At 72.3% G+C, this 57671-nt stretch carries 50 protein-coding genes and 1 pseudogene (1 of these 51 cut by a window edge); 31 read left to right on the forward strand and 20 right to left on the reverse strand.

The features are described from left to right. Both LZ495_RS08415 and LZ495_RS08420 read left to right on the forward strand, forming a co-directional pair. Positions 1-841: the 3' portion of an ornithine cyclodeaminase family protein gene (locus tag LZ495_RS08415; RefSeq protein WP_235051378.1), read on the forward strand. 146 nt of this gene lie to the left of the window's left edge; only the last 841 of its 987 coding nucleotides appear in the window; its start codon lies beyond the left edge, outside the window; it ends in the stop codon at positions 839-841. 319 nt (positions 842-1160) lie between these two features. Next, positions 1161-1445 carry a hypothetical protein gene (locus LZ495_RS08420; protein ID WP_235051379.1) on the forward strand — a complete coding sequence of 95 codons (285 nt, stop codon included), beginning with the start codon at positions 1161-1163 and terminating at the stop codon, positions 1443-1445. A 48-nt stretch (positions 1446-1493) separates the two neighbouring features. Here LZ495_RS08420 and LZ495_RS08425 read toward each other — a convergent pair whose 3' ends face one another. Together LZ495_RS08425 and LZ495_RS08430 are read right to left on the reverse strand one after the other, a co-directional pair. After that, positions 1494-1859, reverse strand: a complete 366-nt coding sequence (locus tag LZ495_RS08425) for a cupin domain-containing protein (protein WP_235051380.1) — start codon at positions 1857-1859, stop codon at positions 1494-1496. Positions 1860-2010: 151 nt separating this feature from the next. Further along, a complete protein-coding gene (locus LZ495_RS08430; protein ID WP_235051381.1) occupies positions 2011-2199 on the reverse strand; it encodes a hypothetical protein in 189 nt (62 codons plus the stop codon). Positions 2200-2358: 159 nt separating this feature from the next. On the opposite strand from LZ495_RS08430, the gene LZ495_RS08435 reads away from it, so the two are divergent. Further along, positions 2359-2925 carry a CGNR zinc finger domain-containing protein gene (locus LZ495_RS08435; protein WP_235051382.1) on the forward strand — a complete coding sequence of 189 codons (567 nt, stop codon included), beginning with the start codon at positions 2359-2361 and terminating at the stop codon, positions 2923-2925. Between the two features lie 64 nt (positions 2926-2989). On the opposite strand, the gene LZ495_RS08440 is transcribed toward LZ495_RS08435, so the two are convergent. Further along, complete coding sequence (locus LZ495_RS08440) at positions 2990-3685, reverse strand: HD domain-containing protein (RefSeq protein ID WP_235051383.1); 696 nt, start codon at positions 3683-3685, stop codon at positions 2990-2992. A gap of 346 nt (positions 3686-4031) precedes the next feature. Between LZ495_RS08440 and LZ495_RS08445 the strand changes: the two genes are divergently transcribed. Next, positions 4032-5027 (forward strand): GlxA family transcriptional regulator, encoded by a 996-nt coding sequence (locus LZ495_RS08445; protein ID WP_235051384.1) that lies wholly within the window; start codon positions 4032-4034, stop codon positions 5025-5027. Between the two features lie 777 nt (positions 5028-5804). Then, positions 5805-6176, forward strand: coding sequence for a hypothetical protein (locus LZ495_RS08450; protein WP_235051385.1), 372 nt, complete (start codon positions 5805-5807; stop codon positions 6174-6176). A gap of 527 nt (positions 6177-6703) precedes the next feature. On the opposite strand, the gene LZ495_RS08455 is transcribed toward LZ495_RS08450, so the two are convergent. Beyond that, on the reverse strand, positions 6704-8434 hold the full coding sequence (locus LZ495_RS08455; protein ID WP_235051386.1) for an alpha/beta hydrolase family protein: 1731 nt from the start codon (positions 8432-8434) through the stop codon (positions 6704-6706). 88 nt (positions 8435-8522) lie between these two features. Beyond that, positions 8523-9959, reverse strand: a complete 1437-nt coding sequence (locus tag LZ495_RS08460) for an MFS transporter (RefSeq protein WP_235051387.1) — start codon at positions 9957-9959, stop codon at positions 8523-8525. Positions 9960-10128: 169 nt separating this feature from the next. Here LZ495_RS08460 and LZ495_RS08465 point away from each other — a divergent pair, with 169 nt between their 5' ends. Next, the gene (locus tag LZ495_RS08465; protein ID WP_235051388.1) at positions 10129-11163 is read left to right on the forward strand and encodes an Lrp/AsnC family transcriptional regulator; all 1035 of its coding nucleotides are present in this window, start codon (positions 10129-10131) and stop codon (positions 11161-11163) included. An 82-nt stretch (positions 11164-11245) separates the two neighbouring features. Here the strand turns inward: LZ495_RS08465 and LZ495_RS08470 are convergent, their stop codons facing one another. Together LZ495_RS08470 and LZ495_RS08475 are read right to left on the reverse strand one after the other, a co-directional pair. Further along, complete coding sequence (locus tag LZ495_RS08470; RefSeq protein ID WP_235051389.1) at positions 11246-11512, reverse strand: helix-turn-helix domain-containing protein; 267 nt, start codon at positions 11510-11512, stop codon at positions 11246-11248. Beyond that, complete coding sequence (locus tag LZ495_RS08475; protein ID WP_235051390.1) at positions 11512-12003, reverse strand: DUF2975 domain-containing protein; 492 nt, start codon at positions 12001-12003, stop codon at positions 11512-11514. The genes LZ495_RS08470 and LZ495_RS08475 overlap by 1 nt, the downstream gene beginning before the upstream one ends. Positions 12004-12244: 241 nt before the next feature. Between LZ495_RS08475 and LZ495_RS08480 the strand changes: the two genes are divergently transcribed. Continuing rightward, positions 12245-12952, forward strand: a complete 708-nt coding sequence (locus LZ495_RS08480) for a hypothetical protein (RefSeq protein WP_235051391.1) — start codon at positions 12245-12247, stop codon at positions 12950-12952. A gap of 67 nt (positions 12953-13019) precedes the next feature. Here the strand turns inward: LZ495_RS08480 and mug are convergent, their stop codons facing one another. Beyond that, positions 13020-13568 (reverse strand): G/U mismatch-specific DNA glycosylase, encoded by a 549-nt coding sequence (gene mug, locus LZ495_RS08485; RefSeq protein ID WP_308267771.1) that lies wholly within the window; start codon positions 13566-13568, stop codon positions 13020-13022. Positions 13569-13704: 136 nt separating this feature from the next. Here mug and LZ495_RS08490 point away from each other — a divergent pair, with 136 nt between their 5' ends. From LZ495_RS08490 to LZ495_RS08500, 3 genes are all read left to right on the forward strand, one after another. Then, a complete protein-coding gene (locus tag LZ495_RS08490) occupies positions 13705-14793 on the forward strand; it encodes a fatty acid desaturase family protein (RefSeq protein ID WP_235051392.1) in 1089 nt (362 codons plus the stop codon). Positions 14794-14818: 25 nt separating this feature from the next. Continuing rightward, positions 14819-16024 (forward strand): hypothetical protein, encoded by a 1206-nt coding sequence (locus tag LZ495_RS08495; protein ID WP_235051393.1) that lies wholly within the window; start codon positions 14819-14821, stop codon positions 16022-16024. Between the two features lie 75 nt (positions 16025-16099). After that, the gene (locus LZ495_RS08500) at positions 16100-16990 is read left to right on the forward strand and encodes a patatin-like phospholipase family protein (protein ID WP_235051394.1); all 891 of its coding nucleotides are present in this window, start codon (positions 16100-16102) and stop codon (positions 16988-16990) included. A gap of 35 nt (positions 16991-17025) precedes the next feature. On the opposite strand, the gene LZ495_RS08505 is transcribed toward LZ495_RS08500, so the two are convergent. Further along, positions 17026-17880, reverse strand: a complete 855-nt coding sequence (locus LZ495_RS08505; protein ID WP_235051395.1) for a hypothetical protein — start codon at positions 17878-17880, stop codon at positions 17026-17028. A 281-nt stretch (positions 17881-18161) separates the two neighbouring features. Here LZ495_RS08505 and LZ495_RS08510 point away from each other — a divergent pair, with 281 nt between their 5' ends. After that, positions 18162-18890 (forward strand): SDR family oxidoreductase, encoded by a 729-nt coding sequence (locus LZ495_RS08510; protein WP_235051396.1) that lies wholly within the window; start codon positions 18162-18164, stop codon positions 18888-18890. 18 nt (positions 18891-18908) lie between these two features. On the opposite strand, the gene LZ495_RS08515 is transcribed toward LZ495_RS08510, so the two are convergent. From LZ495_RS08515 to LZ495_RS08525, 3 genes are all read right to left on the reverse strand, one after another. Further along, positions 18909-20063, reverse strand: a complete 1155-nt coding sequence (locus LZ495_RS08515; RefSeq protein WP_235051397.1) for an ROK family protein — start codon at positions 20061-20063, stop codon at positions 18909-18911. Between the two features lie 61 nt (positions 20064-20124). Continuing rightward, positions 20125-20934 carry a GntR family transcriptional regulator gene (locus tag LZ495_RS08520; RefSeq protein WP_235051398.1) on the reverse strand — a complete coding sequence of 270 codons (810 nt, stop codon included), beginning with the start codon at positions 20932-20934 and terminating at the stop codon, positions 20125-20127. Positions 20935-21152: 218 nt separating this feature from the next. Next, positions 21153-21692 (reverse strand): GNAT family N-acetyltransferase, encoded by a 540-nt coding sequence (locus tag LZ495_RS08525; protein WP_235051399.1) that lies wholly within the window; start codon positions 21690-21692, stop codon positions 21153-21155. A 156-nt stretch (positions 21693-21848) separates the two neighbouring features. Here LZ495_RS08525 and LZ495_RS08530 point away from each other — a divergent pair, with 156 nt between their 5' ends. From LZ495_RS08530 to LZ495_RS08540, 3 genes are all read left to right on the forward strand, one after another. After that, on the forward strand, positions 21849-22706 hold the full coding sequence (locus tag LZ495_RS08530) for a DNA alkylation repair protein (RefSeq protein WP_235051400.1): 858 nt from the start codon (positions 21849-21851) through the stop codon (positions 22704-22706). After that, positions 22703-23140, forward strand: coding sequence for an MmcQ/YjbR family DNA-binding protein (locus tag LZ495_RS08535; protein ID WP_235051401.1), 438 nt, complete (start codon positions 22703-22705; stop codon positions 23138-23140). The genes LZ495_RS08530 and LZ495_RS08535 overlap by 4 nt, the downstream gene beginning before the upstream one ends. A 406-nt stretch (positions 23141-23546) precedes the next feature. Continuing rightward, positions 23547-25157 (forward strand): ABC-F family ATP-binding cassette domain-containing protein, encoded by a 1611-nt coding sequence (locus LZ495_RS08540; RefSeq protein WP_235051402.1) that lies wholly within the window; start codon positions 23547-23549, stop codon positions 25155-25157. Positions 25158-25259: 102 nt separating this feature from the next. Here LZ495_RS08540 and LZ495_RS08545 read toward each other — a convergent pair whose 3' ends face one another. Next, positions 25260-26228, reverse strand: coding sequence for an esterase/lipase family protein (locus LZ495_RS08545; RefSeq protein ID WP_235051403.1), 969 nt, complete (start codon positions 26226-26228; stop codon positions 25260-25262). Between the two features lie 235 nt (positions 26229-26463). Here LZ495_RS08545 and LZ495_RS08550 point away from each other — a divergent pair, with 235 nt between their 5' ends. Continuing rightward, positions 26464-27462: an ADP-ribosylglycohydrolase family protein gene (locus LZ495_RS08550; protein ID WP_235051404.1), complete on the forward strand. Its 999-nt coding sequence runs from the start codon at positions 26464-26466 to the stop codon at positions 27460-27462. 12 nt (positions 27463-27474) lie between these two features. On the opposite strand, the gene LZ495_RS08555 is transcribed toward LZ495_RS08550, so the two are convergent. Further along, entirely contained in the window at positions 27475-27972 is a 498-nt protein-coding gene (locus LZ495_RS08555; protein WP_235051405.1) for a hypothetical protein, read from the reverse strand. 224 nt (positions 27973-28196) lie between these two features. On the opposite strand from LZ495_RS08555, the gene LZ495_RS08560 reads away from it, so the two are divergent. The 7 genes from LZ495_RS08560 (at position 28197) to LZ495_RS08590 (ending at position 39912) form a co-directional block, all read left to right on the forward strand. Further along, positions 28197-29081 (forward strand): SCO4651 family lipoprotein, encoded by an 885-nt coding sequence (locus LZ495_RS08560; RefSeq protein ID WP_235051406.1) that lies wholly within the window; start codon positions 28197-28199, stop codon positions 29079-29081. A gap of 892 nt (positions 29082-29973) precedes the next feature. Then, entirely contained in the window at positions 29974-31386 is a 1413-nt protein-coding gene (locus LZ495_RS08565; protein WP_308267816.1) for an SDR family NAD(P)-dependent oxidoreductase, read from the forward strand. A 2-nt stretch (positions 31387-31388) separates the two neighbouring features. Beyond that, a complete protein-coding gene (locus tag LZ495_RS08570) occupies positions 31389-33305 on the forward strand; it encodes a glycosyltransferase family 2 protein (RefSeq protein ID WP_235051407.1) in 1917 nt (638 codons plus the stop codon). 84 nt (positions 33306-33389) lie between these two features. Continuing rightward, entirely contained in the window at positions 33390-34553 is a 1164-nt protein-coding gene (locus LZ495_RS44750; protein ID WP_235051408.1) for an LCP family protein, read from the forward strand. Between the two features lie 59 nt (positions 34554-34612). After that, positions 34613-35650 (forward strand): phage baseplate protein, encoded by a 1038-nt coding sequence (locus tag LZ495_RS08580; RefSeq protein ID WP_235051409.1) that lies wholly within the window; start codon positions 34613-34615, stop codon positions 35648-35650. 67 nt (positions 35651-35717) lie between these two features. Beyond that, positions 35718-37952, forward strand: coding sequence for a hypothetical protein (locus LZ495_RS08585; protein WP_235051410.1), 2235 nt, complete (start codon positions 35718-35720; stop codon positions 37950-37952). 58 nt (positions 37953-38010) lie between these two features. Then, entirely contained in the window at positions 38011-39912 is a 1902-nt protein-coding gene (locus LZ495_RS08590; protein ID WP_235051411.1) for a glycosyltransferase family 2 protein, read from the forward strand. Positions 39913-40072: 160 nt separating this feature from the next. On the opposite strand, the gene LZ495_RS08595 is transcribed toward LZ495_RS08590, so the two are convergent. After that, positions 40073-40996 (reverse strand): LysR family transcriptional regulator, encoded by a 924-nt coding sequence (locus LZ495_RS08595; RefSeq protein WP_235051412.1) that lies wholly within the window; start codon positions 40994-40996, stop codon positions 40073-40075. Between the two features lie 113 nt (positions 40997-41109). Between LZ495_RS08595 and LZ495_RS08600 the strand changes: the two genes are divergently transcribed. Further along, on the forward strand, positions 41110-42324 hold the full coding sequence (locus tag LZ495_RS08600) for an MFS transporter (RefSeq protein ID WP_268822493.1): 1215 nt from the start codon (positions 41110-41112) through the stop codon (positions 42322-42324). Between the two features lie 18 nt (positions 42325-42342). Here the strand turns inward: LZ495_RS08600 and LZ495_RS08605 are convergent, their stop codons facing one another. After that, on the reverse strand, positions 42343-44409 hold the full coding sequence (locus tag LZ495_RS08605) for a catalase (RefSeq protein WP_235051413.1): 2067 nt from the start codon (positions 44407-44409) through the stop codon (positions 42343-42345). Between the two features lie 256 nt (positions 44410-44665). On the opposite strand from LZ495_RS08605, the gene LZ495_RS08610 reads away from it, so the two are divergent. After that, positions 44666-45238 carry a hemerythrin domain-containing protein gene (locus LZ495_RS08610; protein ID WP_235051414.1) on the forward strand — a complete coding sequence of 191 codons (573 nt, stop codon included), beginning with the start codon at positions 44666-44668 and terminating at the stop codon, positions 45236-45238. Positions 45239-45255: 17 nt separating this feature from the next. Here LZ495_RS08610 and LZ495_RS08615 read toward each other — a convergent pair whose 3' ends face one another. Together LZ495_RS08615 and LZ495_RS08620 are read right to left on the reverse strand one after the other, a co-directional pair. After that, complete coding sequence (locus tag LZ495_RS08615; RefSeq protein WP_235051415.1) at positions 45256-47064, reverse strand: thiamine pyrophosphate-requiring protein; 1809 nt, start codon at positions 47062-47064, stop codon at positions 45256-45258. A gap of 173 nt (positions 47065-47237) precedes the next feature. Further along, positions 47238-48392 (reverse strand): annotated as a pseudogene (locus tag LZ495_RS08620) (carboxylate-amine ligase). A gap of 145 nt (positions 48393-48537) precedes the next feature. On the opposite strand from LZ495_RS08620, the gene LZ495_RS08625 reads away from it, so the two are divergent. From LZ495_RS08625 to LZ495_RS08655, 7 genes are all read left to right on the forward strand, one after another. Then, positions 48538-48882: a DUF3040 domain-containing protein gene (locus tag LZ495_RS08625; protein WP_235051516.1), complete on the forward strand. Its 345-nt coding sequence runs from the start codon at positions 48538-48540 to the stop codon at positions 48880-48882. Positions 48883-48938: 56 nt separating this feature from the next. Further along, positions 48939-49130, forward strand: a complete 192-nt coding sequence (locus LZ495_RS08630) for a hypothetical protein (RefSeq protein ID WP_235051416.1) — start codon at positions 48939-48941, stop codon at positions 49128-49130. 274 nt (positions 49131-49404) lie between these two features. Next, on the forward strand, positions 49405-50343 hold the full coding sequence (locus tag LZ495_RS08635) for a sigma-70 family RNA polymerase sigma factor (protein WP_235051417.1): 939 nt from the start codon (positions 49405-49407) through the stop codon (positions 50341-50343). Beyond that, positions 50340-50867: an ATP-binding protein gene (locus LZ495_RS08640; protein WP_235051418.1), complete on the forward strand. Its 528-nt coding sequence runs from the start codon at positions 50340-50342 to the stop codon at positions 50865-50867. Before LZ495_RS08635 ends, LZ495_RS08640 begins: the two co-directional genes overlap by 4 nt. A gap of 44 nt (positions 50868-50911) precedes the next feature. Beyond that, a complete protein-coding gene (locus LZ495_RS08645) occupies positions 50912-53404 on the forward strand; it encodes a SpoIIE family protein phosphatase (protein WP_235051419.1) in 2493 nt (830 codons plus the stop codon). A 52-nt stretch (positions 53405-53456) separates the two neighbouring features. Next, entirely contained in the window at positions 53457-53876 is a 420-nt protein-coding gene (locus LZ495_RS08650) for a DUF6479 family protein (RefSeq protein WP_235051420.1), read from the forward strand. Between the two features lie 48 nt (positions 53877-53924). Continuing rightward, positions 53925-54965, forward strand: a complete 1041-nt coding sequence (locus LZ495_RS08655) for a cation diffusion facilitator family transporter (protein ID WP_235051421.1) — start codon at positions 53925-53927, stop codon at positions 54963-54965. A 6-nt stretch (positions 54966-54971) separates the two neighbouring features. On the opposite strand, the gene LZ495_RS08660 is transcribed toward LZ495_RS08655, so the two are convergent. Together LZ495_RS08660 and LZ495_RS08665 are read right to left on the reverse strand one after the other, a co-directional pair. Beyond that, positions 54972-56096 (reverse strand): aminopeptidase P family protein, encoded by a 1125-nt coding sequence (locus tag LZ495_RS08660; protein WP_235051422.1) that lies wholly within the window; start codon positions 56094-56096, stop codon positions 54972-54974. Positions 56097-56195: 99 nt separating this feature from the next. Beyond that, a complete protein-coding gene (locus LZ495_RS08665) occupies positions 56196-57479 on the reverse strand; it encodes a threonine/serine exporter family protein (protein WP_235051423.1) in 1284 nt (427 codons plus the stop codon). Positions 57480-57671: the final 192 nt, after the last annotated feature.

Consider the following 57671-nt stretch of genomic DNA (forward strand, 5'->3'; position numbering starts at 1 on the left):
GACCGTGTTCCTGCCCATGACCGCGGCCTCGGCCCCGCTGCGCGGCGCGGCGGTCAAACTCCTCGCCGACATGCCGGCCAACCGGGCGCGCGGGCTCCCCGCGCAGCGCTCCACGGTGATGGTCGTCGACCCGGAGACCGGTGCCTGCGAGGCGGTCCTCGACGGACGCGCCCTCACGCTCTTCCGCACCGCCGCCGCGTCCGCGGTGGCGACCCGCCACCTCGCCCGCCCCGACAGCCGTGTGCTGGGGCTGATCGGCGCCGGCGCACTGGCGGCCACCCACGTCGAGGCACTGCGCGCGGTCCTCCCGCTCGCCGAGGTCCGGGTGTGGAGCCGCACCGCCGCGACCGCGGCGGCCTGCGCGGAGGGCATCACCGCGACAGGCCTGGAGGCACGCGTGGTGGACGATCCTCGGGACGCCGTCGAAGGCGTCGACGTCCTGTGCACCCTCACGCCGTCGCGCGAACCCCTCGTACGCGGCGCCTGGTTCCGCCCGGGCCTGCACGTCAACGCGGTCGGCGCACCGCCCCGCGCCGACCACCGCGAGATCGACACCGAGGGCGTACGCCGCGCCCGCGTCGTCGTCGACAACCGCGAGACCGCACGCCTGGACTCCGGCGATGTCATGATCCCGGTCGCCGAAGGCGCCATCGACCCCGCGCACTTCGCCGACGAACTCGGCGAGATCATCGTCGGCGCAAAGCCGGGCCGCGAGAAGCCGGACGAGATCACGCTCTTCAACTCCGTGGGCATCGGCCTCCAGGACTTGGCCGCCGCCCGCCTGGTCATCGACCGAGCCCGGCAACTGGGCATCGGTTTCGACATCGACCTGTCCCGCTGACACGCTGCCGCCACGTCGGTGTGCGCGTCGCCGGTCCATACTGCGGCACCGGCGACGTGCACACCGAAGCAGCCGCGACTCGCCCCGTCAGCCCGTCGTCCGCTGCCCGTCGCTCGTCTCGCGGATGCCGCGCGATCCGACGTCGGCCGCGTCGGCCGCAACTCGACTGCGTCGCCAACGCGGCCGAGGCCCAGGCGGCAGTGGACCGCGCAGGATCGCCCGCAGTCGAGCTTGTGCGCAGTCGAACCCGACGCGGTGCCGCGCCCACGATCGTGGTGCGTCCCCCAGACCCGGCGGTCGAGGGAGGAGCATGCTGGCCATGACGACCTCAGCGGACCCCGACAAGGTGCCTTCAGGTCCCGACGCCCACTACCTGACGCACACCGCCCGCAGCTACGGCTGGACCGTGACCGCGCACCCCGACGCCACGGTGCGGCTGTCCCTGCCGGACCGCAGCATGCATCTGCGCTTCACGCCGGACGGCGCTTTCCGCCACGCGACCGCGACGGGCCCCGACCACACCGACCACCGGCTGGACCTGCGCCAGGTCGTGGACGTACTGGAACGGCACGGCTCGGCGAAACCACCGGCGCCGCGCGCGTGACGGCTGCCGGCCCAGGGCCGCGCCGGTGCACGGCGCGGCGCACGGCCGTCAGCCCATCTGGGCCTTGACGTGGTCGACGACCGCCGCGAAGTCACCGGTCGGCGAGAACTCCACGAACTCCGAGTCCTCAAGGGCTTCCGGAACGTGCCCGGGCTCCCAGTAGTACGCCTGACCCGCCTCGTAGATGTCGTCCCCCGACGGAGTGTGCATCTTCACCCGCCCCTTGATCAGGTACCCCCAGTGCGGGCATTGGCACGCGTCACCGGGAAGCCCTTGCATGGCCGGGCCCATGTGTGTGCCCTTCGGCAGCCGGATGAAGCCGACCGAGAGATCACCGCCGATAGGTTTCGTACGCACTTCGACGCCGTTGCCCTCGATCACCACAGGTACGTCGTTGCGAGTCGCGGCCGTCATGGCGTTGGTCCTCCTCCGGCCCTCGTGGAACCCCGCGTCTTCAAGCCTGGCACTCCCCGGACGCCGCGGCACGCGGTGGAGGGTCGCGCGGCCCTGCCGACTGCCGGACCGCCGCTCAGGGACGCGCCCCGGCCGCCGGCAACGGGTGGGTCTATCCGGCAGTTTCGGGGGCCTGGGTACCGAACCGCGCTCCCGCTGCGCGCGCAGTGCCACCTGCTCCGGCCAGGAGGTCCATGACCGGCTCGGGGGCCCGGCTCTGCGCGAGCAGGCCCGCGTCCGCGACCGGGCGCGGGGGCAGCAGCCGGACCGCGATGCTGCCGCACGTGCAGCGGGTGTACACGACTTCTCCCTGCGAAGTGCGGTGCCGCGACAGCTCCCGCTCCCATCGCCCGTCGGTCCGCCCGCACACACTGCAGGTCGACGCCATGGCAGCCCCTCCGTCGATCGGTAATACTTCTAGCAGGGTCACTCCTTACCGATGAGACTATGTAAGGGTTCAATGGACGTCAACGGTTACCGCAGCGACGGTGTCGGCGCCTCCGTCGCCATGGTCAATTTCTGGACGGTCGACCATGCCGGCGCGGACGCCCCCGCACCCACGGTCGAGCAGGTGCGCGAACTGCTCGCGCCGTTCTCCTTCCTGGTCCAGGACGCCCGCGCCGCGCACGTCCCGTTGCTCGCCGCCTGGGCCGCCGAACTGCGCGGCGTCTTCGAGGCCGCCGACCTGGAAGAGGCCGTCGACCGCGGCAACGCCCTGCTCGCGCAGATCACCGTGAACCCCCGCCTGGTCGACCACGGCTACGGCCTGCACGTCCACTACGCCCCCTCGGGCGTGCCGTTCGTCGACCGTGCGCGCATCAACAGCGCCATGGGGATCGCGAACCTGCTCGCCGAATACGGCATCGACCGCTCGGGGGTGTGCGCGGCCGACGCCTGCGAACGCGTCTACGCGGACACCTCCCGCAACGGCCGGCGCCGCTACTGCTCCGAGGCGTGTGCCAATCGCGCCAACGTGGCCGCCCACCGGGCCCGCAAACGCGCCGCCACCGGGTCTCAGGGCGACTGAGGGCCGAGGCGCGGGCACAGCATGATGATGGCGCGGTCCGCGGATCGGCCCTCCCGCCCGCGCGTCACTCGGCCCAGTCCGACCCCTCGATGACGTCCACGAAGTCGCCGCGCTCGAACCCCGGGACGAACCGGGCCAGCACGTCCGCCTTCACGTTGCCGAACGTCGTGGCCGGCCGGTCCTTGATGCCGTCCGTGAACGCCGCCAGGATGCGCCGCTTGAAGTCCGGGCGCGGGTGCGCCGCGACGACCGCCGCGCGCACGTCGTCCGGCAGGTCCGCGTAGCCGATGCCCAGCACGTCGAGTTCGACGCCCGCGGTCACGAGGGCGACTTCGGGGGCCATGCCGTACGGGATCTCCGGTGTGGTGTGCAGCGCGATGCCCTCCCACACCAGGCGGACCGAGTCCGCCGGGACGCCGTGCCCGCGGAGGAATGCCGCGGCCGCCTCGGCACCGTCGAGCTCGAACCTGCGCGCGGTGGTGCGGTACGGGTCGACCAGGCCGAGGTCGTGGAACATCGCCCCGACGTAGAGCAGTTCAGGGTCGAACGCCAGTCCGCGCCGGGCCCCTTGCCACGCGCCGAACAGGTAGACGCGGCGCGAGTGGTGGAACAACAGTTCGCCCGCGACGTCGCGCACCAGTTCGGTGGTCTCCGCGGCGATCCGGCTGTCGGGCACCTTGATGCCGCCGATCTCCGAGGGTACGGGCGCAGTCGTGGATGCACCGGAGGTGGCGGAGGCGGTGGAGGACGAGTTGGACATGGCGGGCTCCCGAACTTCTGAAACGGACCGAACTCCCGGACGGGGCCGGGCGGCTCGGCTGAACGCCTTCAGCCTCCCGCCGGGCACCGGGCCGCGACCATGACCGTACGGCCATGAATCCCTCGGATTCGGCCATCGCGCCCTCCGCCGCATTCCCTCAGCCCCGTCGCTCTCAGCCCCTCCGCCCTCAGCCCCTCCGCCGCACTCCCCTCAGCCCCTCCGCCCTCAGCCCCTCCGCCGCACTCCCCTCAGCCCCTCAGCCCCTCAGCCCCTCAGCCCCTCCGCCCCGTCGCCCCTCCGCCCCGTCGCCCGTCGCCCGTCGCCCGTCGCCCGTTAGCGTGACCGCATGCCCGCGCCCGTCCGCCACATCGTCTTCCTCGCCTTCCCCGGCGTCCGCCAGCTCGACATCACCGGTCCGCTCGAAGTGTTCGCCACCGCCCGCGACCTCGGCGCCGCCTACTCCTGGACGGTGTGCTCGCCCGACGGAGCCGACGTCGCGACCCCGTCCGGACGCCTGGCCGTCGACGCCCCCGCCGACCCGACCGTCCTGCACGCCCGCGGCCCTGTCGACACGATCATCGTCCCCGGCTCCGCGGACCTGCCCGAAGGACCGGACCCCGACGGACTGCTGCCCGCCCTGCACGCGCTGACCTCGGCCGCCGCCACGCCGCCGCGCCGCGTCGCGGCCGTCTGCACCGGCGCCTTCGCCCTCGCGTCCGCCGGGCTCCTCGACCACCGCCGCGCCACCACCCACTGGCGGCACGCCGCGACGCTCGCCCGGCGCCACCCCCTGATCGAGGTCGAGCCGGACGCGATCCACGTACGCGACGGGCACCTGCTGACGTCCGCCGGCGTGACGGCGGGCATCGACCTCGCCCTCGCCATGGTCGAGGCCGACGCCGGGGCCGACCTGGCCCGCGAAGTCGCCCGCGACCTGGTCGTGTTCATGCAGCGCCCCGGCGGCCAGTCGCAGTTCTCCTCGGCACTCCGCACCGCGCCCCCGCACCACGACCTGCTGCGCGGGGTCGTCGACGCCATCGCCGCCGACCCCGCCGAGGACCACCGCGCCCCCGCCCTGGCCGCACGCGCCGGGCTGAGCGTCCGCCACCTCACGCGCCTGTTCCACGACCAACTCGGCACGACCCCGGCCGGCTACGTCGAGGCCGCCCGTGTGGCGGCCGCGCAGGGCCTCCTCGCCTCCGGCGCCACCGTTACTGGCGCCGCCCAGCGCAGCGGCTTCGGCAGCGACGAGTCCCTGCGCCGCGCGTTCGCCCGCCGGTTGGGCGTAACCCCGTCGGCGTACCGAGCACGCTTCCGCACCACGGCGAGAGACATGTCGTGAGCTCCGGCCCCGGGTCGGTGAACTCGGCCGACGTAGCTTGAGACGGTGCCCCGTACTCGCGAATGACGGGACGGCCCCCGCTCCCCCAGCCCAATCCGAAGTGGCGGCGCGGCCCTCAGATCGTCAGAGCGTTCACCGCGGGCCTCGGCGGTGAAGTGGGCGTGCTGACCACCAAGGTCGGCAGGCCCCAAATGCCGCATTGCCGAAGTTGCCGTCCGACGAGTGGCGTGTTCGGGGTCCCGGAGCCGGGGACCGCCTCGAGCGGCGACCTTGACTCCTACTGGGGCATCCACCACCCGCAAGCACCAACGCACTGCCCAGCACCCGACGTACAAGACGCCGCGCTCACCTCCTGATCGGGATGTTCGCCAAACCCGCTTCCCCGTCCTTCCGGTCTCGACGGGCGGGTGCCGGGATGTGCAAAGTACGCGCGCATTGGACTTGCGCTTTTTGGATGGCCTTTTGTTGCAACGTATCGCCGATTGATACGTTGCCGAAACCCGCGACATTCACGGGAGTTCAACGTCGAACCCAGGAAAGCACCCGATTCGGGAGCGACGGAGGACCCCGTGAGGCCGCAGGTGCCGGCGGTGTGCCTGCCTTGCGAGACGCCCTTGCCGCGGGCGCGGATGTGAACGGCGACGGCAAACACGGCCGGACGACTCTGCTGGTCTCGGCCGTCGGTCCGCCTTGTCGCTCCGGCTCCGGTGGCGACGACCGCCGGAGCCGACTCGTAGACACCGAGAAGATTGGTGAAGCGTGAGAACCACTGCACGAATGATTGCCACGTGTGTCGCCGCCCTGGCATTCACGGGAGCTTCGGCGACCGTCGCCCAGGCGCAGACATCCGCTACGGCGGCAAGTTGGCAGTGCAAAGGCACCCAGGTGTCGCTCTGCATCGAAAAGGTGGCCACGGACAAGGTCCGGGTGAACTTCGTCAACACGACGTACAGCACGGTCAAGGCGCGTTTCGGCCTGACCTGCGCCGGTCCGTCGGGTCAGTGGGTATACGACCTGAAGACGGACCTCGCACCGCGAGGCGGATACCTCTCCGGCACCATCACCTGCCCCGTCGGAATGCGGGACACCGCCGTCGGCTGGCAGATCACCAGCACCAGCACTTACTACTCGCCGAGAATCAGCATCTGACCTTCCTCACCAGATACGAGCTCCCGGTGACGAACCACCGCGCGTCGATCGTCGGCCGACCGCCGGCAACGGCTGCGCGCTCCGGCTTGTAGCAGCTCGGGACGGTGTGCCCGCCGTCCCGAGTCAAGCGGAACCCGCCGACCAAGCCCACACGGGGTCCAGCTATCGCAAGACCATCCGTTGGCCCGGCGCCCGGAGATCGAGAACCCCGTATAGCGGGGATCGACAGCCCCTGCATGCCGAAATGCTGTCGTAGGAACGCTGTTTGCGTAGACCCCTACTACGCCTGGGATGCAACTGCCATCACTGCGCCAAGCTGCACGGCTGGGACGAACTCCCGGACGAATGGCGGCAGATCCATCGGATCCTTCCCTGGACACTCCCACCACCTGGATGTCCGACGCCATCGACGCCTGCCCCACCACGCTCCCCGGTTTGTCGGCCTCTCACGTCCCCTACGAGTCGATCAGCGCCGGAGGCGCCTGGGCCGCCGTCCTCTTGCGGGAAATCTCCGGGGCGGGTCGGCTTCAGGCCGGCGCGCCGGTTGCCGCGTCGGTTGCCGCGGCGGCGGTCGCCGCGGCGGAGCTGCTGCGGAGGACGCGGCGCAGGTAGGCGACGGTGAGTTCGGTGTAGGGGATGTGGTCGGCGCCTGCGAAGGCGTGGCCCGCCTCGGGGACGAGGACGAGTTCGGCGGGGACGCCGTGCCGGATGCAGGCATCGGCGAGTTGCCGGCTGTGGGCGGCCGGGACGGGGGTGTCCTCGGTGCCGTGCACGAGCAGCATGGGCGCGGTGTCGGGCCCGGCCTGGTGGAGGGGGCTGGCCTGGCGGGCGAGTCCGGGCCGGTCGGCGAGGAGGTCGCGGACGGGTTCGGCGAAGCCGTGCTCGAGCATCGCGGTCAGATCGGTGGGGCCGTACCAGCTCACGGCGGCATGGATGCGGCTGGTGCCGGTGGCCACGCCGAGATCGCCTTCGAGGTCGGGGCGGTGCCCGGTGGTGGCAAGGAGCGCGGCGAGGTGTCCGCCGGCGGACTCTCCCCAGGCGGCGACGCGGCCGGGGTCGATGCCGAGGCGGTCGGCGTGGTACTTCAGCCAGCGGATCGCGCTCTTGGTGTCGTGCAGCTGGGCCGGCCAGGGCGCCTCGCCGCTGAGCCGGTACTGGATGGACGCGAACGCGATTCCGGCGGCCAGGAGTTCCTCGCGGATGCGCTCGGTGTCGATGGGCGTGGCAACGTGCTTGTTCGTGCCCCACATCCACGCGCCGCCGTGCAGCCAGGCGACGACCGGCACGGGTCCGTCGCGGCGCGGCACCTCCACGTCGATCATCAGCGGGCGGAAGCCGCGGATGCGGGCGACGAGCCCGTCGCGGAAGCGTACACGGTCCTCCAGCGTTTCGGCGCGCGGGAATTCGTGGTCGGCGAACCGCATGAGCTCGGCCTCGGCCGCGCTCATCGGCGGAACCGCGGTCGGGGTCGCGGCGAGGCGGTCGGCGAACCAGTCGGCGGTGGCGGCCACGACCGGGGTGGACTGGTCGCGGTCGGGGTCGAGGACGCCGAAGATGTGGTCCGCGCCGGCCAGTTCGGTGAACGTGAGGTCGGTGGCAGGGGTGGCGCGCAGGAGCGCGGCGGACGCGGCAGGGTCGATGAGGGTGTCCGCCGAGCCGGCGAGCGCGAGGATCGGGCGGTCGAAGGCGGCGAGGGCCGCGTCCAGGTCGAGGCGCTGGATCTCGTGCCACCAGGTGCGGGAGAAGGTGAAGGTGGTGAATCCCAGGTCCGCGGTGACGTGGTCGGCGTCCCCGGCGAACGCGGGGGCCAGGAACGCGAATGCGGGGCCGGGCTGCGCCGCGGGGCCGCAGGACCACCAGCCCAGGGCGGCGAGTCGGGGTTCGGCCCGGGCGAGGAGTGCGGCGATCATGCCGCCCTGGGAGAACCCGAGGCAGGCGACCCGCGTGTCGTCGATGTCCTCGCGTGCGCTCAGCCACCGGTAGGCGGCGTGGGCGTCGGCGAGTTCGCCGGTGACGGTCAGGTCGGTCTGGGGGCGGGTGCTCGCGCCGCAGCCGGCGAAGTCGATGCGCAGCGAGGCCACGCCGCGGGCGGCGAGCGCGGCGGCGAGCCGGGAGAACATGCCGCCGACCTCGTCGCGGTGGCTGGCGGTGCCGTGCAGCAGGAGCACGGCCGGGAAGGGACCGTTCCCGGGGGGTGTCGCCAGCGCGGCGGGGATGTCACCGGAATCGCCGGGGATGGTCAGGCTGCGGTCGTTCATGGTCGTCCTTCGCTGAGGGCGGTACGGGCCCCGCGCGGCGGCCGTGCGCCGGGTCGCCGCGCGGGGCTGTCGAGGGGTGGGCGTGCGGTCAGGCTTCGGCGGTCTGCGGGCCGGGCGCGGCGCCGGAGTGCGCCTCGGCGGGGTGCGCGTCGGCAGGGGCGTGCGAGCGGGAGCGGGCGCGCGGGATCAGGAGCGTCAGCACCGCGGCCACGACCATGAACGCGGCCATGAGCGCGAACGCGTGGGTGAACGCGTCCTGGGTGGGCAGCGGCGGCGCGCCGGGCATCGAGACGGTGTCCCGGGCCAGTACCGACCCGCTGAGCGCGAAGCCGAGCGAGGATCCGAAGGAGAACATCACCGACACGATCCCGGGGAGGAACGCAGGGGTCTCCGCCGGCGAGAACAGCACGCCGAGCCCGGTCGCCGCTGTCATCGCCGCGCCGGCGAAGACGCAGGTCACCAGAGTTGCGAACACGAACGCGGGAACCGCGGAGTCCATGCACAGGGCGAGACCGACCAGCCCCGCGCCCGCCAGCGAGGTGGCGGTGACCAGGATCGGCCGCCACCCGACCCGGCGCGCGAGGTTGCCCATGGCCGGGGCGATGCACACGGTCAGGAAGGTGCCGGGCAGGACGGCCAGCGAGTAGTCGGTGGCGCTCAGTCCGAACCCTCCGACCGCCTCGGGAAGTTCTGCCCAGAACGGCATGAGCATGTTGGCGGCGCCCATGAACCCGGCCATGCCGAACAAGATGATGGCCGCCAGGCCCCACACACGGCGGCTGGCGAGCAGCCCGACCTGGACCATCGGGTGCGCCGAGACCCGCTCGACGACGACGAACGCAGCGATCAGGGCGGCTCCGACGGCCAGCAGCCCGAGCGTTCCGGCGTCCGTCCAGCCCCAGGTGCCGGACTGCGCGAGGCCTGTCGAGACCGCGACCACGCCGGCGCCGAGCGTGGCGATGCCCAGCCAGTCGGTGCGTTGGGACACCGCTTCCGAGCGGGGTACGAAGGCGGCCACGCACACGACCGCGGCTGCGCCGACCGCCGCGGCGATCCAGAAGATCCCCCGGTACCCGACCGTGTCGGTGACCCGTCCGGCGATGAAGATGTCGATGCCGCTCACCCCGCTGTTGAGCGCGTTCAGCCACCCCAGGTACAGCGGGTACTCCTCGGCCGGGACCTGGTCGCGCAGGATCAGGAACGACAGCGGCAGCGCGACCACCCCGGTGGCCTGCAGCCAGCGCCCCAGGTCGAACAGGACCAGGTTCCCCGACGTCGCCACCAGCACGCTGCCGGCGATCCCGAGCACCAGTACCGCCAGCAGCATCCGCCGCCGTCCGAACCGGTCGCTGACCGGGAGCGACGCGGCGGCCAGCCCGCCGAATGCGAAGAACAGCGCCTGGGACAGCGACATTTGCGATGCGGACGCCCCCAGATCAGGGCCGATCTTCGGCAGTGCCGGAGTGATCATCACCGCCGCCACCTGGAACGAGGAGATCGCCAGGAGCAGCGTCGCCAGCAGCACCCCGCGCGAGACCGGGCGAGAGGCCGGGCGGGCGGGTCTGGCGGTCGGGGAGGATCCGGGCTCTCCGCGGAGGCCGGTGGGGCACAGCAGGGCTTCATCAGCCCTGATCGTGGCGCCCGATGCACCGGAACCCCTGATCTACCGGATACCGCCGCGTAGAGTGCCGCCCATGCCTGATTCCGTCGCCGATCGCGCGCCCATGGACGAGTTGGACCTCGCCGTGGTCCAGGCCGTGGAGCGCGCGCCGCGCGGGTCCTGGGCCGTGATCGGCGCCGCCGTGGGCGCCGACCCGACCACCGCCGCCCGGCGCTGGGAACGCCTCGAGGCCGCCGGCGCGGCATGGGTGACCTGCTATCCGGTCCTGCTCACCTCGCTCGCCGTCGCGATCGTGGAGGTGGGCTGCGCCCCCGGGACGGCGCTGACCACCGCGCGCACCATCGCCCGCGACCCCCAGGCCGTCTTCGTCGACGTCGTCACGGGCACGACCGACGTCCTCGCCACCGTCGTCACCGATGGCATGGCCTCGATGTCCGCCTACGTCCTCGAACGCCTCGGCGCCATACCAGGCGTCACCGCCGTACACACCCACCCGGTCCTGACCGTGCACTCCGAAGGCACCCACATCGGCCACGCCGCACTCGACAAGGCCGCCCTCGACCGCCTCCCCGTGCCCGACCACGGCCGCATCACCGGCGCCACCGACGGCATCGACGACATCGACGGCCTCGACTGGGCCATCTGCCTCGCCCTCAGCCGCGACGGCCGCCGGCCGCTCAGTGCCCTCAGCCAGGACGTGGGCTTCAGCGAGGCCACCGTCCGCCGCCGCCTGGCCAAGCTCACCCGGCTGCACGCCCTGCGCATGATGGTCGAGGTCGCCGCCGCCCAGACCCCCGCGCCGCTCACCGCCTGGTACACCGCGCGCACCCCCGCCGACACCCTCGCCACCGCCGCCGCGACGATCGCCGCGCTGCCCAACATCAAAGCCGTCACCTCGGTCGCCGGCCCCGACAACCTCGTCTTCAAGGCCGTGTTCCGCGATCTCGCCGACATCCACCGCTTCGACATCGACTTGAAGCGTCTGCTCCCCGAACTGGACGCCACCGACCGCAAGATCGTGCTCCGCCCCATCCGTCTCATGAGCCGACTCGTCGACCCCGACGGGTACGCCACGGAAGTGGTGTCCATCGACATCCGGCGCAGCTGACGCCCCTGGTTCCGGCGCACCTTGTCCGGGACAGGCACACCACGCCGCCGGCAGGCAGGCGACGGCGCGTCGGCGGGCGCGCTCATTCGCCTGCGGCGTCCTCCGCGTCCTCCGCGTCCTCGGGCTCCCCTAGCTCCCCCGGCTCCCCCGGTTCCCAGCGGAGCAGGTCGCCCGGTTGGCAGTCGAGGACCTCGCAGAGCGCGGCGAGCGTCGTGAAGCGCACCGCCTTGGCGCGGCCGTTCTTGAGTACCGCCAGATTGGCCGGTGTGATCCCCACGCGGTCCGCAAGTTCGCCCACGGACATCTTCCGCTTGGCCAGCATCACGTCGATGTCGACGGTGATGGGCATCAGATCACCTGGTCCAACTCGGCCTGCATGCACGTCGCTTGGACGTCACGGTCGACGGCCTGGGCGAGCAGCGTACGCAGCACGAGCACGACGAGGGCCATGCCGAGGATGGCCACGCCGATCCCGGCCATGATGCCCGTGACACCGGGGTCGTCCCGCTGGTCCGGCGCGTTCACCGCGGTGACCGCGAACCACACGAGCGCGGCCGCGACGATGGCCCCGATGATGCCGTCCACGTAGCGGAAGGCGGCGTGGGAGAAGACGGTTCCGCGTCGCACCATGGACACCAGGCGCCAGATGCAGACCATGGCGACTTGGGCCGTGCCGATGCCGACGATCGTGATCACGCGCAGCGCGGTCAGCGGAAGCGAACCGTCCTCCGGGTCCTTCCCGCTGATCAGCATCCACAGCATCAGAACCTGGACGAGCACACTGCCGGTGAGCACCACAGCGAGCACGGCATGCAACGCGCGTACGGTCAGCTTTCCCACGGCACACCCTCCCATCGAATCACGATGGGAATCTATCGAATTTCGATAGATCAAGCAAGGTTGAAGGGGGCGATGACGGCTTCGTGTCCCGCCGGGAGGCTGCCGCCCTGCCGTGCCGACGACCGCGCATGGCACAAGGCGGGGATCGACAGCCTCTGCGCGCCGAAATGCTCTCGTACGCATGCTGTTTGCGTAGAGAGAATGATCGCGGCAGGTAGGGGTTTCGGGGCGAGGGGACAGCATGGCGGCGTCGCGGGCGGCTTTGCGGCCGGAGGGACTCCGGGCGAGGGTGGTGGTCCAGCGGGTGCGGTTGGGTGACGACGAGTACCGGGTGATCCGTCCCGTCCGTACGAAGAACGTCGCTCTGTATGCCGCCGAGGGCGGCAACTATGGGCTGTGCGTGGACCGGGCGGACGGCCGGCAGCTGGGCACGCTGCTGATGCTGGCGGCCCGTTCGCCCCGGTCCCTTGTGTACCTGCCGCTGCGCTCGACCCCCGGGGTCCCGGGTATCGGGCCGCCGGACGAGCAGCCGCTCGACCTGTTGCTGGTGCCCCGAGCCCAGCAGTTCCGGCCGGCCCACTGGAAAGCACTGCGCGCGAGGATCACGGCGGGCAACGCCCCGCGCGAACTCCGCACGGCGAGCGTGCCGGAGAGCGATCTGGGCAAGGACGTCGCGTGCAGCCGACCGCCCGGGGAACGGCACACGCTCCGCCAGCACCTGCACGCAGAGACGCTGTTCCTGACAGGTTCGTCCGGTGCCTTCCGCAAGGCCGCGCGGCACGTGTTCGCATTGACCGCGGACGGACCGCCGATAGCGGCCAAGTACCGAGACCTGTACTACGCGTGGGGCTGCAACTACCACCACTGCACCAACTTGTACGACTGGGAGGAACTCCCGGACGACTGGCGGCAGATCCACTTGATCTTCCATCCGACGTGGGCGAGGTGAGCGCCGCAGCCGGAAAGAGACCGACAGCTTCGCACCGGACCCCGTTGATGCGGCCCCGGTGGTGCGATCACTCCTCGACGGCGGCTTTCAGTTCGGCGAAGCGTTCGCCGAGGGTCTCGGCGGTGAAGTGGGCGTTCAGGCCGCTCGGATTGGGGAGGACCCAGATGCCGGTCTTCCCGAGCGTGCGGTCCTGGCGGCCGAGGGCCGCGCGCGGCGCCGCGAACGCGGTGCGGTACGCGCCGATGCCGACGACGGCGAGCCAGCGCGGGCGGTACTTCTCGACCTTGGCGCGCAGGATCTCGCCGCCCTGGATGTACTCCTCCTTGGTGAGCTCCGCTGCCCCGGCGGTCGCGCGTGCGACCACGTTGGTGATGCCCAGTCCCAGGTCGGTCAGCGTGTCCTGCTCATCGGGCCGGTACAGCCGCGGGGTGAACCCGGACAGGTGCAGCGCCGGCCAGAAGCGGTTGCCGGGGCGGGCGAAGTGGTGGCCGGTGACGGCCGACATGAGGCCGGGATTGATGCCGCAGAAGAGGACGTCGAGGCCCTTGGCGATGACGTCCGGGATGGTCTGCCCGTTGGCGGCGGCGAGTTCTTCTCGGCTGTAGCGCTTGGTCACCCGGACATTGTCCGCTACTGCTCGGATGGGCAATCGACTGCGTGGGCCAACGGGTGGGGTCTATCGTTGTCGGGGGTGTCGGCGCACGAGCGCGGACGGGGGAATCGTGTCAGCACGGGGGAATCCGGCTATTCCGGTGGGGCTCGAGGCGGTGCTTCGGGCTTATCGCAAAGACGAGTTGCGGCATCGCCGGCGTCCGCCGGCGGTGCGCTACTGGAGTGACCTGGCAGTGCGGGCGGCCGCGCTCGCGATGGGCTATGCGCTGTGCTTCGCGGCGTCGCCGTTGTTGTACGTGCCCGGCGTGGTGCTCTTTGCGCTCGTTTCGGTGTCGATGATCGGGTCGTGGTTCCACGACGCGTTGCACGGCAATGTCCCGGGCGGCCGGTGGCGGGTCGCGGCGATCCTGCGGGCCGGGTCGGCGCCCACCGGTATCGGTCCGCGCTGGTGGTTCCACAAGCACGTGCAATTGCATCATCGGCATGTCGGGGACGCGCGGTTCGATCCGGATATCCAGTTCCACTACTTCGGGCGGGTGACCGCCGACCAGCAGTGGTTTCCGCAGCACCGCTACCAGCATCTGTACATGTGGTTCCTGTTGCCGTTCTCGACGTTGAACATGCTCAAGCCCAGTGAGCTCTGGACGGTACGCCGCGAGGCGGTCCAGGCTGTGCTGGGCGGCCGGGGGCGCCGGTACGGCTGGGTCTTGTTGCTCGACAAGTACCTGCCGCATGTGCTGGTGTGGGCCCCGCTGTTCGCGTGGCTGCCCCTCGGGCGGGCGGCGGCGCTCTATCTCGCGTTCCATCTGATCGCCGGCACGTTCGTCTCCCTGATCACCCAGGTCCAGCACAACACCGACCTGGCGGAGTACGGGGGCGGCGGCGAGACCACGGCTTCGCTTGTCACGCACCTGCGGCGCTCCACGGACGTCGGGCAGCGCCGCGGCTTTTGGTACTGGCTCAGCGGCGGCACCACGTATCACGTGGTGCACCACCTCGCACCCAGCCTCTCGTTCCAGGAACTCCCTTACTCCACAAAGCGATTGGTGTCCGCTCTGGAAGGCACCGGGGAACGGGTGCGCGTACACCCCGGCATGTGGGCGGCGGTCAAGTCGCACGGCCGCCTCATCCGCACCTTGTCGAACCCACCGGACGAAGCGAAGGCGGTAGCTCGTGGCACACGGGAGAACGGCCCCGTCGGGGAACACGCCCGGCCGAGTCGAGCCTGAGGACCTCAACATCAGGCCGTTCCTCGTGGACCCCATCATCCTGGCCAGGATCCGCAAGCACCGGCCCGCGACACAGACCGCTGCCCCGGCCCCGACTCCCCCGACCGGCCTCGCGGGGGCGTCCGACGAACGCTCGCCGTACGCGGTCGCTGTCGTCTGCACGCTTGCCGTCGTGGCGCTCATCTCCTGGTCCGCGCTCATCACCGGCGACTTCTACCGGCCGGACTGGAACGTGGCGGTCTTTCCGGACCTCTGGGACTTCGCGTCGCGGTCGCCGAGCAGCGACCCGACTGCGGACTCCGTGCCCTATCTGCGCGACTACCCCTCCTGGATCCTCACCGCCTCGATATCCGCCTCCGTGCCCCTGGTCTTCGGGATCTACGTCAGCCTCCAGAGTCTGCACGAGAGCCTCGACAAGTCGCACTGCATCAAGTGCGACGACGCTGCCCGCGTGCAGCTCAAGGCCGAAGTCGACAAGCTCAACAAGAGTTTCGAACGGCACGGGAAATACTCGTGGTTGGCGATCCTCGCGTGCGCTGCCGTGGTGGTCGGGCTCAATCTGCGCATGCAGGGCAACCTGTTCTCCTTCTTGGAGACCGATCACCTGTACGACCACTGGTGGGCGCGGCTCGCGCCGTTCAGTGTCGGGGGTCTCGTCTGGGTATTGATGGGCACCGTCGGCATGTACATGGTGTACGCCGAGGCCGTCGTCGGCATTCGCTACGTGGGCTTCCTCAAGCGGGTCCGAGACCAGTACAAATTCGGCACCAATCCGCTCAACCCGGATAACTTCTACGGCTGGCTGAAGCTCCGCCAGGCCGTCACCAACCTGCAGGGCGGCGTGATCTGCACCGTCGCCACCGCGTTCGGCATGTTCTTCTTTCTGCAACCGGCGATCGGCTCGGTCCTGACCGTCATCGTCCTGGGGCTCTTCATCGGCATGGTCCTGTGGGTGTTCGTGGCGTCGATGACCCATATCCGCAAGGCCGTCGCGGTCGACCGGCAAGAGCAGATCGACGAGCTCATCCAGGCGATAGGGCACATTCCGAGGAGCCCGAGCGCGTCGGCGTCCGACAACCTGCATTACCTGGTCACCCTGAAGCGCCTGAGGGATGTCCAAGCCCTCCCGTCCATGCCCATCAACAAGGGCGTCCTGCTGGCGAGCGCACTTTCCGTCCTCGCTCCGACCGTGGCGATCGTGGTGCAGATCGCCCGCATGGTGCGATCCTGAACGGAAGTTCCCGCCCGGACCGGCAGCCGGAATCCGAGACCCGACCCGAGACTCAGGGAGCCGAACGTGCTTGCGGTGGCGATTCAAGGCGGCGCGATGCGGTCGATCTACGCGCTGGGTGCGGTACGAGCCATGGTCGACCTCGGCCTTCCCGAGCAAGTGGGAGCGGTGTACTCCTCAAGTGCGGGCTGCGTGGCCGGATCGGTCCTGGCCGGCCAGGCAGGTGCGGAACGGCCGCCCGCGGTCGAGGAACTCGTCGACATCTTTCTGGACGAGCTCAGCGGCGGCCGCTTCATCGACCACCGGCGCTGGCGCAAGGTGGTGGACGTGGACCTCTTGGTCTCGGTGATCCGCAGCCGTACCGGGATCTCGGTGGACGCGCTCAAGTCCCGCGGCCTGCGTTTCGAGGTCGCCGCCACGGACGCCCGGACCGGGGCCGCCGAATACTTCGACCTGGGGCACTGCGCCTCGGACGCGGAACTGTTCGAAGTGCTGCGCGCGACCATGGCCATCCCGCTCCTGTACCACCGCAAGGTGCCCATCCGGACCGGCGCGTACATCGACGGCGGCATCTCCGACCCGCTGCCGGTGCTGCGCTGCCTGGCCCAGCAGCCCACCGCGGTGATCGCGGTCTCCACGGTCGGCGTGGGAGTGCTGGGCCGTCCCCGCGTCGGCCGCGAGGCCCGGATGGTCCAGGCCGCGCCGGGGCTGTCCCGGCCGGTGCGCGGGCTGATGCTCGCCGCCAACCCGCTGGCGCGCAGCGCCGAGGACCTCCTGCTCATCGGACGCTGCGGCAACGTGCCCATCCACGCGGTCACTCCGTCGGACCCCGACATCCTCACCAGCCGCGTCGAGACCCGCCGCGAACCTTTGATGCGCGCCGAACAACTCGGTTACGCGGACGCCATGGCCAGCCTCGCAGGCATCAGCTTCGACACCGGCGCACCCCAAGGCGCGTCCGGATAGCGGCCGACGCAGGGCTCCACGCGCGCCCGCAAGGGTCACGGCGTGGTGCAGATTCCCCAAGCGGTGACGGTCTGGGGGGTGCTGCCGACGTTGACGGCGCGGGTCGTCCAGAGGCGGACGTTCTGCTCGGCGTCCGCGCTCGGGAGCGTGTCCCGGACGTAGGCGAAGTCGTCGCTGGTCTGCACGCCTCCCCCGGTCAGGAACTGGCCCCGCGGGCAGATGACCGTCGAAGACCCGGACGTGCCGGGGGCGATCTCGGCGTCCGGGCCGAAGTGGACGGCGTGCGGGACGGTCGAGCAGGTGACGTTGACCCATAGGCGGCCGGGCTGCGCGTCGACGTTCTTGGCCGTGGCCGCCCAGCCGTCGGTGAACGGGATCGAGTCGTTGATGAGCATGCGGCCGGAGGACGTGCGCGGTCCGCCGCCGGTCGGCACCTGGCCGCTCGGGCAGCGGGCGATGTGTGAGCGGACTTCGCCCGGCGGGACGTCGACTCCGCCTCCTTCGGGTTCCATCAGCACGGTGTGGGGAGCCGGGGAGCAGACGACGTACGAGATCACCGAGATGGATCTGTCGGGGCCGAGGAGGTTGTGCGCCTGGGTGACCCAGAAGTTGCTGCCGCCGTACGACCCGACAGTGAAGGCGGCCGGGTCGTCGTAGTCGTAGTTGAAGCTGCCGCCTCCCGTGGCGAACTCACCCTGGGGACAGGACGCGACGGTCGTCAGCAGCTCGCCGTACCGAGCCTGTTTGAAGATGCCGCTGTAGAGCTTGTGGGGCGATGGCGCCGCCGCGGCGGGGCGGGCGTTCGCCGGGCCGGTGGTGGATGCCGTGATCGCGGTGCAGCCGAGCAGGATTGCGGCGGCAAGGGCCTTGAGACGGGTGCGTCGGGTCATGGCGGCCTCTCAGCAGCAGGGACAGGTAGACCCAACCGCACGGATGCCGTACGCGTACGGCAAGGACACGCCGAGCACGAGAGTGGTGACGTCGACTTTCACCCGAACGGGCGCGTGCCGTGCGGCGCAAGGGCCGTGGCAGCAGGGCCTTCGTCCGTCGGTTCGCGTCGCCGAGCGCTTCTCGGCCGCGGGCCGCGGTCGCCCCGATAGTGTCCGTTACCGGTCCGGCGCGTCCCGCGCGGACCGGCGGACCACAGGCGACGGACGACGCGGGGAGCATCATGGCCGATCGGATGCGGAACGGAACGGGGGCGCCGGTCACGCTGGTCACCGGCGGGTCGAGCGGGATCGGCCTGGAGGCTGTGCGGCGGCTGCTGGAGGCGGGCCACATGGTGGCCATGACCGGCCGGGACGAGAAGAAGCTGGCTGCCGCGGTCGAGGAACTGGAGGCCGGTGAGCACGTGTTGGCGCTGCCCGGAGACGCGGCGGACTGGGCCGCCGTGTCGCACGCGGTCGCCGAGACCGTGCGCGTGTTCGGGCGCCTCGACAACGCGGTGGCCAACGCCGGCTTCGCGGTCCCCGGGAGCGTGGAGACCGCGGATCCGGACGACATGCGGGCGATGGTGCTGACCAACGTGCTGGGCCCGACCCTGCTGGTGAAGGCCGCGCTGCCGGAACTTAGGCGTACGCAGGGCCGCATCGTGCTGGTCGGCAGCGTCGCCGGGTTCAAGAACACCGCGGGCAACCTGTACTCGGTGACGAAGTGGGCGGTCACCGCGCTGGCGGAGAACACCCGGATGCTCGTCACCGGCGAAGGCGTCGGCGTGACGCTGCTGGCACCGGGGCGGGTGCTGACCCCGTTCTGGGACGACCGCCCGGGCGGCGCGGCCGCCGCGGGTCCGATGCTGACCCCGGATCAGATCGCGGACGCCATCGTGTGGGCAGTGAGCCAGCCGGAGGGCGTGGACGTCAACACGCTCGTGATCCGGCCCATCGGCCAGCCGAACTGACCCGGCGCGCCGGCCTGGTCAGGAGTACGCCGCGCCCTCGTGGTCGATCGGGAACAGCCGTTGCTCGGCGCGGTCGAGGGCGATGCGCAGGGCGCCGAGGGCGATGCCGTCGGCGCCCAGGGCGGACAGTTCGACGCGCGGGAGGCGCAGGCAGAAGCGTCCCAGTTCGGTGCGCAGGGGTTCGACGACGTCGTCGATGCCCGCCGCCCAGCCGCCGACCACGACGATCTCGGGGTCGAGGGTGAGCACCATGGCGGTGATGTCGTGCACGAGGCGCTGCACGAAGCGGTCGACGGCTTCCTTGGCGACCGGGTCGCCGGTGCGGGCGAGCCGGAAGACCTCGGCGACGGCTTCCTCGTCGAGCGGGACGAGGGGCGTCCCGGTGGTCGACAGGAGGCTTTCCGGGGGCGCTTGGCGGCCGAGGAGGTGCAGGGCGCCGATCTCGCCGGCCGCGCCGCCGAAGCCGCGGTGCACGCGGCCGCCGATGAGGGATCCGGCGCCGGGGCTGAGTCCGGCCAGGATGTAGACCACGTCGTCGGAGCCGGCCGCGACGCCTTGCCAGCGCTCGCCGATCGCGGCGAGGTTGGCGTCGTTCTCGACCAGGACCGGGCAGCGCAGCGAGCGGGCGAGGCGGCCGCCGAGGTCGGTGCCGGTCCAGCCGGGCAGCGCGGCGCTGAAGGTGACGACGCCGTCCCGGTCCACGATGCCGGGGGTGCCGACGCCGGCCGCCCAGAGCCGGTCGCGCGGGATGTGCGCGCGGCGCAGCAGTTCGGCGATCGCGGTGCGGGTGCGGTCCAGGCGCTCCTCGGCGCCGACGTAGTCGACGGGACGGCTGTGCCGGGCCACCACGCGGCCGGTGAGGTCGGCGAGGACGCAGCGCACTTCGCGGCTGCCGATGTCGACGCCGAGCAGGTGGCCGGCCTCGGCGTGGAAGCGGAAGCGGCGGGCCGGGCGGCCGCGGCGGCGGGCGTCGGGGCCGTCCGGTTCGGCCTCGACCACGAGGCGCTCGTGCAGCAGGCCTTCCACGACGCCTTCGACGGTCGGCCGGGACAGGCCGGTGGCGTCCATGAGCTCGGTGACGGTCAGGTGCGCGCCGCCGCGCAGCGCGCGCAGGGTGGCCGCGGAGTTGATGCGGCGCAGCAGCGAGGAGTCTCCGCCGGTGAGTCCGGTCACGGGCGCGGTCTCCTCTCTGGTGCGGCGCGTCGGCGGATGCTACCGGACCGGGGCGACGCGATCACGAGGCCGAGCGGGTGCCCATCGCCATGGCCGGGACGGGCGGCGCGCCGGGGCCGCCGCGTCTGCCCTCGGTGGCGTCGCCGTGGTCGCCCAGGACGTCGCCGAACGCCAGTCGGCAGGTGTCCGCGCGGTACGTGGCGACCGCGAGCGCGGCGGTGCGGCCCTGGGCGGTGTACGAGGTGGTCACGACGAGGACGGGGGTGCCGGGCGGACGTTCGAGGAGCCGGGCTTCCTCGGGTTCGGCGACGCCGACCTCGACCGACCGGGTGAGGCCCTGCAGCGGGTGGTGGCGCAGGTGGCGCAGGACGAGGGCGGCGCGGCGGTTGTCGCCGAGGAGTTCGGGGACACGCGGCACGATCGCGCGCGGCACGTACAGGCATTCGATGCCGACGGCCTGGCGCATGGACAGCTGGCGGCGCCGGATGCGGTGCACCATGGCGCGCGGCCGCACGCCGAGCTGGGCGGCGAGGCGGCCGGGGACCGCTGCGGTGGTGCCGTCCACGAGCTGCCGGTCGCCGAGTTCGATGCCGGGCCAGCCTTCGCCCTGGGTGCCCAGCGCGATGTCGACGCGCGGTCCGGCGACCACGGTGCCGGCGCCGCGGCGGCGGCTGAGGCGGCCTTCGAGTTCGAGTTGCTCGAGCGCCTGGCGCAGGGTGGCCCGGGCGACGCCGAATCTGGCCGCGAGGTCGCGCTCGTTGGGGAGGCTCTGGCCGGCCGTGAACTCGGATTCGATGGTCTGCACGAGCACCGTGCGCAGGTGCCAGTACTTCGGTTCGGCCGCCACCTCGACGGTCGCCGTCGTCGCCATGCCGCCCCCCTGGCGGGATTTACGCTTCCCGCTTTATTAAAGGTGCTTGGACTTATCCCCGGCGACAGTACGCAGGTCCAGACCAATGGTCAAGGAACGCGGCGGTGAACTCCGCAGCTGTCCTGACGGACCGTCAGGACAGCTGCGTGTCCGGGACGTGGCCCCCGGGTGTCCGCCGGGGTGGCCGGGCGGGGGCTCGCGGGGCGTCCGGGCGGGGCTCAGAGGTCGCGCACGAAGCACACGCGCGGCAGTCCTTCGCCGTCGTAGTGCGACTTCACCGGCACACCGTCCACGTCGGTGTCGCCGTCCTCGAGCCGGAAGCCCATGCGGGTGTGGTAGGCGACGGACGCGAGGTTCGCGGGGCCGGTGATGCACCGCACCCGGGTGCGCCCGGCGGCCCGCGCGAGTGCGAAGAACCGCTCGTACAGGGCGGATCCGAGCCCGGCGCGCTTGTGCTCGGGGGCCACGCCGACGAAGTGGATGTACGCCTCGTCCGGGCGGTCCTGCGACAGGAAACCGACGAGGAACGCGACGAGCCGGCCGTCGGCGTCGTCGACCACGAAGGACGTACTGGTGAAGTGCTGCAGGAACAGCCGCGGCACCAGCAGCCGGCGCTGCTGCGCGCCCGCTTCGCCGCCCAGGCCGCCCCACCAGTGCGTGAGGCCGTCCTGGATGCGGGCGAAGTCGTCCTCAGTAGGGCGGCGCGCGGTCAGCCCTCCGGCGAGCGCCTCGGGGGTGCGGGCGGGGCTCAGGGTCATGGGGTGCTCCTCGGAGAGGTCGGTCGGACCTTCCTTCCTATCGGAGGCCTCGGACCTGCGACGCGGCCGGTGGGAGGCACAGGCGGCCCCGCAGCCGGACACGCCCGGCCTGCCGATATCCGCACCGCTGTCGGCCGGGTGCGATAGGCAGGAGTGATGACTTCGACCGCTGCCCACGAACCGGCCGACCTGCCCGTCCGTATCGCCGCCGCGATCGATGCGGCGCTCACCGCGCACGCCGACCCGGTGCGCGCCGAGGGCGCCAAGCGCTACCTGCGCAGCGAGCTGGCGCACTACGGGGTCGCGGTGCCGGACGTGCGGGTCGCGGTCCGTGCGCAGCGCAAAGCGCACCCCGCCCTCCCGCACGACGGAATCGTGGCGGTCGCGCGCGCGTTGTGGGTGGAGCCGGTGCACGAGAGGCGCCTGGCCGCGTGCCTGTGGCTGGAGGCGTACGCCGACCGCCTGGCCCCCGCCGACACCGCGCTGCTCGCCGAGCTGATCGGCGAGTCGGGCACGTGGGCGCTGGTCGACGTGCTGGCCGGTTCGGTGGCCGGGCGGCTGCTGCTGCGGCATCCGGAGGCCGAGCCGGTCTACCGGGCCTGGGCCGCGCAGGACGAGATGTGGCTGCGGCGCTCCGGGGTGCTGGCGTTCCTGCTGCCGGTGCGCTCGGCCGCGACGTACCCCCAGTGGTTCCCGGTGCTGGGCGAGGTGGCCGATCCGCTGCTGACCGATCCGCGGTTCTTCGTGCGGAAGGCGATCGGCTGGGTGTTCCGCGAGGCGTCCAAGCACCACCCGGAGGACGTGGTCGACTGGATGCGGCCGCGGCTCGACCGGGTCTCCGGCCTGACGCTGCGCGAGGCGCTCAAGCGGGTCCCGGAGGAGGACAAGGCTCCGCTGCTGCGGGCCTTCCGCGGGGCGGCCGGCCCGGCCGATCCGGACGGCAACGGCGACGGCGACGGCGACGGCGACGGCGACGGCGACGGCGACGGCGACAACAGCACCGACGAGGAATGAGCACGGAGGCAGCGATGGCGCAGGGCAAAGCAGGCCAGGCGGGCAGGGCAGGCAGGCCCGGCAAGGGCAAGGCGGTCACCAACGCGGAGCTGCGCAGCATGCTGCTCGCGCTGCCGGAGGCCGAGGAGGTGATGGTCGAGGCATGGGGCCATCCGACGTACCGGGTGCGGAACAAGATGTTCGCGTCCACGTCCGAAGGCTCCCCCACGGTGTGCCTGAAGGCCGCCAAGGAGACCCAGCAGGCGCTGCTCGCCTCCGACCCCGCGACCTTCACCTTCCCGGCGTACGTCGGGCGGCACGGCTGGGTGGATGTGGCGCTGGCCACGGTCGACCGCGGGGAACTGGCCGAACTCGTCGCCGAGGCCTGGCGGTTGACCGCACCGAAGCGGCTGGTGAAGGCGTACGACGAGGAAAATGCCTTGCCGCGTCCGTGAGCGTCGCCTAACGTCGTGATCAAGCCGGTCCGCCGGCCGGACGCCTTCCGAGGTGCCCGCACGTCACTTCTGTACGCCGCTTCGAAGGAGATAGGCCGTTGCTCTTCTGAGGTTGGAGACCGCACCCGCACCGCGGAGCCCCGGGATCGCTGGATCCCCGGGTGGCCCGTGCGGCGGCGCGATTCCCGACCTCGGCATAGAGCCGCCTGCCTGATTTCGTCGTACGGCATCCCCGGCCAGGCCGTCGCCACGGTTTCCCCGTGCGGCCTGCGTCCGGACCCGGCGCCCTGAGCGCCCCGTACCTCCCCCTCGGCACCGGCACCGCGCCTTTTCCGGTCGTGTCCCGCGCCCGCGTGTCTCCCCCCGCCGCCCTGTTTCCCGTGCGAGCGCCCCCGGAGGCCGCCTCTTGTCTACTCCTCATGCATCCATCGTCTGCACCTCCCTCGACTTCGCCTGGTCGGACGGCACCTCGGTGTTCTCCGGTTTCGACCTGTCCGTGGGTCCCGGCCGCACCGGCCTGGTCGGCCTCAACGGTGCCGGGAAGTCCACTTTGCTGCGCCTGATGGCCGGCGACCTCGCTCCGACCGGTGGTTCGGTGCGGATCACCGGCGAATTCGGCTACCTGCCGCAGAACCTCACCCTCGACACCTCGGCGCGCGTGGACGAGGTCCTCGGCATCGCCGAGGTGCGCGCCGCGCTGCACGCCATCGAGAAGGGCGAGGTCGACGAGGCGCACTTCACCGCGGTCGGCGACGACTGGGACGTGGAGGAGCGCGCCCTTGCCATGCTCGACCGGCTCGGTCTCGGGCGGCTCGGGCTGGACCGCACGACCGGGGAGCTGTCCGGCGGCGAGTCCGTACTGCTGGGCCTGGCCGGGCAGTTGCTGCGGCGTCCCGACGTCCTGCTGCTCGACGAGCCGACCAACAACCTCGACATCGAGGCGCGCGAGCGGCTCTACGACGCGGTCGAGTCGTGGGGCGGGCTGCTGGTCGTGGTCAGCCACGACCGCGGTCTCCTGGAGCTGGTCGACCAGATCGCCGACCTGCACGATGGCGAAGTGCGCTGGTATGGCGGCACGTTCAGCGAGTACGAGCAGATCCTGGAGGTCGAGCAGGACGCCGCGGAGCGCCAGGTGCGCTCCGCGGAGTCGGACGTCCGCCGGCAGAAGCGCGAACTCGTCGAGGCCCAGGTCCAGACCGCGCGCCGGAACCGCCAGGGGCGCAAGGTCGAGGAGAGCCGGAGCCTGCCCAAGATCCTGATCGGCGCCCGCAAGCGCCGCGCGCAGGTGTCGGCGGGCAAGTTGAAGTCGGTGCACACCGAGCGCCTCGCCGAGGCGCGCGACCGGCTGACCGAGGCCGAACAAGCGGTGCGCGACGACGACTTGATCCGCGTCGACCTGCCGCTGACCGCGGTGCCCGAGGGGCGCGGCGTCGTCGCGCTGCAGCAGGTCCGGCTGCAGTACGGCCCGCGCGTCAAGATGGACATCCGCGGCCCGGAGCGGATCGCGCTGGTCGGCCGCAACGGTTCGGGGAAGACGACACTGCTGCGGACCATCGCAGGGCTGCTGCCCCCGGCGGCCGGCGAGGTACGGCGCGAAGTGCCGCTCCGCTACCTGCCGCAGCGCCTGGACCTGCTGTTCGACGATCTGTCGATCGCGGAGAACGTCGGCCGGTTCGCCCCGGCGGCGACCGACAACGAGATCCGGGCGCGGCTGGCGCGGTTCCTGTTCAAGGGCCGCCGGGCCGACCAGAAAGCCGGGACGCTGTCCGGCGGGGAGCGCTTCCGGGCCGCGCTGGCGGCGCTCATGCTCGCCGAGCCGGCCCCGCAGCTGCTCCTGCTGGACGAGCCGACCAACAACCTCGACATGTCCAGCGTCCGGCAGTTGACGACGGCGCTCGAGTCGTACCAGGGGGCGCTGATCGTGGCGAGCCACGACGTGCCGTTCCTGCGCGACATGGGTGCCACGCGGTGGCTGCGGCTGGACGAGGACGGGCTGACCCGGGTCGACCCGATGTAGGCCGGGCCCCCGGACTCCACCGGATATGAATGCGGCTGCCTGCCACCCCGCCCCGGCCGGGATGGCAGGCAGCCGCTGTCCTTGCGCGTGCCTGGCGGCCGGTCAGCCGCCGAACACCGGGAGGACCAGCGCGCAGGTGCGCTGCTGGTGGGCCGGGTCCAGCGCGTTGAGCACCTCGCGCAGCGCCACGCGGTCGTAGATGAGCGCGAGGTGGTCGGCGAAGTCGAGGATGCAGCGGTCCTGGACGACGATGTTCTTCGCGTTCGGACCCTTGAGGAAGCTGTACGTGTAGGGCGTGACGACCTCGTCGAACTTGCTGGCGATCACGGTGTACTGGACACCGGGGACGGTGTCGCCGCCCGCGTTCAGCGCGTTCAGGAAGTCCGAACCGGCGGCCTGCTGGCCGCAGGCCGTGCAGACCAGGTCGAGCAGCTCCGCGGACCACGGGAAGGCCGTGGCCAGCCTGGTCAGGCCCCAGAACTCGGTGCCGTAGTTCGACGGCGCGAGGCCGACGAGCGCACGCACCTTGTCCTCGCCGCCGAGGTTCTGGATGAAGTACCGCGGCATCATGCCGCCTTGCGAGTGCCCGACGATGTCGACCTCGGCGGCCCCGGTGGCGGCGCGCACCTTGTCGACGAACGCGGCAAGTTGCGCGGCGCTGGTCGGGATGTCGCCGTAGCCCTGGAAGAGGCCGCCGGGCTTGCCGCCGTAGTCGAGCGCGAAGACGCAGTAGCCGTTGTTGGCAAGCAGCGGCGACAGAGTCTGCCAACTGTCGGTCATGTTGCCGAAGGTGCCGTGCACGAGGACCACGGGGTACGGGTGCGCGGCGCTCGGCTTGCAGGAGAAGTCGTTCGATCCGACCGGCGCCGAGCCGGGGTTCAGGAGCTGGGCCGCGATACCGGCTGCGAACGAGTACGGCACGGGGTACTTCGTGGCGGCCGCGGCAGTGCCGGGCAGCGTCCAGGCCAGACAGGCCGCGAGCAGGGCGACGGCCGCGCGGCGCAGGCCGCGGGCCCGGGCACGAACCGGCGTACGGAACGCCGTTCGCTCATCGGTACGACGAAACGGCATGCGGAAGGGACGGACCGCACCGGGCATGAACGACCTCCACATCGACGGGAACAGCCGTACAGCCGGTGACCCCCGGCCAGGGTTACCGGAGGTTACATACGGGGCGCGGCGACTGCAATGCTGCCCGCCGGTTGGTTTGCGCGGGGCCCTTCGCCTGGTTTGCGCAGATGCTTCGCCCCGATTGGGTGCGATATTTCGTCCGCCCGATCCACCTGGCATGCCAGGATGTCGGCCGATGACATCTCCGATACCGACAACTCCCACAGACTCCCCCTCTGACATCACCTCCGACTCCGCCCCCGACTCCGCGTCCGGCCCGACGCCCGGCCCGACGCCCGGCTCGGCGTCCGATTCCGTCGCCGCGAGCCGCGCCCGCGACTCCCTCCTCGCCCTCTCCGTCGGCGACGCGTTCGGCGCCCAGTTCTTCGTCCCGGAGAACCTCCCGCGCCTCCGCAACCGCCAGCTGCCGCAGGCCCCTTGGCCGTGGACCGACGACACCGAGATGGCCTGCGCGGTATACGCCGAACTCGCCGTCCAGGGGCACATCGACCAGGACCGCCTCGCCGCGTCCTTCGCCCGGCACCACGACTTCGACCGCGGCTACGGCCCCACCGTCAACCGCATGCTGCGCCTGATCCGCAAGGGCCGCCCCTGGCGCGAACTCGCCGCGGAGCCCTTCGAGGGCACGGGCTCGTGGGGCAACGGCGCCGCGATGCGGGTGGCCCCGCTAGGCGCCTGGTTCGCGGACGACCCGGCCCGCGCCGCCCGCGAGGCCGCCGCCTCCGCCGCGGTCACCCACCAGCACCCCGAGGGCATCGCCGGAGCCGTCGCCGTGGCCGCCGCCACCGCGCTGGCCTGCCGCCCCGGCCCCGTCGACCCGGCCGCCTTCATCGCCGCCGTCGCCACCGCCACCCCGCCCGGCCTGGTCCGCCAACGCCTCCACGCCGCAAGCACGTTGGCCGGCCGCACCGACCCCGCCCAAGTCGGCCGCACCCTGGGCAACGGCCGCCGCGTCAGCGCGCCGGACACCGTCCCCTTCACCGTCTGGGTCGCCGCCCACTACCCGGACAACTTCGAGGCGGCCCTGTGGGCCACCAGCTCCGCAGGCGGCGACGTCGACACCACCTGCGCCATAGTCGCCGGCATCCTGGGCGCCCGCGTGGGCCCCGACGGCATCCCCGCCGCGTGGCGCCGGGCTGCCGAGCCCTTGCCGGCCTGGTCCACGGCCACCTGACCAGCCGAGCAACTACCCGCGGGGCACGACCCCGTGGTCGTTCTCCGCCGAGCGCCGCACGGACTCCGCCCAGTCCTGCCAACGGGCGGGGTCCGTGACCAGGTACATCCAGAAGATCGCCACATCGCCGTCCAGGCTGTCGGGCACCCGCTCGAGGTATTTATCGACCACGTAGAACGTCGCCAGGTACGCCTCCTCCAGCGTCAGCCTTGCAGGCAGGGGGTGTTCGGCAGCGCCGCGCCCACCCGCACGGCACTCCGGCACCGCCCTAAGCGCGGCCCGCTCGTCGTGGGGGTCGACCCCCTTGCCATTGGCGAGCCCCAGGCGCACGGCATCCGTCCAGTCATCCCAGCGCCCCGGGTCGTTCGCGAGATACCGCTGGAGGCCGACAAGAGCCTCGGCCGGAGTGTCCCCTTCCACTTCGACGTACGTGGTGACCATGTAGTACGCGGCCACATACGCCTCGTCCAGGGTGAGTTCCGCAGGCAAAGGCCGTTCCGTCTCGTCCACGCCCCCATGATCGCCCACCCGCCGCCGCACACCCGGAGGCCCGGACATCGCACCGCACTCCGTCACGCCGCCACGCCGTCACCTTGGCCGGCGCCCCAGCCTGCCCCGACCCCGCATGCGAGATGGGCCAACCGTGCTGTTAGGTTCCGTGGTCGCCCTGACCTGGGACCGATTCCCGGGTGCTCATCCGAAAGCAGTTGGCCCCCATGCGCCACCGTTCCGCCGTGTCAGCCGTCGCGCTGGCCGCGGCAGCCGTCGTCTCCCTGTCCGCCATGACCGGCTGCTCGGGCGGCGGTGGCGGCGGCAAGGCCGCGGAGGCCTCAGCGTCGGCCGCGGAGTACCGCGAACTGGGCGCCAAGGACGTGCTCGCGGCGGTCCGGGCCGCGACGTCGGCCCACGTGTACACGACGGAGTCGTTCGGGGACGCGTCCCTGACCGGGACCAAGGTGACGGTCCGGGTCGGCGCCGACGGCGCCTCCGAGATCGAGCGGACGTTCACCCGCGAAGCCATCGAACTGGTGGGCGAGGACCCGGCGCAGGGGCTCAACACCCTGACCGTGCGCAGCGTCGGCGGGCAGCACTACATGCAGGCCCGGCTGATGGACCCGAGCGCCAAGTCCGACTGGCCCAAGCCGTGGATGCACGTCGACCTGGACGCGGCCGGGGGCGCGCTGGCCGACGCCGCGCGCGAGGCGTTCGCCGGCGGATTCCGGATCCCGGCGTCGGCGGTCTGGCCCATCGTGCTCATGGCCTCCTCGCCGGACACCCGGGCGACCCGCCAGGGCACACCGGGCGTCGACGAGCAGTGGATCTTCACCGGCACGGTCACCACAAGCGAACTCGAGGCGTACGACCTGGCCGAGCTCGACCTCACGCAGGCCGGGCGGGACCAGCTCGTCAAGGCGCTGCCCGGCAACGAGTTCACGGTCGCCCTGTACACGGACGGCCGCGGCCTGCCGCAGCGCATGACCCTCGCCGGGCAGATGCGCGGCAGGGACGGCGAGGTCCGCGGTTCGCGTGTCGACGTCACCTTCAGCCGCTGGAACGAGCCGGTGGCCATCACTGCGCCCCGCCCGGACGAGACGTTCGAGGCATCCGACCTGAAGTGAGAATGGGCGCGGCAGCGGCGTCTCGACTGACGGGTCGAATTCGCCGGGCCGCTCGGAGTTCGGCTCGGAATTTCGGCTGTGTGGCCTCGGTATCGCCGCGTCGCGGTGGAGGGCGGGACCTGCGCGGGATACGGCCACAGTCGGCGGATCATGCATTTGCGCTGGTCAGGGCACTCAAGCCGGGCATGGGGGTCGGCCGGGTAATCGCTGACGGTGCTTTGCGCGGCAGTCCGCGACGCCGCAGAAAAAGGCCAGGAACGGAAAATTCTGAATTCCGCATCGTGCGGAAGTTTCGCGAGCCCGGCGGCACCCCTGCGGCGGGGGCCCGACGGGCCGCCACCGCAGGTCGGGACGGCGACGCCCCGCGGGCGGGTCCGGCGCCGCGCGCTGCGGTCACTTTTGCGGATGGACTTCGCCGAACTGGCGGAAGCAGCATCTTGGGGGCGCGTGCACCGCGGCGCCCGGCCGGCGCTCTTGGTGGGGCGAACGGCACTGCCCCGTAGGGGCGATCGGCAGGGCCGAAGGCCCCGGGAGGCGTTCGCGGTCGACCCCGCGTGCCCCTCGGATTGGATCGGACCATTTTCAGTATTGGTCCAGACCATGTGGCGCATCGAAGATCACCGTGCGCACACGGGAGATATCCCCTCAGTTGCAGGACTCTTCCCGCGTCACATTGGTTTCAGTGGCGCTCATCACATACGCGTGAGTATGGTGACGATTTGTCCGGGTTTGCGAAGGAAGCCAGATGTTTGTTTGTGGTTAACCTTGCTTTCCCTTTACCCAACTGACTGTTCACACGGGGCGATAACGCGTGTCTTCATCCGGATCATCCGCATCTGTCCTTCCGGACGCCTCCCCCGCGGAGGTCGAGGACGCGCGGCCCACGGTCGCGATCATCCTGGCCGGCGGTGTCGGCGAACGCGTCGGGCTGCCGATGCCCAAGCAGCTCGCCAAGGTGGCCGGGAAGCCGATCATCGAGCACACGCTGACCGTGTTCGAGTCGAGCCCCGACGTGGACGAGATCATCGTCATGATGGCCGCCGGGCACGTGCCCGCGGTCCAGGACATCGTGCGCCGGTCGGGCTTCACGAAGATCAGCTGCGTGGTCGAGGGCGGCGCCACCCGCAACGAGTCGACCGAGCGCGCGCTCGACGTCATCGGCGACCGCGAGTGCAACGTCCTGTTCCACGACGCCGTACGGCCGTTCGTCACGCACCGCATCATCGCCGAGTGCGTCGCGCAGCTGCGCGAGTACGAAGCCGTCGACGTGGTGATCCCCTCCGCGGACACCATCGTGGTGGCCGACGGGCCGGTGCTCGCCGCGATTCCGCCGCGGGCCAGCTTGCGCCGCGGCCAGACCCCGCAGGGCTTCCGGCTGTCGACCATCCGCAAGGCGTACAAAATCGCGGCCGGCGACCCGTCGTTCGCCGCGACCGACGACTGCGGTGTGGTGCTGCGCTACCTGCCCGAGGTGCCGATCGGCCTGGTCGCGGGCAGCGCCGAGAACATGAAGGTCACCGAGCCGGTCGACCTGTTCATCGCGGACAAGCTCTTCCAGCTCGCCGCGCACCAGCCCCTCCCCGGACACCCGCCGGCCGCGTACGACGAGGCGCTGCGCGGCAAGACGCTCGTGGTGTTCGGCGGCAGCTACGGCATCGGCGCCGACGTCGCCGAACTGGCCGCGAGCCACGGGGCCGACGTGTTCGCGTTCAGCCGCAGCGACAGCGGTACGCACGTGGAGAACCCCGAGCACGTCGAGGCGGCGCTCGCCGAGGTGCACGCGAAGACCGGGCGCATCGACTACGTGGTCAACACCGCGGGCGTGCTGCGCACCGGCGAGCTGGCCGACACCGACCACGCCACCATCGAGGAGGCGCTGCGGGTCAACTACCTGGCCCCGGTGCACATCGCGAGATCGGCGTTCCCGTACCTGGCGCACACCCAGGGCCAGTTGCTGCTCTACACCTCCAGCTCGTACACCCGCGGCCGCGCGGACTACAGCCTGTACTCCTCCGCCAAGGCGGCCGTGGTCAACCTGACCCAGGCGCTCGCCGAGGAGTGGGCGCCGCACGGCGTGCGCATCAACTGCATCAACCCGGAGCGCACCCGCACGCCGATGCGTACGCGCGCCTTCGGCGACGAGCCGGCCGACACCCTGCTGGCCTCCGGCGAGGTCGCGAAGGTGTCCGTCGACACGCTGATCTCGGCGCAGACCGGCCACGTCATCGACGTGCGCCGCGACGACCCGATGCGCGCCCAGGTGCCGCAGGCGCGGACGGCGGTCGCCGCGGATGTAGCGGGCTGAGCATGCGTGTCACGGTCGTGGTGCCCGTGCACGACGTCGGTCCGCACTTCCGGCCGTGCCTGGAGTCCCTGCGCGCGCAGACGCTGCCGCGCGAGGACTTCGAGGTCGTCTTCGTCGACGACGGTTCGGGCGACGGCAGCGGTCGCAGGATGACGGAGGAAGTGGCGCTCAGCCGCAACCTGCGCGTCGTGCAGCTGCCGCACACCGGCGGCCCGGGCGCCGCCCGCAACACCGGACTCGACCAGGCACGCGGCGAGTTCGTGCTGTTCGTGGACGACCGCGACCGGCTGGCTCCCGAAGCCTTGGAGGCGCTGTACGCCAAGGCCTCGGCCACGGGCGCGGACATCGTCGTGCCCAGGACCGCGGGCCACGGCCGCACCGTCCCGCAGGACGCGTGGGCGGTGCCGCTGGACCACGGCCACCTGCTCACCCATCCGCAGCTGGCCGCCGCGCTGACGCCGCGCATGCTGTTCCGCCGGTCCTTTCTCCAGGAGCAGCAACTCCGCTTCGCCGAGGGCCCGGTACCGCTCGGCGGCGAGGCGTTCGCGCTGCGCGCGCACCTGACCGCGCGGTCGGTCGCGGTGGTCCACGACCGGGTCTGCTACCACCGCGCCCAGCCGGTACGCGGGCTGCCCGCCGCGGCCGACGGCAGCGGAGCGCCCGATGCCGGGCATGCCCGGGCGCTGTCGGCGTCCGGGCTGTTCGACCTGCTCGACTGGGCGCTCGAAGCCGGGCCGGTCAAGGACCAAGTGGCCGCGGTCTGCTACCGCAGCGCGCTCCTCGACGCGCTGCCCGAGCACGTCAAGCGCACGCCCGGGCCGGCCCTGGCCGACCTGGTGGGCCGCTGGTCCGAGGTCGCCAACCGGCGGGTGGCGCCGTCCGCGGACGCGTACCTGCCGATGTTCGCCCGGGTGCGTTCCGCGGTGCTGCGCACCGGGCGCCCGGAGGCGGTCGCGGCGCTCCTGGAGGCGGAGGCGGGCATCACGCACCAGCCGTGCCTGGACGGTGCGGAGTGGCGCGGGGGGCGGTTCACCGTCGAGGTCTCGACCCACCTCGTACGCCACGTCAAAGGCCGCGCCCCCGAACCGGTGCGCTTCGTGCAGGACGGCGACCACCTGCGCTGGGACCTCCCGGCGGGCCTGGCCGCGCTGCCCGGCGTCGCGCAGGCCGCGGCGGCCACCGGTGAACTGCCCGCGGCCCGGCTGCGCGCGGTGGCCCGGCACCGCGAGCTTGGCGAAGAGCTCGTCCTGCCCGGCGAGCACCTTCTGACCGCGGTGCAGTTGGGCCGCAACGCGCAGGGGCTGGCGACGTTCGCCCTGCGCATCGACGCCACCTCGCACTTCGACCCCGTGCCGCAGCACGGCGCGGTCCCCGCCGGCCTGTGGGACTTCTCCGCCGAACTGGCGGTCTGCGGGCACACCGTAGTCCGGCGGCTCGGCAACCAGCGCGGCGTGCTCGTGGACGCGCGCATGCGCGTGGCCTTCGTCCCCGGGCCGACGTTCGTGGACCCGTACTGGACCAACAACGACTTCCTCACCGTGTGGGTCTCCCCGACCACGTACGCCCCGCTGCGCAAGGGGCTGCGCGAGGCGGAGCGCAGCCTGGTCCGCGCCGACGGACAGCAGGTGTCGGTGCAGATCCCGCTCGAACTCGGCGGGCTGCCCGAGCCGGTTCCCGTCGTGGTCTCGCTGACCGCTCCGGACGCCCCGGCCGCGCATTGCCGCGGCGTGATCGACGCGCCCGCCGCGCCGGACCTCGCGGTGCTGCGGTTCACCGTGCCGGTCGCCGAACTCCCGGTCGCCGCCGAGGCGGCCTGGCGGCTCGGCGTCGGCAGGGACACGACCGCCGCGGACCTGCGCCTGAACCTGCGCTACCACGCGCCGGACGGGCGCTGGGCCGTGGAGCGCGTCCCGCAGTGACGGCTTCGCCGCCGCCGTGATCCGCCCCCGCCATCCGTCTTCCCGACCTCCTCGTACCGCTTCCCCCCGACCAGATGAGTCCCCGTGTCCTTTGAGCACCAGCCCGATCAGCCGACGTCCGACGCCGCGGCCAGGCCCGCCGACGACGCTTCCGCGGCCCCGGCGGCATCCGCCGCGCCGGAACCCGCGGAAGGCGGCCGCCGCGCACGCCGACGTGCCGAGCGCCCGCGGCGCCGGTGGCGCAAGCCGCTGCTGATCACGCTGTCGCTGCTGCTCGTGCTCCTCGGCGGTGCCGCGGGCTGCCTCTGGTACACCGTCAAGCAGCTGGACGGCAACATCAAGCGGGTCGACAACGCCCTGTCCCGGGAAGGCCTGCCCATCGAGGCGGGCCCCCGCCCGACCGCCGACCCCGCGGCCGGCAAGGCGATGAACATCCTGCTGGTGGGCTCCGATTCGCGCGGTCCGGCGACGACCGGCAGCGACGCGGGCGGCGACATCGAGGCGTCCCGCGGCGACCGCACCGACACGATGATGCTGCTGCACATCCCGTCCGACCGGTCCGCGGTCCGCGCGGTGTCGCTGCCGCGCGACCTGTGGGTGCCGATCCCCGGGCGCGGCGAGGCCAAGCTCAACGCGGCGTTCTCGTGGGGCGGCCCGCAGCTGCTCGTGGCGACCATCGAGAACCTCACCCAGGTCCGCATCGACCACTACGTCGCCATCGACTTCGACGGCTTCAAGAACATGGTCGACACGCTCGGCGGCGTCGAGGTGACGCTCAAGAAGGCGACCCACGACCCGTCCCAGAACGTCGACTTCACGGCCGGGGTCAACAAGCTCGACGGCACCCGCGCGCTGCAGTTCGTGCGCCAGCGGCACGGCCTGCCGCGCGGCGACTTCGACCGGATCGTGCGCCAGCAGCAGCTGCTCGGCGCGATCGCGAGCAAGGTACTCGGCGACGGCGTGCTGAGCCACCCGCTGCGCACCAAGGACCTGCTGGAGTCCCTGACCAAGTCGATGACCGCGGACCGCGGCTTCGGATTCACCGATCTGATGGGCCTGGCCAACAGCCTCAAGGACGTCAAGGACGACGACCTGGAGTTCCGCACCATCCCGACGTCCGGCACCGGTACGCGCGAACGCCAGAGCGTGGTGCTGCTCGATGCGGCCCGCGCGCAGGTGCTCTTCGCCGCGGTCCGGGTCGACGGCCCGTGGCCGGCCGCGCCGAAGAACGAGACCTGGCAGCCGTGACCGGTCCCGTCCGTCCAGCCGCCGGCCGGCCGGTGCCCTCCGGGCCCGGCCGCCGTGCCGTGCTGCGCTCCGCAGCCGCGGCGGCTTCCGCGCTGGCCGTGGCCGCGTGCTCGGGACCGGGGCGGGCCGGGGCGCCGGAACCGCAGTCGACCCTGCTGCCCGACTCGCCGCGCTTCGACCTGGACGCCGCACCCGGCACGCTCTTCCGCGAGCAGCCGCTGGCCGGCACCGACACGATCATGCAGTCGTTCGCCTTCGACGATGCGGGGCAACGCCTGTACGCGGTCCAGGTGCTGGACCGGGCGTCCGGCGACCTGACGGTGTCGCGGCTGACCTGGGACGGGCGGCTGGACGGCGCGATGGAGCTGCGCGGTTTCGGACACGGGACGCAGATCGGCGCGGAGCGTGCCGACGACGGCGAGCTCTACCTGTGGGTCGAGTCGCACGCTGTGGCCTCGGACGTGCCGGGGGCCTCAGCGTGGGGCACGCGGATCACCCGGCTGCGCTTCGCGGACGGGGACGCCGTCGACAGCGGCGCGGAACGCGAAGGGGACCGCTCCTTCGACCTGGTCCCCGGCGCCGGCAGCGTCTCCTGCGCGACCGACCTGGCTCACGGGCAACTCGCGCTGCGGTTCCACCGCGACGGCCTCATGTGGTTCCGCGTCTACGGCCTCGCCGACCTTGTGCACGGCCACGGTTCGGTGCGCTGCGAGATCCCCGAACCGCCGCTGCACGTGAGCGAGGCGAACCCGCGGCCGAGTCCGCAAGGGTTCGCGCTGTACGGCCGCTACCTCTACACGCTCGAAGGCGACGCGTACGGCAGCGCAGGTTCGGAGCCGCCGGTCGGCAACACCTACATCACGTGCACCGACCTCGGCGTGCCCGGCGGGCGCAAGGTCGCCGACACGCTGGTGGCCGCGTCCGCGCACCTGCGGCACCGCGAGCCCGAGGGCCTGGCGATCCAGCGTTCGGGCGGCCCCATGATGACCGGCCGCGCCCGCCTGGCCGTCGGCTTCGCCTCCTACTCCGGGCCGGCGGACCGGCCGGTCCGGCTCGCATCGGTGCACACCTTCCCGACCCGGGCCGGTGCTCCGTGACCACCACCGCCGCACGCCGCACCGCCGCACGCCCAGCCGTGACCGCCCCCGACCAAGGAAACCCCCGATGAGCAGAGACCCCCGCGCCCCCCAGGCGACCGGCACCGACCCGAGTGCCGACGGCACGACGCGCCGCGTCGCCATGGTGGTCGCCGCGAAGAGGTTCGTCGGCGTCGAGCGCCTGCGCGGCCTCGTGGCGACCGCGGGGCTGGTCGGCGGCAGCATCGCGCTGCTGGTCGGGGCGCTCATGCCGCAGGTCTGGGTGTTCCTGGCGGCCGCGGTCGTCAGCTACGTCTCCGACCTGTACCTGCACGTTTCGGACCCCGGGTTCATGCGCAAGCTGGGCCGGTTCCGGCTCGGCGTCACCGTCCGCTTCCTGTTCCGCAGTTCGCTGCTGCTGATCATCATGGCGCGGGTCGGCTGGGAGCACCGCCAGCTGTTCGACGTCGCGACGATCCTGCTGCCGCTGCTGTTCATCGCCCAGGTCACCTTCACCGGCATGCTGTCGGTGGTACGCCGCCGCCGCGCGCTGCCGGTCGCCACCCGCAACATCGTGCTGGGCCGCCTGCGCATCGCCGATGCCCCGCCGCAGTGGCTCATGCAGGGCTACGGCCGCCAGCTGCTGCACCTGGAAATCCTGGGCGTGGCCGGTGTGGTGGCCACGCTGGCGGTACGGAACCCGTGGTGGGCGCTCGGCGGTCTCGGCGCCGCGCTGGCGGTGCGCGCCGGGCTGCTCCTCGCACTGCTGCCGCACCTCGCGCGGGCCATGCGCTTCCCCAGCCGCAACAACGTGCTGCGCAAGGTCGACTACTGGTTCGCGCAGCACCGCCCGGAGGTGGTGCTGTACTTCAGCGGCTCGAAGGACTCCGCGTACCAGATCAACATGTGGCTGGCCACGCTCGAACAGCTGGACCAGCGCGCGGTGGTGATCCTGCGCGAGCGCCACACCCTGGACAACCTGGCCACCACGTCGCTGCCCGTGCTGTGCGTGCCGAGCGCGGTGCACCTGATGAACATGGACCTGTCGTCGGTGCGCGTCGCGCTGTACCCGGCGAACGTCGGCAAGAACATCCACATGCTGCGCGAGCCGCACGTCAAGCACGTGTTCATCGGGCACGGCGACAGCGACAAGATCGCCAGCGTCAACCCGTACAGCAAGGTGTACGACGAGGTCTGGGTGGCCGGCCCGGCCGGCCGCGAGCGCTACGCGACGGCCCAAGTGGGCGTCCGCGACGACGAGATCGTCGAGGTCGGCCGCCCGCAGCTGTCCCAGGTGCACACCGGCCCGCGGCAGGCGCCGGTCCCGACGGTGCTCTACGCGCCCACCTGGGAAGGCTGGACCGACGACCCGGGCAACACGTCGCTCATCACCGCCGGTCCGGGCATCGTCAAGGCACTGCTCGGCTCGCCGCTGCCGGTCCGCGTCGTCTACAAGCCGCACCCCTTCACCGGCACCCGCGACCGCAAGGCCAAGGACGCCCACCTGCAGATCACCAAGATGCTCGACAAGGCCAACGCCCGCCTGGGCGCGGGCGAGCGCGCGGACCAAGAGGCGGCCGCGCACGCACAGGGCATCCTGGCCGCGATCGAGGACGACCTGGCCGAAGAGCTCGAGCGCGGCCGCAGCGAGCGGGCGGACGACGCGCAGCGTTCGCGGGACAGCGCCCCGGGCTCCGGCCCGCGCGCGGACCGCGTGGCCGCGCTGCAGAGCGAGCGCGACCGCGAGTACTGGACCGCGGCCGGGCCGCTGCGGCACCACGTGGTCGGCGCGTACCCGCACTTGTACGCGTGCTTCAACGAGGCCGACATGCTGATCAGCGACATCTCCAGCGTGGTCGCGGACTTCCTCGCCAGCGGCAAGGCGTACGCGCTGACCGACACCGCACGGATCGGCGCGGACGAGTTCCGGGCCCGCAATACGGCGGCGCGCGCCGCGTACCTGCTGCAGCCCGACAAGAAGCGGCTCGCCGCGGGCGTGCGGGCGCTGGTGGAGCTGCTGCACGACCGCCGCGACGACCACTTTGCCGAGGACCGCGACCAGCTGCGCGTCTATCTGCTGGGGCCGGACCACCCGGATTCCCGGACCAGGTTCCAGGCCGCGACCACCGACCTGGTCGCCCGCTCCGCGGAGCGCGCCCGCGTGTTCGAGGAGCAGGACGAACGCGAGCTGGCCATGAGCGGGTTCACCGAGCTGTTCACCGACGACCCGGACGCCGACCCGCAGCCCGGACACGACGCGGCGGCCGCACCCGAACCGCAAGCGGTCCTGTACGGGACCGTGCTGCAGAGGCACCAGTCGTGACCGGCCGCCCGAGCCCTTCTTCCCCGCACCGCCGCATCCCGGAAAGCTGGAGCACCGCATGATCAAGGTCACCGTCGTCGTCCCGGCGCACAACTCCGGCGAAGCCATCCTCGTCGGACTGGAGGCGCTGCGGCGGCAGAGCCTGCCCGACCACGAGTACGAGGTCATCTACGTCAACGACGGCTCGACCGACGACACCGGCACCATCCTGGAGAAGCACACCGCGGGCCTCCACAACTTCCGCGTCCTGCACATCCCCAACTCCGGTTGGCCGGGCAAGCCGCGCAACCTCGGCATCGAGGAGGCCCGCGGCGAGTTCATCTACTTCGTCGACGACGATGACTGGATCGAGCCCGAATCGCTGGAGCGCCTCTACAACAAGGCCGTGGCGAACGACTCGGACATCGTGGTGCCCAAGATGGTGGGCCACGGGCGCAGCGCGCCCCGCGAGACGACGTCCTACCCGCTGGACGCCGGACATGTGGTGACGCACCCGATCCTGCTCGGCTCGATGTCGGTCCTCAAGCTGTTCCGGCGCTCGTTCCTGCTGGAGAACCACCTGCGGTTCGCCGAGGAGAAGGTCCGCCTCGAGGACGACATGTTCATGCTGCGCGCCCATCTCGCCGCGCGCCGGGTGTCCGTGCTGCACGACTACACCTGCTACCACTCGGTCCGCAACGAGGGCTTCGGCAACATCTCGTTCTCGAAGCTGGACCCCTTCGAGTACTTCCCCAGCGTCGGCATGGTCTTCGACATCATCGACCAGCACCTGGCGCCGGGAACGGTCCGCGACAGCTTCATCGCCCGCTGGTACCACGTGAAGATGCTCAACCAGCTGGACGAGCGGATCCTGCGCCACGAACGCGGCTACTACCTCGACATCTACCGGGTCATCCTCGACCTGGTGAACACCCGCATCCCCCCGCACATCGACAGCCACCTGCCGGCGAACCTGCGGGTCCGGTCCGCCGTCCTGCGCTCCGGCGATCCCGACCTGATGCTGAAGCTCGCCGCCTGGGAGGCGAACACCAACCACCAGCCGCGCATCGAGTCGATCGGCTGGCGCGACGGCTCGCTGCACGTGGCCATCAGCAGCGACCTCGCCCGCTTCGCGAAGGACGGCACCGCCGACCCGGTGCGCTTCCTGCACCGCGACGGCCGGATCCTCTGGGACCTGCCGTCGTCGCTGCTGGCCGTTCCCGGAGTGGCCGAGGCACGCGACGTCACCGACCTCCTCGAGACCGTCAAGATGCGTCCGTTCGTGCGCTACCGCGACGTCGGCGGCGACCTGTTCGTCCCGAAGTCGTACGCGCTCGCCTGGCGTCCGCTCGGCCACAACGCCCAGGGCGAGCAGACGTTCGCGCTGCGCGTGGACGGCCAGGCGCGCATCGACCCGCTGACCACCAATCACGGTGCCCCGATCAGCGGCATCTGGGATGTCTTCGTGCTGGTCGAGGCGTTCGGCTGGGGCAAAACCCGGCGCCTCGGCGACAACCGCAACAAGATGGTCGACGCGCAGGTCCGCCCGGCCTTCCTCGGCCCGCACGGCGTCTTCGTCAATCCGTACTGGACGAAGCCGTACTCGAACCTGAGCCTCACCGTCGACTCGGGGTCGCTGAACACGCTGCGCGGCGCCGCCCGCGAGATCGAAGAGGCCACGGTGACCGGCACGCCGCACGGCGTCGCGGTCTCGCTCCCCCTCGAAGTCGCCCCGCTCGCCGCGCCGGTGTCGCTGCTGGCCTGCCTCACCGACGAGAACAAGCAGACGGTACGCATCCCGGCGCTTCTGACCGACGCGCATCCGCCGGCCTCGCCGCGCCTGGACTTCACCGTCCCGGCGCACGTCCTCAACGGCCGGGGCCCGTGCCGCCTGTCCGTCGAATACTTCGGACGCGGCGGCGACTTGGGCCTCAGCCTGGCGCCCGACCGCACTCCCGGGAGCTGGTACCTGACGCGCTAGGCCGTGTCTGCCGGATCTTGATACCGCTCACGCGCCCTGGCACATCACCTCGCGGCGTTGCAGGACCTCGCAAGTACGACCGAGTACGAACTTCGGCCCTGCGCCTTGCGATGCAACGCACCAGAACACACGAGCGGCACCAAGATCCGACAGACACGACCTAGCCGCCGACGGAGGCAGGGTCGGCTGCGGTGGCGTCGCGGAGGGCGCGGGCGAAGGCGGCCACCCTTGCGGAGGGGGCCGCACCGCTGCGCAGCCAGGTCAGCGCCAGGGCCGATTCGGGCAACCCGGTGACCGGGACGAATACGAGGGACCGCCGCGCGTGGTACTCGGCGGTCGGGCGGCACAGGAGCATCGCGCCGCGGTCGGCGGCGGCCATGCTGAGGCCTTCCTGCAGGGTGCGGACGGCCGGACCGCACGGGATGCCGCGTCCGGACGGGGTGAGTTCGGGCGCGTTGGCCCGGCGCCAGTAGCCGGGTGCCGGTCCTGCGACGGTGATCAGTTCGCAGGCGGCGAGTTCCTCGGCGTCGATCACATCGCGCCCGGCGAAGCGGTGGCGTACCGACACGGCCAGGGTCTGTGCCTGGCGGGAGAACACCGGGCCCACTGCCACGTCGGGTTCCTCTGCCGGGAGCATGACGACCGCCGCGTCGACCTCGCCGCGGCGCAGCGGCCCGAAGGGATCGTTCAGCGGCACCTCGCCGATCTCCGCGGCGCTGCCGGGGTGGCGGGCCTCGAAGGCTGCGACGGCCTCCATGAGCTGGTCGTTCGCGGTGCCTTGGAAGCCGAGCCGCAGGACTCCGGCGACCTCGCCGGCCGCCGCGCGGGTCTCGTCCAGGGCGCTGTGCAGCGCCGCGTACGCGGGTGTCAGCTGCGTACGGAAGCGCTCGCCGAGCGGCGTCAGGCGGACGCGCCGGCTCGTGCGCTCGACGAGGCGTGCCCCGACGCGGTGCTCGAGCGCGCGCAGGAGCTGGCTGACCCGGCTCTGCGAGATGTAGAGGCGCTCGCCGGTGCGCCCGAAGTGCAGCTCTTCGGCGAGCGCGAGGAACGCCTCGATCTCCCTGATCTCGATGCCGCCTGCCACGCCGTACCGCCTTTTTCTGCCGTCCGGGCTCGCCGGGACCGATGAGCCGTACTCATCGAAAGCATGAGAGATCGCCCGTTGTTCCGCGTCCGCCGGGGCGGTTGCCTGGCGGCATGGCTCTTACCGATCACGTCGAACCCTTCGATCACCCCGGACCCTCCGATCGCCCCGATCGGCCCGGCCATTCCGTGCGGCGCGGCTGGACCGCCGCCGCGGTCGTCGCGGCCGGGACGTTCACCGTCGTCACCTCCGAGATGCTGCCCGTCGGCCTGCTCACCCCGATCGGCGGCGCGCTCGGCGTCTCCGAGGGGACCGCGGGGCTCACCCTCACCACGACCGGCCTGGCCGCGGCCGTCGCCGCGCCCGTGCTGACGCCGCTGTTCGCCCGGTACGAGCGGCGCCGCGTGATGTGCCTGCTGATGGCGCTCGTCGGCGTCGGCAACCTGATCGGTGCGTGGGCGCCGAACTTCGCCGTGATGACCGGCGCCCGGGTGCTGGTCGGCATCGGGATGGGCGGCGTGTGGGCGCTGGCGGCCGGCATCGCGGTACGCCTGGTTCCGGCCCGGTCCGTCGGCGCGGCCACGTCGCTCGTGTTCAGCGGCATCGCGGTGGCCTCGGTGCTCGGCGTGCCGGCCGGGGCGTTCATCGGTGAATGGCTGGGGTGGCGTGCGGCGTTCGCGGCCGCCGGGGTCCTGGGGCTGCTGGTCGCCGCCGCGCTGGCCGCGGCCCTGCCGGCGCTGCCGCCCGAGACCGCGCGCCCGCGGCTGACCGCACCCCTCGCGGACGCCCGGGTGCGGGTCGCGCTGACCGTGGTCGCGTTGCTGGTGACCGGGCACTTCGCGGCCTACACCTACGTGCGGCCGGTGCTCGAGGAGGTCGCGGGCATCCGTCCGGCGCTGGTCGGCGTGCTGCTTCTGGGATACGGACTCGCGGGCGTGGTCGGCAACTTCGCAGCCGGAGCAGGCGCGGCGCGATCGCCGCGCGGGACTTTGCTGGTCCTGTCCGCTCTGCTCGCCGCGACCGTGTTCCTCGTCCCGGCACTCGGAGACTCCGCGGTCGCTGCCGCGGTCCTGCTGGTGGCGTGGGGCCTGGCCTACGGCGGGGTGTCGGTCGGCGTGCAGAGCTGGTTGCTCGCGGCCGTCCCCCAGGCACGCGAGGCGGCCTCGGCGCTCCTGGTGGGCGTGTTCAACACCGCTATAGCCCTCGGCGCCTTCACCGGCGGCCGGGCCGCGGACGGCCTGGGCACGTCGTCGGTGATGTACATCGGCGGCGCGGCAGCGACCGCCGCGGCGATCGTCCTGGCCGCCACGCGCAGGCGCCCGCGATGATGCCGACCGGCCCCCGCGTCAGCCGCGTGCCGGGCGGTCCCAATGCCGGGACGCCGCGGCGTCGGCGAAGTTCGCCGCCACTTCCTCGGCGGTGAGGCCGGGGTCGGCGACCACGCCGGGCGCGTCGTCCGGCACCCCGGCCGCGGACAGCACTCCGGCGCCGAGTCCGACCGCGCCGATGGCCTTGCCGTGCCGGTATGCCTCGGCCACGAAGCGGAGGACGTCGTCGTCGGTGGCCAGGCGTTCCACGGCATCGCCGCCGCCCGGCACCACGACGGCGTCGTACAGCGGCGAGTCGACCGTGGCGAGCGGGCGCCGCACGACGTCCTTGTCGGCTCCGGTGGCCTCGGGGTCCAGGCTCGCCGGGTCGGCGGCGACGATCTCGCAGACCGCAGCGCGGGCGTAGAGCGCCTCGACGACCGGCACCAGTTCGGCCGGTTCGGTCCCGGAGGCGGCCAGGACCGCCATCTTGCGGGTGGCGATCCCCAGGTCACCGCCCAGGGTGTCGAGGCTCAGGGACGGGGACGGCTCGGGGGCCGGCGTCTCCAGGACGGCCGGGCGGTCCAGGCCGAGGCCGTCGGCGACGCGGCCGGCCAGCTCGGCGTCGACGTGGGCCAGTTGGGCGACGACGTCGCGCCGGATCTCGGCGGTCTCGCACTTGCCCAGCTCGAAAGTGAAAGCCGCCACGATGTGGTCGCGCTCCCAGCCGGCCATGCTGCGCCAGAACAGCGCCGCCTGGCTGAAGTGGTCGGCGAAGCTCGGGCTGCGCCGCTTGACCTTCTCGCCGTCCACCCGCTCCTGGGCGTGCCGGTACCCGTCCTCGGGGCCGGCCGCCGCCGGGCAGCCGAAGCCCAGGGTGTTGCGGCTGTACGCAGTCTGCCCGACGTCGATCCGCGTCTGGTGGTACCCGTCGCGCTGGTTGTTGCGGACGTCGGCGAGCGGCCGGTTGACCGGCAGTTGCGTGAAGTTCGGCCCGCCGAGCCGGATCAGCTGGGTATCGAGGTAGGAGAACAGCCGGGCCTGCAGGAGCGGGTCGTTGCTGAAGTCGATGCCCGGCACCACGTGCGCGGTGTGGAAGGCGACCTGCTCGGTCTCGGCGAAGAAGTTGTCCGGGTTGCGGTCCAGCACCATGCGTCCGAGCGGCGTGACGGGCACCAGTTCCTCGGGGATCAGCTTGGTGGCGTCCAGCAGGTCGAAGTCGAAGTCGTGCTCGCGGGATTCGGGCACGAGCTGCACGCCGAGTTCCCACTCGGGGTACGCGCCGGCCTCGATGGCCTCCCACAGGTCGCGGCGGTTGAAGTCCGGGTCGAGACCGGCGATCCGCTGCGCCTCGTCCCACACCAGCGAGTGCACGCCGAGGCGGGGCTTCCAGTGGAACTTGACGAACGTGCCAGTGCCGTCGGCAGCGACGAACCGGAAGGTGTGCACGCCGAAGCCCTGCATCGTGCGGTAGCTGCGCGGCAGGGCCCGGTCGGACATCGCCCACAGCATCATGTGCGTGGTCTCGGGCTGGTTGCGGACGAAGTCCCACAAGGTGTCGTGGGCCGACGCGGCCTGCGGGATCTCGTTGTGCGGCTCGGGTTTGACCGCGTGGACGAAGTCGGGGAACTTCGCGCCGTCCTGGATGAAGAAGACCGGCATGTTGTTGCCGACCAGGTCGAAGTTGCCCTCGTCGGTGTAGAACTTCACGGCGAATCCGCGCACGTCGCGCACGGTGTCGGCGGATCCGCGCGAGCCGGCCACGGTGGAGAAGCGGACGAACACCGGGGTGCGCCGGCCGCCTTCGGCGAGGAAGTGCGCGCGGGTCAGCTCGGGGTATGCCGCGTACGCCTCGAAGTAGCCGTAGGCACCGGCGCCGCGCGCATGGACCACGCGCTCGGGGATGCGCTCGTGGTCGAAGTGGGTGATTTTCTCGCGGAAGTGGAAGTCCTCCAGGAGCGAGGGCCCGCGGTCGCCGGCCCGCAGCGTGTTGTCGTCGTCGTCGACCGGTACGCCCTGGTTCGTGGTCAGCCGTCCCTCGGGGTCCGCCTCGCGGGCGGCTTCGAGCTGCTCGTCCTTGCGGTCCCGCCCGGTGTCGTTGCCCATGTCCGGGTCTCCTCGCGATGTCGGCGGCGCGGCTCCCCTGCGGGGGCGCGGCTGCGGCCCGGTCGGGCCGGCAGCGCCCAGCGGCTACCCGGGAAGGCCCCGGCGAACCGGACGGGTGGGAGGCGGGCGGTGCGCAGCGGGAAGCGGAATGCGGGAAACCTCCGCGGGAGTGCGCGTGTGGCGGAGGCGGGCGGCGGGCAGCGGCCGAGCGAGTGTGCGGCGTCCGGCCGTACGCCTGTGCAGGACAGGACCCGCGATGACGCACGGACTCGACATGATCGCCGAGCTGACCGCCGACCACCACGAGATCGAGCAGCTGTTCCAGCGGCTCGAAGCGCTTCCGCACGGGGATCCGGGCAGGCGCGCGCTCGCCGACGCGGTCACCCTCGAACTGGTGCAGCACGCCGTCGCGGAGGATGAGTACCTCTACCCGGCAATCCGCGCGTGCGTGCCCGGCGGCGCTGCGCTGGCCGATCAGGCGGCCGCCGTGCATGCCGAGGTCGAGCGGATCCTGCGGGACCTCGAAGGGCGTCCCGCTGACGAACCGCGGTTCGACGTGCTGGTCGCCCAGGCGGCGCTCCTGGTCCGGACCCACATCGAGGACGAGAAGGCCTTGGTGTTCCCGCGTCTGGCCCGGTCCTGCGACGCCGAGTACCTCGCCGGGCTGGGAAGCCGGATGAAGTACGCCAAGACGCACGCCTCGGGCCCTCCGCATCCGCACACCGGCCGTCCGCGCGCGGACAGGATGCTCGCGCCGGGACCGGGGCTCGTCGACCGCGCCCGCGACATGATCGCCGGCCGCGGGCGGTCGACGGGCGGCCGGCCGTGAGCACGTGAGTCCTCGGCTCACGAGTCTTTGCGGTGCGGGGACTTGCCGCCGGGCAGGAAGTCCTGGAGCTTGGCCTTGAGCCCCTGCTTGACCACCGCGGCGCGGTCGCTGTCGCCGCGCAGCACGGCTTCCGCGGCCGACTCGATCTGGTCCCAGGTGGCGTGCGGCGGGATGGGCGGCACTGCCGGGTCGGTGCGGATCTCCAGCACGCACGGCCGGTCGGAGGCCAGCGCGGCCTCCCACGCGGGCGCGACCGCGTCCTTCTCGACCGCCTGGAAGCCGCGCAGCCCGATGGCAGCAGCGAAGTCCGCGTACGGGACCGGGGGCAACTCCTGCGAGGGCAGGAATTGCGGGGCGCCTTGCAAGGCGCGCATCTCCCAGGTGACCTGGTTGAGGTCGCGGTTGTCCAGGACGCACACGACCAGGCGCGGATCGGCCCATTCCTGCCAGTACTTGGCCACGGTGATCATCTCCGCGAGGCCGTTCATCTGCATCGCGCCGTCGCCGACGACGGCGATCACCGGGCGGTCCGGGTGCGCGAACTTCGCGCCGATCGCGTAGGGGACGCCGGGGCCCATGGTGGCCAGGGTGCCGGACAGCGAGCCGCGCATGGTCCCCCGCATGCGGAGGTGGCGGGCGTACCAATTCGCCGCGGAGCCCGAGTCGGCGCAGATGATGGCGTCGTCGGGCAGCAGGTGGTCGAGCGTGTGCACGGCGTACTCGGGGTTGACGGGGTCGGCGCTCACCGCGGCGCGCCGTTCCATGACCTCCCACCAGCGCTCGGTGTTCTCGCACACCGTGCGCTGCCAGCTGCGGTCCTCCTTGCGGACGAGCAGCGGCATGAGCCGTTCCAGCGTCGCGGCGGCGTCGCCGACCAGGTTGACCTCGAAGGGGTAGCGCAGGCCGACCATGAAGGGGTCGATGTCGATCTGCACCGCGCGGGCCTGGTCGAACTCGGGGAGGAACTGCGTGTAGGGGAAGCTGGACCCGATGCTGAGGAGGGTGTCGCAGTCGCGCATCAGCTCGTAGGAAGCCCGGGTGCCGAGCAGGCCGATCGCGCCGGTGACATACGGGAGCGTGTCGGGCAGGACGTCCTTGCCGAGCAGCGCCTTGGCGACGCCCGCGCCGAGGCGTTCGGCGAGCTCCTCCACGTGCGGGCGGGCGTTGCGTGCGCCTTGGCCGACCAGGACGGCGACGCGCTCCCCCGCGTTGAGGACGGCCGCGGCGCGCCTCAGGTCCTCGTCGGCGGGCACCGGCGCGGAATGCGCCATGCCGAGGCTGGACGGCACCATCTTGAAGGCGTGCGAGGGGGGTTCGTAGTCCAGATCCTGTACGTCGTTGGGCAGGATCACGGCGGTGACGGTGCGCCGCGCATAGGCGGTGCGCACCGCCCGGTCGAGCACGTTGGGGAGTTGCTCGGGGACGGTGACCATCTGGCAGTACTCGCCGGCGACGTCCTTGAACAGGCTCAGCAGGTCGACTTCCTGCTGGTACGAGCCGCCCATCGCACTGCGGTCGGTCTGCCCGACGATCGCGACCACCGGAACGTGGTCGAGTTTGGCGTCGTAGAGCCCGTTGAGCAGGTGGATCGCACCGGGGCCAGAGGTCGCCGCGCAGACGCCGACGCGGCCGGAGAACTTGGCGTAGCCCACCGCGGCGAGCGCCGCCATCTCCTCGTGCCGGGCCTGGATGAACCGCGGCCGGTCGCCGGCCCGTCCCCAGGCCGCCAGCAGGCCGTTGATGCCGTCGCCGGGGTAGGCGAAGACGTATTCGACGTCCCATTCACGCAGCCGCTGCAGGATGTAGTCGGAGACTTTTGCGGACACGGAAACCGCCCCTTCCGGTTTTGCGGTGCGAAGTGTTGCGGTGCGAGGTGTTGCGGTGCGAGGTGTTGCGGTGCGAGGTGTTGCGCCTTGCCGAACGGGTCGGCGCCGGTCGCGGGGCGCGCGACGCCCGCCCGCTCCGTCCAGCGGCTAGCCGCTTCGGGCGGCGGGAAACATCACACGTGTGCGGATCGGGCCGGAGCCGGCCGGCAGCCGTCGTCGGTGGAACCGGCTTCCGTGCAGGCCGCCAACGTCTCGACCACGTCTTGCAGCCGTCCGTGCCGGCGGTAGGCCGCGCGCTGGAGGCGCGCGCCGTCGCCGGCCGCCAGCAGCGACTTCAGGAGGCCCTCCGCGGCGTCGAAATCCCCGGCGGCGAGGAGCCCGGGGCGCGCCCGGAGCAGCAGTGCCCGGGCCAGTTGCGCAGCCGGGACGCATCGGCCGGTGGCCGGGTCGATGCCCTGACCGGCAAGGCCGTCGCGAGCGGCCCGCCAATGCGCGACCCGCAGCAACTGGTCGGGGAGCGCGGGCGCGTCGCGGCCCGCCCGGACATCGTCCAGCAGGCCTGCACACAGTCCGCGCACCAACGCGGCGGCGAGCACGGTCGTGGACACGTCGGCGTTGCTGTCGGCGACGCGGATCTCCAGCGTCGGGTGCTGCTCGGACAGCCGCGCGTACCAATAGATCATGCGCCGGTCGATGAGCGTCTCCGAGGCGACCAGGGCGTCGGCGGTGACGTCGTAGGCTGCGGCGTCCGCGAACAGCGGGGTCGGGCCGGCGGTAGGCCATTGCGCCCACTGCATCGGCCGCCACGCCGCATATCCGCTGTCCCGGCCGTCCAGGAACGGCGAGTTGGCAGTGAGGGCCTGGACGGTCGGCAGCCAGGGCCGGAGGTGGTTGGCGACGCGCACCGCCTATTCGCGGTCGCCGATCCCGACGTGTATGTGGCATCCGCAAACACCGTCGCCTTGGGCGCCGACGACCGCGGCGAACCGCTCGGCCATGTGCCGGTAGCGCGGCCCTGCGGTCAGGACCGCGGCATGCGTGCCGCGCAGGACGGCGGTGCCGGTCGCGACGAGGCGGCAGTCGGCGAACGCGGCCGCTGCCGACGCGGCACGCCGCAGCGCGACGAGGTCGCGCCGCAGCGCGTCCAGCTCGCAGGTCGGCTGGGTGGCCGTCTCCACCTGGGTACGCAGGAATTCCGCCTGCAGGTCTCCGCCGATCATGTCGCGCCCCCAGGCCAGGACTTCGGGCGCACGCGGGACGGTCCTGCCCGTGGCCCGGTCGACGAGGAAGAACTCCTCCTCGACTCCGAAGCTGAGGATGCCGGTCATGATCCGGCGCTACCCGCGGACCGCCGCCGCTATCGGCCCGCGGCGAAGTACCCGGGGACATGCCGGAACCGCGCCGCATTGCCGCGTGTCGCACGTCCGGACCCGGGTAGCGGCGGACGGTGACGGAAGGAAACGCGCCGTGGAGATGAGTTCGATGGACGGGTCAGGACTATCCCCTCGGGAGACGCAGCTGCTGGCGCAGATCGAGGCCGCCCTGAGCGTGGACCGGCGGCTGACCCGGATGCTGGCCACGATGCAGCCTCGACGTGTCCGCCGGCCCCGGTCCGACGGACGCATACGGATGCGCTGCGCGGCGCTGCTCGTCGTCGTCGGCGTCTTCCTGCTCGCCGCCGCACTCGGCACCGGAGTCGCCGTGCTGATCGCCGCTTGGACGGCCTGCTGGGGGCTCGCGCTGCTTCTCGCCGCCACCGCGCTCGCCGACCGCCTGCAGCGGCGGCACCGCAAGCCGCCCGATCCGCAGTCTCCGTGACCAGCCGGCGCGCGGATCACCCCTCCGCGTGCCGAAGTTCCGCGAAAGGACCGGCCATGACCATCCCGTTCCCCTCCGACCCCGACGCGCAGCCGCCCGCGCCGGGACGCTTCCCGCCGCCCGACCCCCAGCCCCAGCCGGTGCCCGATCCGGGCCCGCTCCCGCCCGATCCCGGTCCGCTCCCGCCCGACCCGGGTCCCGGTCCCGGACCGGCTCCCGACCCGGAGCCCCAGCCCGAACCGGTCTAGGCACGCGCCGCTCGGCCGGCCTGGGGAATGTCCGGGCCGCGCCGGCCGTGTCAGGGTCTCGAGAGCGGGTAGGGGTCTCTTATGGCTGGCGAGCCCTCTCGGGCTCGACCGCCGGACGGTATATGTCCGTCCGCCAGGCACTCTCGTGCCGGGTCTGCCGCCCGCCCGAAGCAGTCGGGTGTCCGGAGGCCTTCCACGATGTACAACCCTGCGCGCGCCCTGCTGCGCTGCGCCGGTGATCCCGTGGACTCAGGATCCGCAAGGAGCCGACGCCATGTCCGCCCTCCCCGAGACCCCGCGCGTTACCGCGTGCCCCCGCTATAGCCAGGCTCAACTGCGCCGCATGTCCAAGGACGAGGCCCGGGCCGTCAGCGACAAGCTCATCGGGGAGATGCGCCGACTGGACCCGGCCGACCCGCTGCACGGCGAATTGCGGGCGGTGGTCGTCGAACTCAACATGCCGCTCGTCCGCTATGTCGCCCGCAGGTTCTCGCATCGGCGCGAGCCGTACGACGACATCCTGCAGACCGGCGTGGTCGGCCTGATCAAGGCGATCGACGCGTTCGACCTGGAGCGCGGCGTGGCGTTCCCGGGCTTTGCGCTGCCGACCATCTCCGGCGAGATCAAGCGGTTCTTCCGCGACACGTCCTGGCCGCTGCACGTCACCCGCGGCCTGCAGGAACGCTTCATGGCCGTGGCGCGCGCGTCCGACGACCTCGAACAGGCGAACGGGCACGAGGCGACCGACGACGAGGTCGCCGCGGAGCTCGGCATCACGGCCGCCGAGGTCCGCGAGGGCCGCGACGCCGGGCACGGCTACATGGTCGACTCGCTCGACGTGGGCAGCCACGATCCCGACCCCGGAGGCGGTCCGCTGACGCGCATCCCCCTGGCGGAACGGCTCGGCTCCGACGACGTCGAGCTGGAACTGGTCGAGTTCCGGGTCGCGGTCAAGCCGCTGCTGGCCGAGCTGCCGTACCGCGAGCGCCGGATGCTCGAACTGCGTTTCTGGGGCGACCTGTCGCAGCGGGACATCGCCGAGCAGCTCGGGTTGTCGCAAATGCACGTATCGCGCCTGCTCAGCGCGACTATGACGACGCTGCGCGAGCGCCTCGAGGCGGACCCCGAGACGGACTCCGAGCCGGACTCTGCGGCGGAGCGTCCCCGGGCCGACGCGCGCGTGCCGGCCGGACCCCCCGGAGCCGTGGCATGACGTGGCGCGATCCACCGAGTCCGCTCGTCCGGATCCTCCGCAACGACCGGACGGACCGGCCCGGGGCCGTCCAAGGCCGGCGACTGGTCGTCGACCTCGACGGCTCGGCCGGTTCGGTGCGCACGGCACGCCTGGCGGCCGCGTCTTTTCTCACCGATGCCGAGGCCGTCCCCGCCCTTGCCGCAGCCTTCGCGTCGCCGCGCGGCGCCTACCGCACGGCACTGGAGGACGTCCTGCTCGTGATCGCCGAGTTGGTGGCCAACGCGTGCCGGCACGCGCCGGGCCCGTGCCGCCTGACCGTGTACCCGACGGCCGAGACCATCGAGGTCGCCGTCCACGACCGGGGCGGCGACCGGCTGCGGCTCGGATCCGACGGGCTGCGCGCCTGCTACGGGCTGATCATCGTCGCCCGGCTGACCCGCGGGATCCGGGTGACCGCCGAGCGCGACGGGAAGGTCGTCCAGGCCGCGGTGCCGCTCGGTGTGTCGTCTCCAGGAACCGTGCCGCGTCCCGGCCTACGCTGAAAAGGGTTCGGTGCCCGGCCCCGGGTGCCGCCCTGCCGGGAGTGATGATGGCCGAGGTGTACGGAACCGCGGCGGACCCGGGCCCTCCCGAGGGCGGGCCGCCGGATCCGGTGACGGCCGCGACCGTCGACCGGCTGCGCGGCGAGGTCACCGGACTGCGGCAGGCCATGCGGTCGCGCGCGGTCATCGAACAGGCGAAGGGCGTGCTGATGGCACGCCGCGGGTGTTCCGCGGACGAGGCGTTCGCGGAGCTGGCGCAGCTGTCCCAGGACACCAATACCAAGCTCGTGGACGTCGCCGCCGACCTGCTGGGCGTGGTCGCGCCGCCGGCCGGGGACCGGGCCGCGGCCGCGCCGGGCGCGCCGGCCGCCGCGGATCCCCCCGCTCCCCCGGACTTGGAGGGCTCCCGCGCAGCCCGGCCCTCCGCTCACGACCGCACGACAGGCGGCGCGGAACCGCACGCCGCGGAACCCGCGGACGCGCCGGACGCCTTCGCGGCGCGCTACCACGTGGCTGCGGCCGCCGCGGCTGCCGCAGCGGACGCCGACGAGCTGGCCCGGCTGCTGTGCCGCGAATGCGCCGCGGTCCTGGGCGCCGACGCGGTGGCCGTCGCGGCCCTCGAACCGGACGGCGGGCTGCGGCTCGTGGGCACGTCCGGCGTTGCGATGGCACGCGTCAGCGAGTGGCACCGCATCCCGCCGCAGACCTCGATCCCGCTCGTCGACGCGGTCCGCACGGAGCGTCCGGTGCGGATCCGGGACCAGGCCGACTTCGCCGCCCGCTATCCACATCTGGCCGCGGGGCGGCTCATGCCCGGCGCGGGGTTGTGCGCGCTTCCGCTGTCCGGTCCGGACGGTGCCGCACTCGGTTCGGTCGCGGTGTCCTTCCCGGGGACGGATGCGGTCCTGGACGACGCCGACGCCATGGCGTACCTGCACTCGTTGGCAGGGCTGTGCGCCCGGGCGCTGGCGCGGATCGGCGCGGGGGCGGCGCCCGGCGAGGCGGGTCCGGGCGGCGCCATGTGGTTCCGCGCGTTCGTGGACACCCTGCTCGACCCGATGCTGATCCTCGTGCCGCTGCGTGCGGACGACGGGCCGCGGGCCGTCGCGGACTTCCGCGTCGAGTACGCCAATTCGGCGACCGTCGACCTCGCCGGCCGGACCGCCGAGGATTTGACCGGCGGCCGGATGAGCGAGTTGTACCCGGGCATGGTCGAGTCGGGGGTCTTCGCGCGGCTCCTGGAGGTCCAGGCGACCGGTGTCGCCTACGAAGGGCTCGCCGAGCAGTTCGTGGAACTGGTGTCGGGCGCGCTGCACTCGTCCACGATGACGCTGCGTGCCGTGCGCTTCCTCGACCGCCTGCTGGTGAGCTGGCGCATCCACGACGAGGACGAGCGCCACGCAGCGCAGCTCTCCCAGGCCCGGTCGCTGGGCCGCATCGGCACCTGGCACTACGCCGTGGGTACCGGCGAACTGGCCTGCTCACCCGAGGTGTTCGAGATCATCGGGCTGCCCGAGTCGGCCGCGCTCCCGACACTGGGGCAGGCCGCCGAACTGGTGAATGCGGCCGATCTGGATGCCATCACGACCGCCTGGGACAAGCTGCTCACCGAGCACCGGCGGCAGACGGTGGAGTTCCGGATCGCCCGGCCGGACGGCGGCGTGCGCAGCGTACGGGCGTCCGCCGAGGCCGCCCCCGGGCCGGATGCCGAGTCGGCGCTCATGGTCAGCGGCGTCCTGCAGGACGTGACCGCGGGGCGGCGCACCCAGGACGCCCTGGCTGCGGCGCGCAGCGCACTGGTCGAGGAGCGCGGGCGGACCGAGGTGCAGCACGACGCGGTCCTGACCCTGCAGCAGGCGCTGGTGCGGTCACCGGAGAGCGTCCCCGCCGACATCCGCTTCGAGGCGCACTACATTCCTGCCGAATCCGCGGCCCGGGTGGGCGGCGACTGGTACGACGTGGCGGGGCTGCCGGACGGCCGGACACTGGTGGCCATCGGCGATGTGTCCGGGCACGGCCTGCCCGCGGTCGCGGGCATGATGCAGTTGCGGCACGCGCTGCGCGGCATGGCCTACACGGGCGCCGAGCCTGCACAGATCCTCGCGTGGCTCAACCGCATGCTGTGCCACCAGCGGGCGGACTACATCGCGACGGCGGTGTGCGGCCACCTGGTGGACGGGGTCTTCACCTGGGCGCAGGCCGGCCATCTGCCCCCGCTGCGGGTGCGGGACGGCGTACCGGACGTCCTCACGCCGCCGTCCGGCATGGTGCTGGGCGCGGTCGAAGAGGCCCGGTACGCCTCGACCGCGGTCCGTGTCGCGCCCGGCGACGTCGTGCTGCTGTACACGGACGGTCTGATCGAGCACCGCGGAGACGACCTGGGACGCGGCCTGTCGCGTCTGGTCCGCACGGTCCGCGACGGCCCGGCCGACGATGTCCGGGCGTGTGTGGCACACGTGATGAAGACGCTCGGCACGCCAAACCCGCAGGACGACACCTGCCTGATCGGCTTCCAGGTCCCGTCCGGTCCCGGATGATCCAATAGCGCTCCCGGCGGGTCATCGAGGAGCCCGGGGGTAGCCGCCGGGCATGACTTCCCTCGCCTTTGCCGACCTGGCCGCCCCGAGTGCCGGGACCGTCGCGCTCGCGATCCTGGCCGTCGCGGTCATCGCCGGGCTGCTGATCCTCCCGGTCGTCCACGGCGTACGCCACCGCCGTCGGCCGCCGCCCGAGGCGCCGCCGTTCCGCGCGCATTCGTGGGACACCCCCGACCACCGGAACGCATCCGAGGCGAGCCCGCAGCTCGAGCCGGACGAGGGCACCGGCGCCGACGCGCGCACGGACTCGGGCTCGGGCTCGGGCGCCGACACCTGGACCGCCGCGGGGCCGCATCCGGAGGAGCGCGAACCGTCCGAGCTGCCGCATGACGGGAGCCGGATGACTCCCCACGAGTTCCCCGGGTTCGGCAACATGAGCTCGCGCATACGGCGCCGCCCCCGCAAGCCCTGAGCCGCCGCGCGGTCGAATGCGCTGCGGTCCCCCGGGTAGCTGCCCGACATGGCAGGCGACGACGTGCACGGACATGCCCGCACGTCCGCGTCCGCGGACGATGCGGGCACCCGCCTGACCGTCTGGGTGGCGCTGGCCGCCAATGCGGTGATCGCGGTCGCCAAGGCAGTCGCAGGTGCCGTCGCCGGCGCCCCCGCGCTGCTCTCCGAGGCCGCGCATTCGGGCGCGGACTGCCTCAACGAGGGCTTCCTGCTCGCCTCGCTGGCCCGCAGCCGCCGCTCGCCCGATACCGAGCACCCGTTCGGCTACGGCAAGGAACGCTACTTCTGGTCGCTGCTCGCCGCCGTCGGCATCTTCGTGGTCGGCGGCTGCTACTCGTTCTTCCAGGGCTTCGAGGCGCTGCGCGAGACGGCCGAGCCGGACGTGGGCGCGTACACCGCGGGCTTGGCCGTCCTCGGCATCGCCCTCCTCGCCGAAGGCGCCTCGCTGCTCCGGGCCCTCGCGCAGGTCCGCGGGCAGGCCCGCGAAGCGGGCGTCCCGGTGCTGCGGCAGATGCGTACCGTGCCGGACCCGGCGCTGCGCACGGTGCTGGCCGAGGACAGCACCGCGGTACTCGGTGTCCTGCTGGCCGCGGCGGGGCTCGGTCTGCATATGGCCACGGGCAACCCGGCGTGGGAGGCCGCGGCGTCGATGTCGATCGGCCTGCTGCTGGTGTTCACCGCGTACCGGCTCGGGCGCGCGGCGCGGGACCAGCTGATCGGCGAGGCGGTCGACGCCGGGCTGCAGCGCGACATCCTGCGGTACCTGTCCGCGCAGCCGGAGGTCGACGTCGTCACCCAGTTGCTGACCATGCGCCTCGGCCTGCACTCGACCCTGCTGGCCGTCCGCATCGACCTGACCGACGGCCTGGACAGCGCCGGGGTCGAGGCGATGTCGGGACGGCTGAAGCAGGGGATCCGGGAACGCTGGCCGCACCTGGACCACGTGTTCCTGGACATCACCCGGGCCGGCGCCGGGGATCGCCGGGCGGCGCGCCGCTTCCGCGCCGAACTGGACGACGCCGTGGCCGAGTCCGCGGCGCCGGACTGAGCCGGGTCAGGCGACGATGGCCATCTCGTGGGGCGTGTTGTTGAGGCGGCGGCCGCCGTCCGCGGTGACGGTGACGATGTCCTCGATGCGGACCCCGAAGCGGCCCGGTAGGTAGATGCCGGGTTCGATCGAGAAGCACATGCCCTCGACGAGGGGCTGCTCCTCGCCTTCGATCATGTACGGGGGTTCGTGCGTGGTGGTGCCGATGCCGTGGCCGGTGCGGTGGATGAAGTACTCGCCGTAGCCCGCGTCCGCGATGTGGCGGCGGGCCGCGCGGTCGACCTCCTGGCAGGCGATGCCGGGGCGGACGGCCTGGTAGCCGGCTTCCTGCGCGGCGCGCACGACGTCGTGGACCTGCTGCTCCTCGGCGCTGGGTTCGCCGACGTGCACGGTCCGGGTCGTGTCGGAGCCGTAGCCGTGCTTGAGGCCGCCGAAGTCGAGGACGACCATGTCGCCGTGCTCGATGGTGCGTTCGCCCGCCTCGTGGTGCGGGTTGGCGCCGTTGGGGCCCGAGCCGACGACCGTGAAGTCGACCTGCGAGTGGCCGAACTGCCGCAGCAGGTCGGCGAGATCGGCGGCCACCTCGGTCTCCTTGCGGCCCGCGAAGCGGACCTTCTTGATCTCCTCGTATGCGGCGTCGGCGGCCGCCCCGGCCGCGGCGACGCGGGCCAGTTCGGCGGCGTCCTTGACGGCCCGGAGCATCGGGAGCGCCTTGGTGACCGCGGCGTACGAGGTGTCCGGGAGGGTCTCCTGCAGGCCGAGCAGGTGCATGGCCCAGGTGCTGTCGCTCAGCGCGTACCGGCCCGCGGTGTCGAGGAGCGGGGAGACCGCGGCGTAGGGGTCCTGGCCGTCGGTCCAGTCCCGGAGGGTCAGCGCGGGCGCGCCGGCGGCGGCGGACGCGTCGGGTGCCTCCAGCACGGGGACGACCATGACGGGGTCATGTCCGGCGCGCAGCACCAGGAGCGTGAGGCGTTCGGTCATCGCGGTCGGCTGGTAGCCGGTGAGCCAGACGAGGTCGGGGCCGGGGGCCACGAGCAGTCCGGCGAGTCCGGCGTCGGCGGCCGATCCGGCGGCGTGCGCCATGCGGGCCTTGTAGTCGTCGCTCGTGAACGGGGCGGGGGCGTCGGTCATCAGGCTCTCCGTCGGGGCGCCGGGTGGTCGAGATCCACGACCATGCTCACCCGCACGGCGCAGGCGCGCGACCCGGCGGGTGCGGTGCGGGCGTACGGATCAGGCGTCCGGCGCGGCCGGCTGCGGCCCCGGTGCCGCGCGCCAGGCGGGCCGCGGGACGAGTGCCGCCCCGGCAATCAGGCCGAGGGCGATCACCACGACCTGGGTGACCAGTTCGCCCAGGTCCTGGAAGCCCTGGATCTTGTGGCCGCCGGCCAGGACGGTGAGTCCGCGCAGGCCGAGCGAGCCGACGGTGAGGGTGAAGAAGCCGGCCAGGACGAGGACGATCCGCGGCGGCCGGTGGTCGGGCCGGGCCAGGAAGGAGGCCGCGGCGGACAGCACGGTGGCCGCGACGAAGGTGCCCGCGACGGACCCGGCGACCTTGGTGGCGCCGGCCTGCACGGCGAGCGGCAGGTAGACCAGCACGAGCATCCAGCCGAAGAGCCGCCACGGCACGCCGAAGGCGAGCAGCGCGCCCAGCGCGAAGACCGCCCAGCCGAGCAGGACGGCCCAGTAGGGCAGGTCGTCGGGCGCCTGCCGGTCCGTGAAGGTGCGCAGCGAGGTCCCGGTGAGCGCGGCGCCGATCACCACCCCGATATAGAGCTGGACCAGCAGGAACGTCGCGTACACGAGGCGGACCGCGCCGGTGGTCAGGCTGCCCGCGGCGAGTTCGGTGGCCGCGGCGCTGAGGATGTCGCCGGGCACCAGGAAGAACAGCGCCGGGAGCATGATGAGCACCTTGCCGCCGTGCGAGCTGTCCTGGGCGAAGACGGCCAGGGCGGTGGTGGCCACGGCGGTGGAGGCGAGCAGCGGGAAGACCAGGTTCAGCCGCGGCCGGGTGGCGGCCGCGACCGCGAGCACGGCGGTGATGGTGGCCAGGACCGCAGTGGAGCCCACCTCGTACCAGGTGCGCTGCACGGCCGGGGCGAACCCGACGGAGAAGAGCACGATGCCGACCAGCCGCAGCCACCACGGGTACGGGTCGGGCGATTCGGTGATCGCCCGGAGCCGCTTCTCGGCGGTCGGCAGGTCGACGCGCTGCCGCGTGATGTCCACCGCCAGCTGCTTGACGGCGACGGCGCGGTCCAGGCGTCCCACATCCGGGAACCGGCGTACGACGAAAGTACGGGTCTCTCCCCCGCCGGTGATGCTGACCGCCGCGCTCTCCGCGGTGAGCAGCAGGTCGGCCCGCCCGCCGTAGGCCCGCGCGACGTCGTCGGCGATCTCGGCGATGGCCTCGGCGCCTTCCCCGCTGCCGTGCAGCATGAGCCCGGTGAGCTCGTCCAGCAGCGCGGCCAGCCGGTCCAGGTCGACCGGCCCGGTTGCCGGGGCCGTCGCGGTCACAGGCGCCTCCGCAGTCGATGGAGCGGGGACGCCGGCGCCTCTCGGCCGACGCAATCCGCCTATCGGGACAAGTTAGGCGTATTTACTGCGGATTGCCCTGATTGCCGGAGCCCGTGTCGCGCCGGACGGCCCGCACACGCCGAAGGGCCGTCCCGGTCTGGTGCAGACCGGGACGGCCCTTCGAAGGTGCTG

This window comes from Yinghuangia soli, assembly GCF_021502675.1.
GTDB lineage: Bacteria > Actinomycetota > Actinomycetes > Streptomycetales > Streptomycetaceae > Yinghuangia > Yinghuangia soli.

Excerpts from the sequence above, each read along its gene's own strand:
- LZ495_RS08640 (WP_235051418.1), top strand. The coding sequence starts at position 50,340 with ATGACGTGGCGCGATCCACCGAGTCCGCTCGTCCGGATCCTCCGCAAC.
- LZ495_RS08520 (WP_235051398.1), bottom strand. The coding sequence starts at position 20,934 with ATGGCGACGACGGCGACCGTCGAGGTGGCGGCCGAACCGAAGTACTGG.
- LZ495_RS08535 (WP_235051401.1), top strand. The coding sequence starts at position 22,703 with ATGAGCACGGAGGCAGCGATGGCGCAGGGCAAAGCAGGCCAGGCGGGC.
- LZ495_RS08445 (WP_235051384.1), top strand. The coding sequence starts at position 4,032 with ATGCCCGCGCCCGTCCGCCACATCGTCTTCCTCGCCTTCCCCGGCGTC.
- LZ495_RS08440 (WP_235051383.1), bottom strand. The coding sequence starts at position 3,685 with ATGTCCAACTCGTCCTCCACCGCCTCCGCCACCTCCGGTGCATCCACG.
- LZ495_RS08425 (WP_235051380.1), bottom strand. The coding sequence starts at position 1,859 with ATGACGGCCGCGACTCGCAACGACGTACCTGTGGTGATCGAGGGCAAC.
- LZ495_RS08585 (WP_235051410.1), top strand. The coding sequence starts at position 35,718 with ATGAGCAGAGACCCCCGCGCCCCCCAGGCGACCGGCACCGACCCGAGT.
- LZ495_RS08605 (WP_235051413.1), bottom strand. The coding sequence starts at position 44,409 with ATGGGCAACGACACCGGGCGGGACCGCAAGGACGAGCAGCTCGAAGCC.
- LZ495_RS08465 (WP_235051388.1), top strand. The coding sequence starts at position 10,129 with ATGCCTGATTCCGTCGCCGATCGCGCGCCCATGGACGAGTTGGACCTC.
- LZ495_RS08610 (WP_235051414.1), top strand. The coding sequence starts at position 44,666 with ATGACGCACGGACTCGACATGATCGCCGAGCTGACCGCCGACCACCAC.
- LZ495_RS08655 (WP_235051421.1), top strand. The coding sequence starts at position 53,925 with ATGGCAGGCGACGACGTGCACGGACATGCCCGCACGTCCGCGTCCGCG.
- LZ495_RS08635 (WP_235051417.1), top strand. The coding sequence starts at position 49,405 with ATGTCCGCCCTCCCCGAGACCCCGCGCGTTACCGCGTGCCCCCGCTAT.
- LZ495_RS08510 (WP_235051396.1), top strand. The coding sequence starts at position 18,162 with ATGGCCGATCGGATGCGGAACGGAACGGGGGCGCCGGTCACGCTGGTC.
- LZ495_RS08645 (WP_235051419.1), top strand. The coding sequence starts at position 50,912 with ATGATGGCCGAGGTGTACGGAACCGCGGCGGACCCGGGCCCTCCCGAG.
- LZ495_RS08545 (WP_235051403.1), bottom strand. The coding sequence starts at position 26,228 with ATGCCGTTTCGTCGTACCGATGAGCGAACGGCGTTCCGTACGCCGGTT.
- LZ495_RS08550 (WP_235051404.1), top strand. The coding sequence starts at position 26,464 with ATGACATCTCCGATACCGACAACTCCCACAGACTCCCCCTCTGACATC.
- LZ495_RS08480 (WP_235051391.1), top strand. The coding sequence starts at position 12,245 with ATGGCGGCGTCGCGGGCGGCTTTGCGGCCGGAGGGACTCCGGGCGAGG.
- LZ495_RS08505 (WP_235051395.1), bottom strand. The coding sequence starts at position 17,880 with ATGACCCGACGCACCCGTCTCAAGGCCCTTGCCGCCGCAATCCTGCTC.
- LZ495_RS08630 (WP_235051416.1), top strand. The coding sequence starts at position 48,939 with ATGACCATCCCGTTCCCCTCCGACCCCGACGCGCAGCCGCCCGCGCCG.
- LZ495_RS08625 (WP_235051516.1), top strand. The coding sequence starts at position 48,538 with ATGAGTTCGATGGACGGGTCAGGACTATCCCCTCGGGAGACGCAGCTG.
- LZ495_RS08570 (WP_235051407.1), top strand. The coding sequence starts at position 31,389 with ATGCGTGTCACGGTCGTGGTGCCCGTGCACGACGTCGGTCCGCACTTC.
- LZ495_RS08660 (WP_235051422.1), bottom strand. The coding sequence starts at position 56,096 with ATGACCGACGCCCCCGCCCCGTTCACGAGCGACGACTACAAGGCCCGC.
- LZ495_RS08435 (WP_235051382.1), top strand. The coding sequence starts at position 2,359 with ATGGACGTCAACGGTTACCGCAGCGACGGTGTCGGCGCCTCCGTCGCC.
- LZ495_RS08650 (WP_235051420.1), top strand. The coding sequence starts at position 53,457 with ATGACTTCCCTCGCCTTTGCCGACCTGGCCGCCCCGAGTGCCGGGACC.
- LZ495_RS08420 (WP_235051379.1), top strand. The coding sequence starts at position 1,161 with ATGACGACCTCAGCGGACCCCGACAAGGTGCCTTCAGGTCCCGACGCC.
- LZ495_RS08530 (WP_235051400.1), top strand. The coding sequence starts at position 21,849 with ATGACTTCGACCGCTGCCCACGAACCGGCCGACCTGCCCGTCCGTATC.
- LZ495_RS08590 (WP_235051411.1), top strand. The coding sequence starts at position 38,011 with ATGATCAAGGTCACCGTCGTCGTCCCGGCGCACAACTCCGGCGAAGCC.
- LZ495_RS08450 (WP_235051385.1), top strand. The coding sequence starts at position 5,805 with ATGATTGCCACGTGTGTCGCCGCCCTGGCATTCACGGGAGCTTCGGCG.
- LZ495_RS08455 (WP_235051386.1), bottom strand. The coding sequence starts at position 8,434 with ATGAACGACCGCAGCCTGACCATCCCCGGCGATTCCGGTGACATCCCC.
- LZ495_RS08600 (WP_268822493.1), top strand. The coding sequence starts at position 41,110 with ATGGCTCTTACCGATCACGTCGAACCCTTCGATCACCCCGGACCCTCC.
- LZ495_RS08525 (WP_235051399.1), bottom strand. The coding sequence starts at position 21,692 with ATGACCCTGAGCCCCGCCCGCACCCCCGAGGCGCTCGCCGGAGGGCTG.
- LZ495_RS08470 (WP_235051389.1), bottom strand. The coding sequence starts at position 11,512 with ATGCCCATCACCGTCGACATCGACGTGATGCTGGCCAAGCGGAAGATG.